Origin of the sequence: Roseivivax jejudonensis (assembly GCF_900172265.1) — a bacterium.
Lineage (GTDB): Bacteria > Pseudomonadota > Alphaproteobacteria > Rhodobacterales > Rhodobacteraceae > Roseivivax > Roseivivax jejudonensis.
In genome coordinates, this window is the sequence record NZ_FWFK01000002.1 from 560,087 (window position 1) to 617,757 (window position 57,671).

Sequence of the window (57,671 nt, forward strand, 5' to 3'; positions counted from 1 at the left end):
CCTGGTCAAGACCCATCCCGACACCGCCTGGGAGCCCGAGAAGCGCTCGGGCTACTACTCGCATCTCGAAAGCGTCGGGCGGGTGCGGATCCTGCGCGAGCCGCTCAACCCCTACTGCCTCTTCGAGATGGTCGACACCGTCTACGTGGGCACCAGCCAGCTCGGGCTCGAGGCGCTTTTCGCCGGCAAGCGGGTGGTTACCTTCGGCGCGCCCTTCTACGCCGGCTGGGGGCTGACCGACGACCGACAGGAGATCCCGCACCGGCACCGCACGCGCAGCCTCGAGGAGATCTTCCACTACTTCTACGTCTGGTACACGATCTACCACGTGCCGGGCGACGTCGCCGCGCCGAGCGAGATCGAGACGGTGCTCGACTTCATCGAGGCCAACCGCCCCGCGGCGCTGCCCGCGCCCCGCCCGGAGCCGCCCGCGCCGAAGGTGTCGGTGATCATCCCGGTCTACGGGGTCGAGCGCTACATCGAGGCCTGCCTCGCCTCGGTGCAGGCCCAGAGCCTGCACGAGATCGAGATGATCACCATCAACGATCGCAGCCCCGACGGCAGCCAGGCGATCATCGACCGCATGGCGGCGGAGGATCCGCGCATCCGCCCGATCGTGCTGCCGCAGAACGTGGGCCAGGGCTTCGCGCGCAATGCCGGGCTCGAGGCGGCGCTCGGCGACTACGTGTGGTTCCTCGATTCCGACGACTTCCTGGTGTCGCCCGACCACCTGCGGCTGGCGCTCGACTGCGCCCGCGCCGACCGCGCCGACATGGTGCGCGGGCGCAAGCTCTTCGAGCAGGTCGAGGACGAGGAGGGCAACGTGCTGCGGATGGAGCGCGACCGCAGCGAGATCCATTTCGACACGCCCTTCCATGCCGCGCGGATCGACACTGAGCCGCGGATCCTGCGCAGCCGCCACTTCTGCAACTGGCTCTACCGCCGCGCCTTCCTCGAGGAGAACGGCGTGCGGTTCCTCACCGCGCAATGGGAGGAGCGGCCGTTCCTGTGGCGCGCGCTGCTGTCGGCGGAGCGGATCTCGGGCACCACCACCGAGGCCTTCACCTACCGCATCCGCCGGGATTCGACCGCGCGCCGCGCCAAGAGCGTGCGCGACAGTTTCAACCAGCTCGCCAATCTCGAGCAGATGGCCGAGATCCTGAAGGAGTTCGACGCCTTCGCCCCGGGCAGCCGCTTCGCCCACGCGGCAGGGTACGCGGTGACGCAGGCGCTGCACATCCTGTTCTGCGGCTTCGCCTACGCCACCGTGCGCGCCGCCGAGGAGCCGGGGCTGCGCCGGCGCTTTCTCGACCGCGTGGCCGACACGCTCGACGCCGCCGGGCTGGAATACGACGACCTCGTCTTCGAGGCGCCGCAGATCTCGCGCCAGCGGATCGGCACGCAATCCTACCGGCTGCTGTTCGAGGCGCTGCGCGCGCGGCGCTACGAGCATGTCGACACCGCCGTGGACCAGGTGCCGCTCCCGCAGGAGACGGTGATGGCCGAGATCCTCGAGACGCCGGCGGACGCCCGCGCCGCGGCGTTCCAGGTGGCGTTGTCGCTCTTTGCCCGCAACGACCGGGTGATCACCGCCGAGACCTTCGAGCCGGTGGCCGAGAAGCCGCGGCTGGTGATCCACGTGGGCCAGACCAAGACGGGCACCACCTACCTGCAGCATTTCCTCGAGCGGAACCGCCCGGCGCTCCTGCGCGGGGGCGTCCTGGTGCCCGACAAGGGCCTGTTCTGGCAATCCACGCGGCCCGAGAAGCAGGCCGGCCATTCCGAGGTCACCCGCGAGGCGGTGACCGGCGGGCAGGAGATCCGCGACCACATCGAGGCGGCGCTGGCGCTCGCCGGCGGGCGGGTGCACACGGTGATCATCTCCAGCGAGGCCTATTTCCTCAACCGGCGCGCGGCGCTCATCCCCGACCATTTCCCCGGCTACCGCGCCGAGATGATCGGCTATTTCCGCCGCCAGGACGACTGGGCCAATTCGCAATACGCCGAGTTCGTCGCCGGCGGCGCGGTGGGGCGGGTGGCGCAGGACTTCGCCGCGTGGCTCGACGACCCGATCACCCGCGAGCGCTTCGACTACCACGATTTCTGCCGGCTCTGGGCGGCGCGGGTCGGCCGCGAGCGGGTGCATGCCCGGCCCTACGACCGCGACCGGCTGGCCGGCGGCGACGTGGTGTCGGACTTCCTCGCCACGTTGGGGCTGGAGGCGTTCGACGCGCTGCCGCGGCCGAGCGCGCGGGCGGGCAACGAGATGCCCTTCAACGCCGCGCACGTAGCGCTCCTGCGCGACATCAACGCCTATGCCTGGCCCGATCGCGAGGCCTATCTCGACTTCGTCGCCGAGGTGACCGACCGGCTTTCGCTGCTCGGGCCCGCACAGCGGCGCGCGCTGCAGATCATCACTCCGTCCGAACGCCGCCGGCTGATGACCGGGCTGGCCGACAGCAACACGGCGTTCGTGCGCGCGTTCTGCCCCGACGGCGCGGCGGTCTTCGCCCCGGACGGCCCGTGCGGCGCCATGCGGGCGGCGGCCGGGACCGCGTCGACCGAAGAGACGCCGGCCGACGACGTGGCGACCGAGGCCGAGATCCGGGCGATCTTCGACGCGCTCTCGGCCTACGATCCCGGCCGGCGCATGGCCGAGGCCGAGCGCGCGGCGCGGCGGCGCCCGCCGACGCCGGCGCGCACCCGCGACGAGGTGCTGTCGTTGCAGGGGCTCTTCGTGGACGTGGCCGGCCTGCCCGAGACCGTGGCGCCGGGCGCCGCGCTCGAGCTCGACGTGGCCGTCTACAACCTGTCGCGACTGTCCCTGCCGGAGCGGGTCGGGCGGATGCCGGTGCACCTGTCCTATCACATCTTCGACGCGCGGGGCCGCAAGGTTGTGTGGAACGGCGTGCGCACCGACCCTTGCGGACCGATCGAGAGCCGCACCCACCGCGCCCGGCTCGCGGTGGCGGCGCCGGCGAAGCCGGGCCGCTACCGGCTGCAGCCGGCGGTGGTGGTCGAGGGCGTGCGCTGGTTCGATTCCTCCCGCTCGGTGGACTTCGAGGTCGCCTGACGCGGCGGCACACCCCGCGCGGGGGCATATACGGGCGCGATTGAAACCCCCGCGCTCTTGGATCACGGTAAGCTCCACCGCGCATCCCGCATCGGGGAGCGGAACCCGGGCGGGGGCACGGGATCCGGGGGGGTGACGGGGAAGGAAGGGGAAAAGCGCATGGAATGCGTGGTCCATATCGGTACCGAGAAGACCGGCACGACGTCGATCCAGCGGACGCTCGATCACAACGCCGAGCGCCTCGCGGCGGCCGGGGTGATCTGGCCGCCGATCTTTCGCGACGGGCAGGATCCGCGCGCCGCGTGCTACGCGATGGACGACGACACGATCGACCTGCGCAAGGAGCGCCGCAACCTGACCACACCGGAGAAGATCGCGACCTTCCGCGCGCAGTTCGAGGACCGCTTCGCCCGCGAGATCGACCGTGGCCCGGACGCGCGCACGGTGCTCGTGGTCAACGAGCACCTGAGCCGGATGCGCCGGCCCTCCGAGGTGCGGCGGCTCAAGACCTTCCTCGAGCGCCACTTCGACCGGGTGCGGGTCGTCGTATACCTGCGCCGGCAGGACCGGATGATGCGCTCGATGTATTCCCAGGTCATCAAGGTGGGCGGCACCCGGCCCAACGTCTTTCCCCGCTATGAGGACGCGCGGGACGGCGACTTCACCACCTTCAACTACCGGCGCATCGCCGATCTCTGGGCCGACATCTTCGGCCGCGCGGCGTTCGAGATCCGGGTCTTCGAGTCCGCCCGGCTGAGCGGCGGCGACGTGGTGAGCGACTTCCTCCGAGTCGCCGGCATCCCGCCGATCGACGGGCTCGAGCCGTCCAAGACCAACGAAAGTCTGTCGCCCGAGGCGATCCAGGTGCTGCGGATGCTCAACCGGCACCTGCCGCGCGGGGCCCGCGGCAATATCGGCCCGCTGAGCGGGCGCATCTTCACCGGCTCCGGCATTCCGGTGGCGCGCGCCGAGGCCGAGACCTTCCTCGGCCATTTCCAGGCCGACAACGACCACGTGGCACAGGACTATCTCGGCCGGCCGTGCCTGTTCGAGCCGATCGGCCCGGACGAATATCCCGACAGCGTGCCGCCCGAAGCCATGGCGGTGGACCTCGACACCATGGCCCAGCATTTCGCGTCGCTCTGGGAAGCCAAGATTCGCGGCCTCTAGCCGCCGCGGCCGGACCGGCGGTCCGGTCCCCTCGACCTCCAGGAGCCGACTTGCGCCCATGCCTCTCTATCGCTTCGACACGGCCTTGATCTGTTTCGTGCACGTGCCCAAGACCGGGGGCAGCAGCCTCGAGAAGGCCCTTCGCGCCATGGGCGGCGTGCAGGCGATGCATTGCGGAAAGGCCATGCCCTATACCCGCTGCACGCCCCAGCACATGCACGCCGCGGTGCTCGACGTCTTCGCGCCCGAGGCGCTGACCGACCTGCGGCTGGCGGTGGTGCGCCACCCGTTCGACCGGCTGCGCAGCGAATACCGGATGCGCCGCGCCGGCGAGATCGCGCGCGGACGCCCGGCGCCCGACTTCGACAGCTGGGTGGAGCGGGTCTTCGAGCGCTACGCGCGAAATCCGTACGTGCACGACAACCATGTCCGGCCGCAGACCGCCTTCGTCACCGAGACCACGACGGTGTTCCGCTTCGAGGACGGGCTGGAGGCGCCACTCGAGGAGATCGCGCGCCGTGTCGGGTGCCCGGCCGCGCCGCTCGGTCACGAGCGCCGCTCTGACCCCGTCGAGATCACGGCGAGCGACGAGACCGTCGCGCGGATCGAGACCTTCTACGCCCACGACTACCGGCGCTTCGGGTACCCGACGGCGGCACACTGAGCCCCGAGTCGTCGCCGGGCCGCCGACGAATCGGGCTTTTGAGTGTCATTGTCCTCTATTCGGAAACGATCTGTCGGGCCTCTTGCCCCGGTTTGCAGGGGCGCGCGGGCCGGGCGAGCCCGTAATATAGTGGTCTTGCGCAGCGATACCCCCAAATGGGGAAAACGGGGCCCGGGCGGGCAAAGTTCTTGATGACGCTCGGGCGCAATCTGCCTATCATTTTTGGAACACATTTTAAGCGGTCGCGGCTGCCGGGACCGGATTATCTGACGCCTTTTTTGCCCGTGAGGATTTCATGACGGATTCCCGCCGACTTTCCGGCCTGGACGAGCTTCGTGCCGCCCGCCGCGAGAACCGCAGCCTGCTCTGGACCGCCGGCTTCTTCAGCATCTTCGTCAACCTTCTGATGCTCACCGGACCGCTGTTCATGCTGCAGACCTACGACCGCGTGCTCGGTGCGCGCTCGGAGGAGACGCTGGTCGCGCTGTTCCTGCTCGTTGCGTTCCTGTTTCTCATCATGGGGATCGTCGACTGGGCGCGCGGGCGGCTGCTGACGCGGCTCGGCGCGCGCTTCCAGGAGCGGCTCGACCGCCGCGTCTTCGAGGCGATCCTGAAGAAGTCCGCCGCCGACCGCGAGGCGGGCAAAAGCGATCCCTACGCGATCGAGGGCCAGCAGCTGAAGGATCTCGAGGCGGTGCAGCGCTTCTACGCCTCGCCGGTCTTCGCCGCGCTCTTCGACGTGCCGTGGACGCCGATCTTCCTCATCGGCATCTCGATCTTCCATCCCTGGCTCGGCGCGCTGGCGGCGGCCGGCGGGGTGCTGCTGATCGGGCTGACCGTGGCCAACCAACTGTCCACGCGGGCCTCGGCGGTGCGCTCGGCGGCAGCGAGCTACCAGTCCGACCGCTATTCCGAGCAGCTCAAGAACGAGGCCGAGACGATCCGCAGCCTCGGCATGCAGGGCAACGCCTTCGAGAAGTGGCAGAAGGTGCGCTCGCGCGCGCTCGAGCAGGGCACCTGGGCGGCCGATCTCGGCGGCAGCTTCTCGACCGCGACCAAGACCTTCCGGCTGTTCCTGCAATCGACCATGCTGGCCCTCGGCGCCTATCTCGTGCTTCAGGGCGAGGTCACCCCGGGGGTGATGATCGCCGGCTCGATCCTGCTCGGCCGCGCGCTCGCGCCCGTCGAGCAGGTGGTCAACCAGTGGAGCACGGTGCAGCGCGCCCGGCGCGGCTGGGACAACCTCGTCGACCTCCTGGCCGACGTGCCGATCGACGCGCCGCGCACCGAACTGCCGCGCCCGCCGGCCAAGGTCTTGGTCGAGCAGCTCACCGTGGTGCCGCCGGGCGGCCGCCAGGCGACGCTGCGGCTGGTCAACTTCAACGTCAATCCCGGCGAGGCGGTCGGCGTGATCGGGCCCTCGGGCTCGGGCAAGTCGACGCTGGCGCGCGCGATCACCGGCGTCTGGCAGCCCTCGGGCGGCAAGATCCGCCTCGGCGGCGCGACGCTCGACCGCTACCACCCCGAGAAGCTGTCGCAATATATCGGCTACCTGCCGCAGCGGGTGTCGCTGTTCGACGGCACGGTGGCCGAGAACATCGCCCGCCTGTCGCAGGCGCCGGACGCCGAGAAGGTGGTCGAGGCCGCCAAGAAGGCCGCCGCCCACGACATGATCCTGAAACTGCCTCAGGGCTACGACACCCAGATCCAGACCGTCGGCACACAGCTCTCGGGCGGCCAGATCCAGCGGATCGGCCTGGCCCGCGCGCTCTACGGCGACCCGGTTCTGCTGGTGCTAGACGAGCCGAACTCGAACCTCGATAACGAGGGCTCGGCCGCGCTCAACGCTGCGATCCGGCAGGTCAAGTCGCGCGGCGGCGCGGTGCTGATCATGGCGCACCGTCCCGCCGCGATCCGTGAATGCGAGAAGCTCCTGGTGCTGTCCGACGGCGCGCGCACGGCCTGGGGCCCGCGCGAGAGCGTCCTCGCCGAAACCGTCGCCAATTACGGCGAGATCAAGAAGGCCGCCAACGCGGCCACCGGAGTTGTGTGATGACCCAGACCGCGAAATCCTCCCGCAAGTTCCGGTCGACCGTGCCGATGCTGGTGGGCTTCACCACCGTCTTCGTCCTGATCGGCGCGCTGGGCGCCTGGGCGATGCGCACTGAAATCGCCGGCGCCGTGGTCGCCTCGGGTCGCATCGTGGTCGAGAAGAACCGCCAGGTGGTGCAGCATCTCGACGGCGGCATCGTCGATGAGATCCTCGTGCGCGAGGGCGACCAGGTGGAGGAGGGCGCGCTGCTCGCCCGGCTCGACCCGACGCTGATCCAGTCCGAGCTGACGATCATCGAGGGCCAGCTCTTCGAGGTGATGGCGCGCAACGACCGGCTTCAATCCGAGCTCAGCGAGACCGAGACGGTATCCTTCGACCAGGTGCTCGAGGAGGAGGCCGAGACCCGTCCCGAGGTGGCCGGCATCATGCAGGGCCAGGAGCGGCTGTTCCGCGCCCGGCTCGACACGCTCGAGCGCAGCGTGACGCAGCTGCAGAACCAGCGCCTGCAGCTGGAGAAGCAGATCACCGGGATCGACGCCCAGGCCACCGCGCTCGAGCGTCAGCGCGAGCTGATCGGCGAGGAGACCACGAGCCAGCAGACGCTCTACGAGCGCGGGCTCGCGCAGGCCTCGCGGCTTCTGGGGCTGCAGCGCGAGGAGGCCCGGCTCGCCGGCCAGATCGGCGAGCTCGAGGCGAGCCGCGCGCAGGCGATGGAGCGTATCGCCGAGCTCGAGATCGAGGAGCTGTCGCTGCACGCGCAGCGCCGCGAGGATGCGATCACCCAGCTGCGCGACATGGAGTTCCGCGAGATGGAGATGGCCGAGCGGCGCACCGCGCTGATCGAGCAGCTCTCGCGGATGGACATCCGCGCGCCGGTGGGCGGGGTGATCTACGACCTGCGCGTCTTCGGCGCGAGCTCGGTGATCCGGCCGGCCGACCCGGTCATGTACATCGTGCCGCAGGACCGGCCGCTGATCATCGAGGCACGGGTCGACCCGATCAACGTCGACGAGGTCTATACCGGGCAGGAGGTGATGCTGCGCGTCGCCGCCTTCGACATGCGCGACGTGCCCGATCTCTTCGGCGAGGTGATCCAGGTCTCGGCGGACGCCTTTACCGACGAGCAGACCGGCGCGTCCTTCTACCGCGCGCGGATCCAGCTGCCGGAGACGGAGCTCGACAAGCTGCCCGAGGGACAGGTGCTGGTGCCGGGCATGCCGGTCGACGCCTTCATCCGGACCCAGGACCGGACGCCGGCCGCCTACCTGATGTCGCCGCTGACGCGCTATTTCGACAAGGCCTTCCGCGACGGCTGATCCCGCGCTCCGTGCGCAGATCACGCGATTTCAACTTGCAACAGAACACCTGTTGATTGTTTAACGGGGGTGTGTCCGACACGCCCCCGTGTCGCGTCGCGAATTTCAGAGCGCCGTATTCCCGCCCAAATTGCATTGTAGACAGTCCTTGTCGCAGACGATCTTTGTCGCGCCCATCCCCCGAGTGGCGCACAGGGATCCCCCGGAATGCACGCGAGGCGTGTTCCGGGCGTGATGAGCCGGGCCCAAAGCGCGAGTCGCGCGGTGGCCCTCGAGGCTTGTTTATAAAATCGAAACAATGAGTTTCGCGCAGGGCGCCGGGGCAATCACCCCCATATGGCGGTATTTTCCGGCGCGCTGCGGTGGCTCTATGAGCGTGGATGGGCGGGATTCCCCGCGTATCCCGCTCGCGCATTATTAGACATGCTGCGCAGCATTTTATTGATGAATCCTTAATTTTCGGGGGATCGAAAATGAACTGGAACGCAATTTACAACAACCTGTTCAGCGCGCCGCTCCCGGCGTCGCAGACTTCGCCGGGCTCCGACAACGTCGACTTCGATGACTTCCCGGGCGTGAACAAGGCGAAGATGCTGGGCGGCGATGATTTCGCCGACGGCAACGACGGCCGCAACGTGATCTACGGCAACGCCGGCCGCGATTACCTCCGCGGCGACGGCGGCGACGATGTGCTGCATGGTGGTGGCGACGACGATGCCATCATCGGCGACAGCTACTCCATGAACGAGCCCGGTGGCGGCGAAGAGGCCGGCGATGACCTCATCGAAGGCTCCAAGGGCGACGACATCCTCGCCGGCCAAGACGGCGACGACACCATTAACGGCGGTAACGATCGTGACATCGTCCTCGGCGGAAACGGTGATGACGAGCTGGTCGGCGGCATGGGCAACGACTTCGTTGTCGGTGGTGATGGTCGTGACTGGATGAACGGTGGCTACAACGACGACTGCATGGCGGGCCAGGCAGGCAACGATCGTATGCAGGGTCTCTCGGGCGAAGACACCATGTCCGGTGGCAGCGGCCGTGACACCATGTACGGTGGTTCGCAGGACGACCAGATGGCCGGTAACTCCGGCGATGACCACATGAACGGCCAGACCGGCCATGACTCCATGTGGGGCGGTGCTGGCGACGATGTCATGCGCGGCTGGACGGGCTACGACAAGATGCTCGGCGGCGACGGCGAAGACGCCATGGCCGGTGACATTGGCCACGACACCCTGTGGGGTGGCGACGGCCAGGACTACCTCGAAGGCGGCTCGGGTGACGACACCCTGCTCGGCGAGGATGACAACGACATCATCGAGGGCAACGACAACGCCGACTGCATCGAAGGCGGCGACGGTCGTGACATCATCTACGGCGACAACCGTCCGGTTCTCGACCGTGAAGGCAACGTCATCAACAAGGCGCTCGGCGAAGCCAGCGACTCGATCGATGGCGGGACCGGCAACGACACCATCTACGGCCAGGAAGACGACGACCTGATCGAAGGTGGCGACGGCGAAGACGACATCTACGGCGGCGACGGCGACGACAGCATCCAGGGTGGCCGTGACGACGACTACATCGAAGGCAACGACGGCGCCGACACCGTAAACGGCAACCAGGGCGACGACGAGATCTACGGTGGCCGTGGTGAAGACGTTCTCGCCGGTGGCAGGAACGATGACAGCCTCTACGGCGAAGCCGGTGACGACTGCCTGTCGGGTGACAACGGTAACGACTCGCTCGAGGGCAATGCCGGCAACGACTCGTTGAATGGCGGTTCGGGCCGTGACTACCTCGACGGTGGCCTCGGTGACGACGTGCTCTACGGCGCTGAAGGCAACGACTACGTCTACGGCGACCAAGGCCAGACCGGTGGCGGCAACGACACCCTGATCGGTGCCGGCGACGGCCCGAATGAGATCGACTATCTGTTCGGTGGCAAGGACAACGACTGCCTCGTCAGCGGCGTCGGCACAGACATCATGGAAGGCGGCGCGGATGCCGACGTCTTCGTGTTCGGCTACGATCTCGACGTGAACGGCGATGGTGACTGCGACGACGAGGAAGACACCACCATCCTCGACCATGGTGAAGACGTCATCACCGACTTCCGTCCCGAGACCAACCAGGATGCCATCCAGCTGCACTCCGGTCTCGAGATCGCCAAGGTCGAGATCGTCGGTGACGATCTCGTCATTACCACGGCGTTCGCCGGCAGCGACAGCGACGGCGACGACGACCACAATGATGGCGACAATGGTTCGGACGACCTGACCGGCACCATCACCATCGAGGACGCGGTCTTCACGATCTCCGGCCTCGATCCGACGGATCCGGACTTCAACGGCTCCTCGGACGCACTCGAGCGCTTCGTGCTCGACTACGATCCGGAGACTGGCGAGGGCAAAGGCTTCGTCTTCTTTGACGACAAGTGCGTCACCCTGCCGGAGTGCGAGACCACGCCGTTCGAGATCGACTGCGAAGTCGAAGAGCCCGAGTACGACGTGTGCTACACGCCGCTCGAGGGCATGTTCGGCGACACCACGATCAACATCACCGCGCTGCGCATGGCCGAGCGGTTCGCTGATCAGGAAGAGGGTGTCTCGATCGTTCAGGGCCAGCTCTGCCTCGACATCAACTACGACATGTTTACCTCGGCCTAAGCTGCGGACACGTCAGTCAATGCGATCATCGCACCGCCCCCTTTCGGGGGCGGTGCTTTTCGTTCGGCGGCTCCGCGGGCCGGCCCCGGCGCGCGGGGCCGGCCGGAGCGTCACACCATGATGTCGTCGGAAAGCTGCGAGAGATTGACGTTCTCGACCACGACGACGTCGCCGCCGCCGAAATCGAAGACGACGTCGCCGCCGCGTGCATCGGCGCGGGCCAGCGCCGCGTCGACGCTGCTCAGGCGGTGGGCGCTGAAGTCGAGCAGGTCCACGTCGTCGGCGAAGTCGCGCACCACGTCACGGTCGTCGCCGGGCGCGAAGCTGAAGCGGTCTGCGCCCCAACCGCCGAAGAGCATGTCCGAGCCGGCGCCACCCTCGAGCGTGTCCACGCCCTTGTCGCCGTAGAGCGTGTCGTCGCCGCCGCGGCCCTGCAGGGCATCATCGCCTTCGGCGGCGCGCAGGCGGTTCGCCCAGTTGTTGCCGCGCAGGTCGTCGTCGTAATGGGTGCCGCGCAGCGCCGCGATGGAAACGAAGACGTCGCCCGCGGCCGCGCCGGTGTTGAGCGCCTCGTGCTTGAGATCGACCCGGACTCCGCCGGAGGCACCGAGATAGTCGACGGTGTCGAAGCCGCGGCCGCCGCGGATCTCGTCGTCGCCGGCACTGGCATAGATCCAGTCTCCGCCGGCGCCGCCATAGACCGTGTCGTCGCCGCCGCCGGCATCGATCTGGTCGCTGCCGGCGCGGGCGCGGATCTCCTCGGCGACGCTTGTGCCGGTGATCTTGTCGGGGCCGGACGTGCCGGTGATCTTGTCGGGGCCGGAGCGGTCCGGCGTCACTGCCTGCGGCTGCGGGGCCTCGGGCTCGGGCTCGGGCAAGACCGGCTGCGGCTCCGGTGCGGTGATGCCGGTGTTGCCGCCGCCGCCCTGGCCGGTGTCGAGCGTCACCGGCGCCGAGGTCTTGGCGAAGTTCTGCGTCACGATGACGATGCCGTCGCGCACCTCTGCGCCGATGCCGATGTAGTCGAACTCGGGGTTGAGCAGGTTGGCGCGGTGGCCAGAGCTGTCCATCAGGAGCTCGTGCAGGCGGGCAATGTCGTCCTTGGCACCGGGATCGCCGCGCTCGGTCTGGTAGGCGACGTTCTCGCCCGAGCGCCACGAGCCGGAGAAGACGAAGCCCGCATCCTCCATCCGCTCGCGCGCGGTGGACCCGCCGGCGCCGGTATGCGACAGCGTTCCCGTGTCGAGCATCCAGTCGCTGTGGCCGTCTGCGGCGTCGTTCAGCCGTTTTTCGAGTTTCAGCGGATCGAGCCCAGCCCGTGCCCGTTCCGCATTGATCAGCTCGAGCATGTAGCGCTCGAGCTCGGTCGCGTTCGCCATGGATGTCCCTCCGGTCCTGTCCGCGACCGGTGTCGCGGATCCCGGGATACGAGACAATTGTCATGCCAAATATTGGTGACGATCCGCTTAGCGCGCGCCGCGGTTGAGCGGAACCTTGCCGGAGCGCGGCGCGCGGTAGCCGGACGGGCGCCCGCCCGTCCGGCCTGCCGTCAGGTCATTGCGGCAGCGCCTCTCCGGCGACCGGGCCCATGGTCATCCGCACGATGGCGCTCTGGTAGCGCAGGATGAACTCGCTCTGCCGGTGGGTGCCGGTCTTGGTCAGAATGCTCTTCATGTAGCTGCGCACGGTCGACAGCGCGAGGTTGGTGGCCTCCGCCGTCTCGGTGAGCGAGCGCCCGGCCAGGATGTGGTGCGCGACCCGCCGCTCGGACGCGGTCAGCCCCGACATCTTCAGCAGGTAGTCCCGCATCGCTGGGTTCTCGTTGCCGCGCCCGAGGATCACCAGCGCGCGCCGCGGCGCCGAGGTCTCAAGCGGGCAGATCCAGACGAGCCGCGTCGCCTCGCCCTCGATCGACAGGACCGAGGGCTTGCGCGTCTCGCCGGTCGCCCGGCGCAGCGCCTCGAGGAACGATTTCTGGGTGCGGAACGACTTTGCCGCGAGGTGATCGGACACGATCTCGAAGCCGCCGTGCTCGGCCAGCCAGCTTTCGGAGAGATTGGCACTGAAGTCGATCCGGCCGGACTCGTCGACCACCGCGAAGTAGACCGACAGCTCGCGCAGCGCGACCTGCAGGATCTGGTCGCCGGTGGAGCGCCGCGCGCGGGCGCGCTCGCCGAGCTTCTGGCCGGCGAAGGTCATGGCGATCGACAGGTAGCCGTCGGCGCCCGGCGCCTCGGGCAGGCCGCGGGCTATGACCACCGGGCGCAGATGCCCGGCGGGGCGGCCCAGCCCGACCACGTAGGGCCCGCAGCGCACCCAGCGGGTGGCGCGGCCGTCGCCGTCGGCCCGTGCCGCAGGCTCGGTCTCGGCCAGTGCCAGGAGCCGGCGCACCAGCCGGGTCGCGAAGCTGCGCTCGCAACCGCCCGCCTCGGGCACCGGCGGGATCGGCTCCGCATCAGGGGCGAGCCCGCTCCAGATCTCGAGGAAGAACCCGCCGGACATGTCGAACAGACCCACGTGGAGCGCGTCGATCCGCGCGGCGGTGGCAAGCTGTTCGACGAAGACGTGGCTCTGGGTCGGCACCTGGCGGTGCTCCCGGACCTCGAGCCCAGTCATGCCGCGATCCTCCGGAGAGGGCCCGCGATGAGGCCCGAACACGGGCCGGAACACAGGCGGGGCAGGGCCCGGGACGGGATGACAGACGGAAGGATGGCTTCTCTGAAATACATTCGCCACACCGATAATGGTTTAGAATCAATGAATGTGTCCGAGTGTAGAAAGCTCTCGGATTCGACACAAGAAGCAGGCGGAAAAGCGACGCATGATCCCGGTTTCCGGCCTCATGCGGAAACAGTAAGGACAAATTGCGACAATTGTTTCTTATTGTCTGACGGTCTTTGGCCGCGTGGGCCGGTCTCCCCGCCCGGGTCCGGCTGAACCGGACACGGGGGCCCCCGAGAACCGTTACGCCTCGGGACCGGGGGATGGACCGAAACGCACGGGGTTGGGAGAGACGGGAGCGCGGCGCCACCCCGCTCGGGGATGGCGCCGGGCTGCATTCGGTATCAGGCGACGTCGAACTCGAAGCCGGTCTGCTCGGTGTTCCAGCCCTCGAGCGGGAACTGGTCGTTGAAGAGCGTCGCGAGCGTCGCGTCCTCGATGAGCGGGATCGTTCCGCCGAGCAGGAAGCCGTCGTTCGGCATCGGATCGAAGGGCAGCGTCGGGATCAGGCCGCCCGGCACGTTGCCACCGTCGAACAGGCTGAACTGAACGTCGGGGAAGAAGTCCGACGTGACCCCGGCGGTGAAGCGCAACACTCCGAGGATCAGGTTCATGTCGAGTTCGAGCGAGGAGACGTGTTCGAACAGCGCCTCCATGTCGACCGAGATGTCGAGGATGTCCAGCATCCCGTCCATGTCGCCATCGGTATCGACGTCGAAGGTGGAGCCCTCCGGCACGTCCACGCTGATGTCGTCGCCGACGAAGACACCGTTGATGGTCGAGTTGTCCTCTAGCAGCAGCGTCATCGGCAGTTGGGTGATCTCCAGCGTGAAGTCCTGCACAGCGCTCAGGATACCCTGCAGGTCCACGTCGAGCAGATCCCAAGCGTATTCGAAGCTCGCCACGTTGATGCTTCCGACATCGCCGAAGTTCACGTTAAATCCGTCGCCCCCGGTTCCGCCGAGCTGCGGAAGCGGCGTGACTGTCGAGACGAACCCGTCCACGTCGATGGTCAGATCGACGAGCGTCTCATTGTCGCTGCCTTCAAGGATCGTGTTTGCCGGATTGACCGGGCTGCCAGTGGCACCGAAATCCGGATTCGTCAGGAGCAGCTCCTGGACGATGACGCCGTCGACCGGGATCGCGAACTCGTCACCGGGACTGACATCGAAGATGTTGAAGCCCGGCTCACCCAATTCTCCCGTTCCCAAGAGACTGGCGGTATCGATGTCGAAGACGGGCACGTTCGCACCGAATAGATCGAGCACGAGGTTCGCATCGAAATCGAGCACGAAGTCGAGGCCGAATTGTACGCCCGGCCCGTCGGTAACGAACGATGCGCCTCCGTCGACGCTATAAGCGGTCTCGAGCGTGAAGGTTTCGCCCTGCTCCACCTGCCGCGGTGTGTTGAAGACCACATCGACCGGGATCTCTGCATCGACTTCACCGCCATTGAGGAAGAAGTAGGGCTGTACGCCGATCTTGATGTCCGCGTTGCCCGAGGTGCTGACGCCCGGAACGGTGATGGGCCGCACGTTCAGGTCGATGTCTCCGCAGACGTCGTCCTGCCCAAAGAGGCCGGCAAAGAAGTCCACCACATCGCATCCGGCCTGGGCGAAAAACTCGGCGACATCGGCCAGACCTTCAAGCACGTCGCCGACTACACCTGCGGTCAGGGGGATGTCGGGGATGATCGTTGCGTTGAGGCTGAACTCCTCGTCGATGCCGAGGAACGGCAGGTCCGGCTCCAGGCTGAAGGCCGGGCCCGAGTTCCAGATGGACTGGTTCTGGGTGATGAAGGTGAGCCTGTCGCCGACGCTCAGGTCGTTGTCGTCCTCGCCCTCGATCGTCAGCGTGACCGTCTTCGGGGCCGACAGCTCGGTCTCGGACGGCGCCGTGGGGCTTTCGCCCACGCCGCTGTCGTCGCGCGCCTGATACTGGAAGGTGACCGTGCGGCTCTCTCCCTCCTCGAGGTGCTGGAAGTCGTCCTCGGGGTCGAAGGTGAAGGTGCCGTCACCGTTGTTGTAGAGCTTGCCGTATTCGAAGCCCTCGTTGTCGACGGTCTGGTAGACGCCCGGCGCGATCTCGGTCAGGCCGAGGACCTCGAAGGTGTGGGTGTCGTTCACGTCGTCGTCGGTCACCTCGAAGTTGTAGGTGTTGGGCTCGGTAGTCAGCTCTTCGAAGCCGGTGCCCGGTCCGCCGTCGATGTCGCCGTCGCTGTCGTCCTCGGAGAGGGTGAAGGCCAGGTCCTCGGCCACCGGCTGGTCGTTGGTGCCGGTGACGGTGACGTCGACGATGTCGCTGTCCGACGCGTTATGCGGGTCGGTGACCGACACGGTGTAGGACCAGGTGATGGTCTCGCCCTCGCGCAGGAAGTCGAGATCCTCGGTCACCGGACCGTACTGGAAGATCTCGGTGTCCGGCGTCTCCTGGTCGGGCAGGAAGGTGCCGTCGAGGCCGTTTCCGTCCTCCAGCCGGTCCGCGAGACCGGCCTCCAAGGGACCACCCGACCACGCGATGTCCTCGTTACTCTCGATCAGGATGTCGAGCGTGTCGTTGTAGTCGAGATCGTCGTGCGTGAAGAGGCGGAACTCTTCAAGGGTCTGCGCAGAGGCGTCGCTGTCCTCGGTGAACAGGATCGACTGTTCGGCGGCGACCGTCGGCACGTCGTTGGTGCCGGTGATCTGGAAGGTGATCTCCTGCGTGGTGACGCCGTCGTCGCAATCCTCGGCGGTGACGATGTAGGACCAGGTGATGGTCTCGTCCTTCGCCAGGAAGTCGAGCGCCGCGGTGAGGTCGTAGGTCCACGGGATCGTGTCCGGCGGCACCGCGAACTCGACGCCGGTGTCGAAGCCGTCGAGGATCTGTTGTGCAAGAGTCGGGTCGATCACGGCCAGGTCGCCGTCCGACCAGACCGGCGCGCCGGTGTCCTCGAAGGTGATGGTCACGAGGTCGGTCGAGTCGATGTCGTCGAAGCTGACCGTGCCCTCCTGATCGATCACCTGCGCCGAGGCGTCGATGTCCTCGATCACCTCGGTCGAGGGCGAGACCTCGAGCGTCGGCGGGGTCGAGGCCGGCGCGTCGAGGATCAGCTGCATCGGCAGGATCCGCGGATTGGCGTCGAGATCCGGCACCGGATCGAGCAGCACGTTCACGTCGGTGGTGACGTAGCGCGCCGCCAGGATCTGCTGGGTGACGTTGATCGTGGTGTCGCCGATCACCTGGTCCGACAGCGGCTTGTGCTGCCGCTCGACCTCGGGAAGCTCGGCCTCCCAGCCGGTCACGGGCGTGTCGGGCGTGCATTCGGGCAGGGTGATGCACTTGTCGCCGAAGACGACGAAGCCCTTGCCCTCGCCGGTTTCCGGATCGTAGTCGGTGATGAAGTCCTCGAGCGCCTGGGAGCTCGGGTTGAAGTCCGGATCGCTGCCGTCGAGGCCCGACACGACGAGCGCCGCGTCCTCGACCCGGATCGTGCCGGTCTCGACGTTCTCGTTCTCGGCCAGCGCGGTGGTGATGATCAGGTCGTCGCCGTCGAACGCCACGTTCTTGATCTGCAGCCCGGTGTGGAGCTGGATCACGTCCTGGTTCGTCTCGGGGCGGAAGTCGGTGATCGTGTCGTTGTCGTGGAAGAGCAGCGCGCCCTCGCCCTCGTCGTCGCAATCGCCGTCGCCGTTGAGATCGAGGTCGTATCCGAAGGTGAAGGTGTCGGCGTCGCCGCCACCGGTCATCTCGTCGTCGCCGTCGCCCATCGGCTGTTCGACCACGAGCGGCACGAGATCATCGTCGTCGCGCTCGGGCATCAGCCCGTAGCCGCCGCTGACGATGCAGTCGTTGTCCTTGCCGCCGTCGAGCGTGTCGTTGCCGAGCCCGCCGAGAAGCGTGTCGTCGCCGCCACCGGACTGGCCCTCGTCGCCCATGACGAGGTCGTTGCCGTCGTTGCCGTAGAGCAGGTCGTCGCCGCGGCCGCCGTCGATGGTGTCGTTGGCCGCGCCGCCGTCGATCGAGTCGTCGCCGTTGCCGCCGTCGAGGCTGTCGCGGCCGGCGTCGCCGGCGATGCAGTCATGGCCGTTTTCGCCATCGACGGTGTCGCTGCCGCCTCCGCCGGAGATAACGTCGTTCTGGTTGCCGCCTAGGATCGAATCGTTGCCGGCCGCGCCGCTCAGGTGGTCGTTGCCGTCGCCACCGTCGAGCGTGTCGTTGCCCTGGTCACCGGAGATCGTGTCGTTGCCGGTGTCGCCGGACAGCGAGTCGTTGTCCTCGTTGCCGTTGATCTGGTCGTCGTCCTCGCCGCCATAGACGGTGTCGTTGCCGAGCCCGCCGCGGATCAGGTCGCTGGCCTCGCCAAGCGCCGGATTGATCAGCTCGTCGCTGTTGTTGAAGATCGGCACGTTGTCACCGTAGATGACATCGTCGCCATCGCCGCCGTCGAGGCAGTCGGCGTTGTCGTTGCCCTCGATGATGTCGTTGTGGATACCGCCATCGATCGAGTCGTCGCCCGAGCCGCCGGTCAGGTAGTCGTTGCCGTGCTCGCCGAAGATCAGGTCGTCGCCGCGGTCGCCGGCCATCGCGTCGTCGCCGCAGCTGCCGGCCATCGAGTCGTTGCCGTTCCAGCCGCTGACCACGTCGTTGCCGGAATTGGCCAGGATCAGGTCATGGCCGTTGCCGCCGTTGATGAAGTCGTGGCCGGCATTGCCAGCGAGCGTGTCGTCCTGCGAGCCGCCGTAGATGGTGTCGTCGCCGTCACCGCCCGAGACCACGTCGTCGCCGGATCCGCCGAAGATCGAATCGTTGCCGAGCTGGCCGGCCAGCTGGTCGTTGTTCCATCCGCCGCGCAGCGTGTCGCGGCCATTGCCGCCGGTGACGAAGTCGTTGCCCATGCCGCCGTTGGCATGGTCGTTGCCGTCGCCGCCGATGACGATGTCGTGGCCGTTCTGGCCGGTGATGTCGTCGTTGCCGCCGGCCCCGATGACGATGTCGTTGCCGCCGCCGCCGTCGAGCAGGTCGTTGCCCTGGGGAACGTCGTTGGGATTGTCGCCGAGCAGGGCGTCGTTGCCGTTGCCGCCGTGCATCGAATCGTTGCCGCCGTCACCGCGCAGGTAGTCGCGGCCGCCGTTGCCGAAGATCACGTTGGCGCCGTCATTGCCGTCGGCAAAGTCGTTGCCGCCGCCCATCTTGGCCTTGTTGACGTTCGGAAAGTCGTCGAAGTCGACGTTGTCCGAGCCCGGAGAGGTCTGTCCAGCCGGCAGTGGCGCACTGAAGAGACCGTTGTAGATCTGGTTCCAATTCGGCATAGCAATATCGCCGCCAGAAGGCGTCGTCCCCCGTTTGAAAAGTCTCTGGTCCGGCGCGAACGACATGCCCCACGCCAAAATAACTCCGTCGCGCCATGGTTTTCTGGCGGACGGACATGTCTCCATTAGATTGAATAAAAAATTAGAAATCTGCCTCTATATGGCGGTTGCGCGCCTGCTATGGCGCGGAAGCGGAGCGGAAAAACACTGTTTCCGTCCCGGAACCGGAACCGGAGCCGTGAGCGCGGTCAGCCCGGCGCGGACCACAGCCGGACGGTATCGGGAAACCGCTCGGCGCAGACCGCATAGACCGACGCGTAATGGCGTCGGATTTCCGCCCGCAACGCCGGCGGCAGCACCGCGTCGGTCCGGGTCGCGTTGGCGCGCCGCCCGAGCGCGTCCGGCCGGCAGGACACGCCGAGAAAGCGGCTCAGCCGGGCCAGTTCCGCCTCGGTGAAGAGAGTCTCGTAAAGGCCGTAGAAGACGGCCCCGGGTGCGAAGACCGTCTCGATCGCCTCGATCGTTCGATCGTAGCGCGTGCGCAGCGCGACGTCGGGCGCTCGGTAGGCTGCGGCGACCTGGTCGGGCTCGGGGGGCAGGGCGGACAGGTCGCCGCCCTGGTTGGCGACGAAGCGGCGCTCCATTCGCACCGCGCTCCAGATCCGCTCGACCGGGTCGCGCATCAGGAACACGACGCGGATCTCGAAGCCCGCCGCCTCGAGCGTGTCGCGGATCCGCGCGAGCGTCGCGGCGCTCAGCGCGCCGTAGCTCGGGGTCAGGTCGCCGGTGAGCGCCGCGCCGGTCCGCGTCACAAGCGCGCGGAAATGGCGTGCATAGGCGCCCTCGACATTCTGCATCTCGTGGCGCAGCCGGAGCATGGGCAGGCGCGGGCTGTCGGGCTTGCGCCGGAAGGTCGCCTCGGTCACCCGGAAGCGCGAGAACATCTCGGGATCCTCGATCACGTCCCAGACATGCCGCTCCTTGATTCCGTCGAAGGCGGCGCCCGCCTCGACGAGATAATGGTAGAGCCAGCTGGTGCCCGCCTTCTGCGCGCCGAGCCCGAGGACGAAGACCGGACGGGTCATGATCCGCTTTCGATGAAATCTGCCGGAGCCCGGACCCCATCACGCCGGCCCCGCGAAGGAAAGCCCGGCGGGCGCGCGCAACTATAAATTAACATAACCTTCCTTCTGCGCCCAAACCATGACGGTCGACCACCCTTTGTGCTCCAAAGGTCCCGACATCGCTGGACTGGCCCCATTCGACCGGACAACCGGGCATGGCCATGGAGGCTCAGGCATATCCCTGAGATAGAGATCATCACCGATGGTGGCCGTCGGCGCCGCAGGTCCGCGCGCGAGAAGATACGGCTCGTTGAGGAGACGCTGGAGGAAGGCACCTGCATCGGGGGCAAGACCGCCGGGCACAGGTTGCGCGCCGCTCTATCTCTGATCGGATTCCTTGAATAAGGCTTGAAAATGGCACCACTTTACGTCGCTCGTCCCCTGCTGCCGTCGATGGCCGATCTCAACGATCTGCTTGCAGGCGTTTGGGAGAGCAAAATGGTCACGAACGAAGGGCCTCTCCACGACAGGCTTGAACACGCGCTCGCCGACAAGCTCGGTGTGCCGATGGCCAAGGTGTTCAGTTCCGGCACATCGGCGCTTCAATGCGCGCTCTTGAGCCTCGAACTGCCGGTCGGGGCAGAGGTCATCACGACACCCCTGACGTTTCCCGCGACAGCTCATGCGATCACGGCGCTTGGGCTGAAACCCGTCTTCGCCGATATAGACCCGGAAACCCTGACACTGGATCCCTCCGCGGTCGAACGCGCCATCACGCCCCATACCGCGGCGGTGATCGGCGTACATGTCTACGGAACGATCTGCGATGTCGAAAGACTGCAGCGGATTTGCGACAGACATGACCTCAGGCTGGTTTTCGACGCCGCGCACGCGTTTGCATCGGAAAAGGCGCGCGAAAAGATTGCCTGCATGGGAGACATGAGCGTCTTCTCGATGCATGCGACAAAGCTCTTCAACACCATAGAGGGTGGCTTGGTCACCTCGAACAATTCAGCCTGGGGCGAGCGTTTGTCGCTATCGCGCAATTTCGGCATCGCGTCCGAGGAAAGTGTTCAGTCGGTCGGCATCAACGGCAAGATGAGCGAGCTGCACGCAGCCGTGGGGTTACTGAATCTCGAGCTTTTCGAAGAAGAGAGGGCCATCCGCCGTGGCCTGCGCGCCCGCTACGACTTGGTTCTACAGCGCTTTCCGGGTCTGAAAAAACAGCTGTATCAGCCGGACGTATATCAGTCCGAGCAATATTACATGCTGAGGGTCGATCCGGACGCGTTCGGATCGACGCGGGACGACGTGTGCCACCGCCTCAAGGAGCGCGAGATCATTGCACGGCGATACTTCTGGCCGATTTGCACTGACTACGATTGCTACCGAAATTATCCGATCACAAGCCTTCAAGCCGTACCTGTCGCTGAGCAAGTCAAGACAACCTTGCTTTGCCTTCCCTTCCATTCTGGCGTCACGAACGCGCACATCGAGACAATTGCGAGTGTCTTCGAGGACCTGCACGCCGGGGTCACGATCGCGGTTTGATTGGCATGTCTTTGGGGACGCGCACCCGATGACCCTGCGACACTCGCTCATGGTCGCAAGACGCATCGGCACAGTGCTCGCGCCCAGTTCCGATCCTGACAACGCGTACGGTGGCCGTTGTGCTTTGCTCCCTGAAGACTGGACCGCTTGACGCTGGAGTTTTCGGCTACGCTTTCCTGGCTGGGAGAGGAGCGGAGGCGCAGAAGGCATTCTTGCCGAAGCAGGGCGAGGAAGGCCCGCCGGTCGCGGAGACCTGCCGCAAGGCCGGCATCGGCCAGGCGACCGACGTCAATCGCACGGAGCGATACGGAGGGCTGCTGTCGGTCGAGACGAGTTCCGGCGCCGGGTCGCGCGGAACGCAAGCGCGCGACCGACCGTTTACGTTAGTTGCAGGGTCGGGTACGGACCGCCAACTCCTGCCGGGTCCCCATCGGCGGCGCGCAGCCCCGGTGACGCGGCCCGGAGTTCGACATTTCCCGCCGGCCCCGCCTGCATCCCCGTTCGCCATCAAGGGATCTTCATGTCCGCACATCCGTCCCGCGACGATCACGGCTTCGCACTCTACCGGCGCTTTCTCGACCTCCTGGCGATCCGCCAGGCCGATGCCACGCCCGAGGCGGCGGACGACTTTCGCGCCTGGCTGCTGAGCCGGCGGACCGCACCGCACCGGATCGGGTTCCGCCGCGCCAATCTCGAGACCGGATTCTCGCGGAACATGGCCGAGATCTTCCCGGAACTCGTCGCGGTCGACGAGCCCGGCATCGACGACCGCCTGCCGACGCTGATGTACGGCGCGATCCTCGACACGCGCGGGGCGTCGCATGCCAGCGCGGTCCAGTTGATGCCGCACGTCGTCCCGGACGAGCACGTCACCTTCTTCGAGATGGGCTTTCTCGCCTCCGCGACCAGCTGGTCGGAATCGCTCGCCGCGCGCGACCCGTCGATGGCCTGTCTCGGCTACGTCTACGACGACAAGGCGCAGTTCTTCATGGCCGATTACCCCAACCGGCTGACCGACCGGCTGAACGGCGACCACGCGCCCTCCGCCGAGGAGCGGGCGCGGGCAGAGCGGGTGATCGACCGGATCGTGGCGGCGCGCATCTCCAAGTACAATTCGCAGCCCTTCTTCCGGCCGCCGGTGTCGCCGGGCCACGCGCGCCGGGTGCTGGTGGTCGACCAGAACCATTCCGACGCCTCGACCTTCTACGGGCGCGCCAGTCCCGAAGATTTCGCCGCGATGCTCGATGCGGCGGTGGACGAGAACCCCGACGCCGAGATCCTGGTCAAGACGCACCCGGACCTGAACTGGACGCGCTCGGGCCGGCGCGGCTACTTCGACCACCTGCAATCGTCCGGGCGGGTCCGGCTGATCCGCGACAACCTCAACCCGTTCCAGCTCTTCGACCTTGTCGACACCGTCTATGTCGGAACCAGCGGGATGGGGCTCGAGGCGCTGCTCGCCGGCAAGCGCGTGGTCTGCTTCGGGGCACCGTTCTATGCCGGGTGGGGCCTGACCGACGACCGGCGCCCGGTGCCGCACCGGCACCGCACGCGCGACCTGCTCGATCTCTTCCACACCTTCTACATCTGGTACACGATCTATGCCCTTCCGGGCGGCGGCGGCCCGGCCGAGATCGAGGACGTGCTCGACTTCATCGAGGAGCACCGCCCCGTAGCACCCCTGCCCGCCGAGGCTCCGGCCGATCCGATGGTGTCGATCGTGGTCCCGGTCCACGGCGTGGAGGCGTATGTCGCCGACTGCCTCGCCTCGATCCAGCGCCAGAGCCTGCGCGACTTCGAGGTCATCGCGATCGACGACGTGAGCCCGGACCGGTCGGCCGAGATCGTCGCCGCCTACGCCGCCGACGATCCGCGCATCACGCTGCTGCGCCGGACCGAGAACGCCGGTCCCGGCTTCGTGCGCAACCAGGGGATCGAGGCCGCACGCGGGCGCTACGTGCTCTTCATCGATCCCGACGACATCATGCCCGATCCCGGCCATCTCGAGCGCATCGTCGCGATGGCCGAGGCGGACGCGGCGGACATGGTCCGGTTCCGCAAGCGCACCGAGCAGATCGAGGACGAGACCGGCGCCGTCGTCGGCCGGCGCGAGGACAAGACCGAGCGGCAGTTCCCCGAGGAAGTCCGCGGCACGCGGCTGGCCGCGTTCCCGCAGATCGCGCATTCCCGGCATTTCTGGAACTGGCTCTACCGGCGCGACTTCCTCGACCGGAACGCGATCCGGTTCCGCACCGCCTATCGCGAGGAGCGGGCCTTTCTCGTGCAGGCCTACATGGCCGACCCGGTGTTCTCGGTCTGCGACAGCGACGGCGTCACCTACCGGATCCGGCAGAGCTCGGCGATGCGGCGCGCGCAGACAATGCGGGACGTGATCGACCAGCTCGACAATTTCGACACGGTGGTGCGGCTCCTGGCGGAGCGGGGCGCCTTCGCGCCCGGCGCCGAGGCCGGGTGGTTCGCGCGCTTCCAAGTATCGCAGTTCCTGCACTACCTGTTCTTCGGATTCGCCTACAAGACCGCCTGCGCCGAGGGCGGGCAGGCCGAGTTCCTCGACCGCTTGGCGGGCACGCTCGACCTCGCGGGTCTCGGGCCCGACGACCTCGTCAGCGACCCAGTACAGCTGTCGGTGCCGCATCTGCGGGCCTCGGCCTACGGGTTGATGCTTGCGGCGGTCCGGGCCCGGCGGCCGCACTACGTCGAGACCGCGCTGCGGCTGGCGCGGGTGCCGGCGCACGATCTCTGGCGCGAGTTCCAGCAGGTACCGGCCGACGACCGCACAACGATGTTCCAGGTGGCGCTCGGCACCTACGCGCGCAACGAGCGGGTCGAGACGCCGCCCGCGCCGGCGACGGTCCGGGCGAAGAAGCCGCGGATCGTGCTGCATCTCGGCGCGAGCAAGACCGGCAGCACCGCGCTGCAGCACCGGATGGACCGCAACCGCGCCGCGCTTCTGCGCGCCGGCATCTGGTTTCCGGAGACGCATCTCTACTGGCAGAAGGATCGCCCCCACAAGCAGGGTGGCCACGGCCCGCTGCTCGCGGCGGCCAATACCGGCGCGCCGCAGTTCCGCGCCCATCTAGAGGCCGGGATCGCGCATTTTGGCGAGGCGCTGCACACCATCGTGCTGAGCAGCGAGGGCTTCTTCCTCGACCGCCGGACCTACGATCTGGCGCGCTATCTCGACGACTACGAGATCGAGGCCATCGTCTACCTGCGCCGCCAGGACGCCTGGGCGAACGCACAGTACAGCGAGTTCGCCTCGGGCGGCACCGTCGTCAACCGCGTCGCCTCGCCGGTCGGGGACTGGCTCGCCGAGCCGCGCACGCGCGGCTGGCTCGACTACGCGCGCTTTTTGTCGAAGTGGTCCGATCTTGTTGGCCGCGAGAACCTGACGGTGCGGATCTACGACCGCCCCCGGCTCGTCGACGGCGACCTGACGGCCGATTTCGCGGAGGCCGCCGGGCTGCCCGCGCTCCTGGAGAGCACACCCGTCGACGCGCACCTCGGCAACGCCGCGCGGCTGTCGGGCAGCCACGTGGAGCTTCTGCGGATCTACAACGGACGGCGTTTCAACGGCGCGGGTCCCTATCTCAACTTCATCGAGGAGGCGGGGCGCGCGCTGGTCGCGTGGCGCGCGGAGCGGGATCTGCCGATGCCGCGACCCTGGGTCCTGTCGGAGACGCGGGTCGCCGAGATCCTCGACGCGACGGCGGAAGGCAACCGCTGGATCGGCCGGACGTTCTTCGGCACCGACGCCGATCCGTTTCCCGAAGAGCCCGCCGGCGAGCCCGGTCCGCCGCTGCATCCCGAGGAGCTCGCGCTCGTCGAACGGATCTATCGCGAGGTGGGCTACTTCGCGGTGCCGAAGGCCGAACCGGTCCCGGCGGCGCGCGCCGAGGCGGCCGATGAGGCCGAGCGCCCGGCAATCGAGGACCACGGCCCCTTCGCATGGCGGCGCTGGCTGCTCACCCCGGCGATCCGGGCGGGATACCGGGCGCGGACCGGCCGGGCGCTGCCCGAGACATTCGAGGACGATCCGGCGGGCTTTGTCCGGCAGCGTTGGTCCGGGCGCTGGGCGCGACTGGTCGCGCGGCTCTATTCCGAGCCCACGGATCTTACAGCGGTAGATCCCGTGGATCTGCGCATCCGCCTGCTGCGGCCATTGGCACGGCGCAAGGGTGGAGACGCCTACGTTGACCTGCTCGAGCGCGACCCGGTGCAGTTTGCCCGAACGGTGCGGAACCCCGCGCTGCGCGCCGCCTTCCGACTGGTCTTCCCCCGCGGCGAGCTGGCGCGCCGCAGTAACGCGCTAGGTTAAAGCTTAGTTTTCCGCTCGCGCGCTGGGCGCAGATGTCTTCCTGCGCGCATGGCTGGTCCTCGGGGCCCACTTGACCTTTCCACAAGAGCTAGGCCGCTCGGCAGGGAGAGTTTTTGGCTCATCGTAACCACCAAGGAGTGGAAATGAGACATGGTCTTGCCCCTGTTTCATCGGACACTCAGACCTTTGCGGTTTGAGCTTGTATGAACTCGCGAGCCAACGCGCTTCAGCCGGTCGGTCCAAGGCTATTCACACCTCTTTCTATCTCTGAACTTTCCTAAAGTGAGAATAGCGAGCTCCAGCAAGAATATGCATTATCATACTTGCCGACTTAGCCATTTTGGCGCGGAGATCGTGTACTTACACCGATTACTACATGCAGAGCCTATCCAGCTTAGCTTCGTCATTGCAGAGACTAGCGCTTTAAAGATTAAGTATTTGTTATATAATGATAATTTTTTAGATACAGCAACTTTTTAAGGCTTGCCAGCCTGCCTGCGTCATCGATGCAAGCACGAGTTACCTGTTAAGAAATGATAACAATTTGAGAAACTTCAGCCGTCTGCTCGGCCGTCTGCCTATGAACTGGCCCCCGTTTCGACAGGACACTTGGGCATAGCCATGGAGGCTTAGGCATATGCCTGAGCACGTGCTTATGTCTGAGATTGAGATCATCACCGATGGCGGCCGCCGACGCCGCTGGCCTGCCACGGAGAAGCTGCGGATCGTCGAGGAGACGTTGGAGGAGGGCGCCAGCATCTCGGTCGTCGCGCGCCGGAATGGCGTGGCTCCCAACCTGCTGTATCGTTGGCGTCGTCTGATGCTGGACGGAGGAGCAGTGGCCGTGTCCGAGGATGACGACGTGACCAGCAATCGTGCCGTGCGGCAGATGGAGGATCGCATCCGCGAGCTCGAGCGCCAGCTCGGCCGCAAGACGCTCGAGGTCGAGATACTGAAGGAGGCCCTCGACAAGACGCGCTCAAAAAAACGGACGTGGCTCGCGCAGTCGCAGCCGAAGGGCGGTTCCCGGTGAAGGCCGTGGCCGAGACCCTGGGCGTCTCCCGGTCGAACCTGCACGCCCGGATGAACGGGAGCGCAAAGCCGCGGCGGCGCTACCACAAGGCGCAAGACGCGGCGCTGCTGCCGATGATCGAGGCGCTGGTGGCGGCGCGGCCGACCTATGGCTATCGACGCATCACCGCGCTTCTGAACCGGCGACTGCGGGTGGACGGCGCGGCGCCTGCGAACCACAAGCGGGTGTATCGCATCATGCAGGCCCATGGCCTTCTGCTGGCACGAACACATGCCGAGCGGCCCGAGCGCGCCCACGACGGAAAGGTCGTGACGATACGCTCAAACCTTCGCTGGTGCTCCGACGGGTTCGAGTTCACCTGCTGGAACAAGGAGATCATCCGCGGCGCGTTCATCATCGACGCGCATGACCGCGAGATCATCTCCTGGCGCGCCGTGGCAGGCGCCGGCATCAGCGGCTCGGACATTCGCGACATGATGTTGGAGGCCGTTGAGGCCCGGTTCGGAGGCTACCGCGCGCCGCATCCCGTCGAGATGCTGAGCGACAATGGCTCGCCCTACACCGCGCACGACACACGCATCTTTGCGCGCCAGCTCGGGCTGAAGCCATGCTTCACGCCGGTGAGGAGCCCGGAGAGCAACGGCGTCTCGGAGGCGTTCGTGAAGACCCTGAAGCGTGACTACGTGCAGGTCACGCCGCTGCCTGACGCTGCCACCGTCCTCGAATTGATTGCCGGGTGGTTCGAGGACTACAACACAAGTCACCCGCACTCAGCGCTGAAGATGCGCTCGCCTCGCGAGTTCATCCAAGTTCAAATCGCAACCGCCTGAGTGTCCGATGAAACGGGGGCAAGACCAACGCGTCTTCGTCGCGCCTGGCTTGGGGTTCGCGCAAATCGCGCCGCAGCGCGAGGCGGTGCTTGCGGACGCGTACCAGCGCGAGCTGTGGTGTCTCTATGTGCTGGGTGCAGGGCACGGGCAAGGCGTCGGCCGCGGCTTGATCCGCGCCGCCCTCGACGGGTCTGACAAGCCGTTCACGGCTTGCGTTTTTCGTGCAAACGAAAGGGCTTGCGGCTTCTACCTGACGCTTGGCGCCGAGATCCTTACACCTCGGACCGAACGGGTCGGCGAGGCGCCGATACCTGAGCATGTCATGGGATGGAGCCGCGCGGCCGTCGCGCGGCTCCTGTAGCATCACTCCGCCGGAGCGCCGGAGCCGCCTTTGCCGCGGGCGGACCCGCTGCCCGACTTCTTGCGATTCTGCGACGAATTGATCACGGCGGGATCGATCTCCGCCTTTACCTGTCCGTAGGCCAGAAGCGCGAACAGCCCGGTTCCGCCCAGTACGTTGCCGATGAAGGACGGCAGGATCAGACCGAGCCACGTCTTCGCCGCGCTGATGTCGCCCGACAGCCAGAGCAGAAACGCCTCGTTCGACCCCGCGACCACGTGAGTGAATTCGCCCATCGCGATCAAGTAGGTGAAGAGGAAGATCACGAAGATTTCGAACCCTTCGGACGATGGCAGCATCCACACGATCGCCGCAATGAAGAAGCCTGCCGGGATGCCGTATTTGAGCGCCTCCCACGCGGAGTATTCGACGAAGTGCTCGGACACCTGCTTCATGCCCTCGACGTATTCTGGCACCACCGTGCCCCCGTGCACGCTCAGGAACGCGACGAAGAAGGTTCCCAACAGGTTGGCGGCAAAGACCACTGCCCAGAGTCGTGCCGCGCAGTAGACGAGGCTCAGCGACTTGTCCTTCAGCGCCGGCAGAACCACGGTAATCGTGTTCTCCGTGAACAGCTGCATCCGCCCGAGGATCACGAGGATGAAGCCCACGGTGTAGCCCATGTTCTCGATCGGCCCCTGGTAGGGGTGATCCGCGAACGTGACATGAAGGATGCCTTCGGCGAGCACCGAGGCGGCGATACCGATGCCCGCGGCGATGCCCGACCACCATAGCGATCCGAGCGGTCGTTTGAGCTCTTCGCGTCCCTCGAGGTTTATTACCTCGTAGACCGCGCGTGGCGCGAGACTGCGGTGCTTGGCGATGCGCAGCGCCTCCTCGCGGGAATACGTCGCGCCGTTCGGTTCAGCTTCTTGCAGCTGCTGTGCGGTGTCATCGGTCATGAATGCGTCCGGTGCCGGAAGCAGCGCGACGGCGCTGCGGTGACTCGCAAAACGCCGGACGGCGGATCGGGTTCCCTTGGTCGTCTCGGACACCGCTCGAACGACGGCGGCCCGCACGCCCCATCACACCCGCGTCAGTATGCAGATCCGGGAGGCGCCTCGTCCACGAACAAGCACGATACTTTAGAGGAGACCCGCCATGTCCGACCGAACTGAACGGGCCAGACCCGCCACACCGCCGCGCGAACCGGGGGATCGCGCCAGCCATCTCTTCGCGCTGCGCTCGTCGCTCTTTACCTCGATCGGTGGGGCGCTCCTGCTCTTCCTCGTGCTCTGCGCGTGGGCCCGATCAAGCCGGTGTCGCGCTTGCGGATACTGCCTGACGCGCGCGGCGCGGCACGCGCAGCATCAGCATCGCCGGCGTGACGACCAGTGTCAGCACGGTGGCCACGGTCAGCCCGCCCGCGATCGCGCTCGACAGCTCGGTCCAGTACTGGGTCGAGGGCGCGCCATAGACGATTTCGCGCGTGAACACGTTGATGTTGAGGCCGATCACCATCGGCATGAGACCCAGCGCGGTGGTGACCGAGGTCAGCACCACCGGGCGAAGGCGCTGCGCACCGGTCCGCAGCGCCGCCTCGCGCGGGGACACGCCCGCACGGCGCAGATCGTTGAAGGTGTCGATCAGCACGATGTTGTTGTTCACCACGATCCCGGCGAGCGCGATGACGCCCACGCCGCCCATCACGATGCCGAACGGCCGCCCCGTGACCACGAGGCCGAGAAGCACCCCCGCGATGGAAAAGACGATCGCGCTCATCACCACGAGGGCCTGGAAGAAGCTGTTGAACTGTAACACGAGGATCAGGAACATCAGGCCGATCGCGGCGGCGAAGGCCCCGACGAGGAAGGTCATCGATTCCTGCTGATCCTCGGACTCGCCGGCGAAGTCAAAGCTGACGCTTTGCGGCACGTCAGCCGCGCCGAGCGCGGACTGAAGCGCGGCGATCCGCGCCGCCACGTTCTCTCCCGGCGCCACGTTGGCCTCGATCGTCGTGACCCGTCGTTCGTCCACCCGCCGAATGACGCCGACGCGCTCCACCGGTTCGAAACTGACGAAGTTCTGGATCGGGACGAGGCCCGAAGACGTCGGCACCCGCAGGTTGCCCAACTCCGCCAGCGACCGGTCGTCGCTCGGGAACCGCACCCGCACGTCGAGCTCGCCATCGGCATCGGAGGGGCGATAGTCCGTCACGGTAATACCTTGCGTGAGCAGCTGGATCGCCTGACCGAGCAGGCTCACGTCCGCGCCGAAGCGGGCCGCCTCGGCGCGATCCACCTCGATCGCGACCTCTACGCCCGGAAGCGGACGCGTGTCGGTCACGTCGGTAAACCCGCCGACCCGCTCCATCGTGGCGAGCGCGGTCTCGACCGCATCTTCCTGCGTGGCCGGATCGCCGGCCGAAACGCGCAGGTTGACCGGCTTGCCGGATGTCGGCCCGCCGCTCTCGGTCTCGACCTGCACTTCGATCCCGGCGATGTCCGCGGTTTCCTCGCGGATTCCGGCGGCAATCTCCGCGGCGGGCCGCCGGGTCTGCCAGTCGGCGAGGTCGAGCTGGATCGTCCCGATCACGTCCTCGTCGCCCTGCCCGCCGCTCATCGTGGAGCGCGCATAGACGCTGGCGACGCCCCTTGTGCCCAGGAGCCTCGACTCGACCTGGCGCACGAGGTCGTCGCGCTCGTAGATCGACAGATTGTCGCGGGCGCGCACCTGCACCTGCATGAACTCGGGCTCGACGGACGGAAAGAACGTCACGCCGCGCCCGAACTCGCCGTAGATCGCGAACCCGCCCAGCAGGAGCGCCAGCGCGAAGAGAACCGTTGCCCAGGGCCGCACGATGGCGCGGTCGAGCAGCCGCACATAGGCGCCGGTGACGCCGGGCACCCGGCGCGGATCGCCGTCCTCGGCCGCGGCCAGCGCCGCCTTGGCCGCGGCCGAGCGCGGCTGTCCGCGGCCGATCACGCCACCGACGACCGGAATGAAGATCAGCGCCATGAACAGCGAGGCCGACAACGTCAGAAGCACGGTGATCGGCAGGTATTTCATGAACTCGCCGACGAGCCCGGTCCAGAACAGCAGCGGAAAGAACACGCTGAGCGTCGTCGCGGTAGAGGCGATGATGGGCCACGCCATGCGCTTGGCCGCGTGTGCATAGGCCTCGGGCGGAGCGTCGCCGGCGTTGAGGCGCCGGTCGGCGAGTTCGACGGTGACGATCGCGCCGTCGACAAGCATGCCCACCACCAGGATCAGCGCGAACAGCACGACGATGTTCATCGTGTAGCCCAGCGCCCAGATCGCCGCGACACCGGCGAGGAATGCGCCCGGAATCGCGAGCCCGACCAGCACCGCGGACCGAAGGCCGAGCGCGAAGACGATGACGATCATCACGAGGATCACTGCCGCGACCACGTTGGACTCGAGGTCGGACAACAGCGTCTCGACCTGTTCGGACTGATCCTGCAGATACGTGACCCGCAGAGAGTCCGGCCAGTCGTCGCGCAGCGCGGCGATCTCCTCCTTCGTGGCGGCGACGGTGTCGATGATGTTGGCGCCCGAGCGCTTCGTCACCTCGAGCGCCAGCGCGGGTTGTCCGTCGATCCGCGCGAACCCGGTCGGATCCTCGAAAGCCCGGCGCACCGTCGCCACGTCGCCGAAGGTGACGACGGTGTCGCCCTCGACCTTCACCGGCATCGCCATCACGTCCTCGAGGTTCTCGATGAGCCCGGGGACCTTGAGCACGATGCGGCCGCCGCCCGTCTCGATCGCTCCCGCCGCGATGAGCTGGTTGTTGCGCTGGAGCTGGGTGGTGAGCGTCTCGAAGCTGAGGTTGTAGGTCTGGAACACGGTCGGGTCGATCAGCACCTCGAGGAACTCCTCGCGTGCGCCGCCGATATCGACCTCGAGCACGCCGGGCAGCGCCTCGACCGCGTCCTGCACCTCCTCAGCGAGGTCGTTGAGCGTTCGCTCCGGCACCGGACCCGACAGGATCGCGGTGATGACCGGGAACAGCGCCGTGTTGATCTCGGTGACGTTGAGGTCCGTGGCGTCCGCCGGAAGGTCACTCTCGACCCGGTCGGCCGCCTCGCGCACCTTGTCGAGCGCCTCGTCGATGTCGCCGCCGGCGGCGAATTCGAGCTGCACGCTCGCGAAGCCCTCGGTTGCCTCGCTCGACATCTGGTCGAGCCCTTCGATCGCGCCGAACTCCGCTTCCATCGGCTCGATCAGGAGGCGCTCCGCGTCGTCGGGGCTGATCCCGTCGAGCGAGGTCGAAACATAGACCAGCGGCAGCGGTACCTCGGGGTTCGCCTCCTTCGGGATCGCCACGTAAGAGATCGCGCCCACGGTCAGCACGAGACCAAGCAGGATCATCACCGCGCGCGAGCGCGAGAAGGCGGCATCGATGATCCCGTTCATTGATCGTCCTCCACGCCGGCGGTGGCCGCCGCCGCGGCGGCACCGGCGTCGGCCTCGCCGGCGCTCGTCGCCGCGTCACCCTCTTCGGGCTGGGCACGCACCACCTCGCCGTCGCGAACGAAGCCCTGTCCCACGGTGATGATCTCCGCGCTTTCGGGCAGGCCACGCACCCAGACGCCGCCGATTTCGGCCCGGGCGACGCTGATCGGATGAAAGCGCACGCGCCCGTCCTCGACGGTTTTCACGCCGATTTCGCCTTCGGGATCGAGAGACACGATGGACGCCGGGACGAAATGCGCGGTGACGTCGCCCGTGGGGATCGTGACCTCGGCCGACACGCCGGCCGGGATCGCACCGTCCTCGTTTTCGACCTCGATCTCGGCCAGGAATGTGCGGGTCTCGGACGCCGCTGCGCTGCCGACGAAGGTGACCTCGCCCGCGCGCTCCTGCCCCGTGATGAACCGGACCTGCGCGCTCTGTCCGACCTCGATCCGGTTCAGCGCCTGCTGCGGAACCTGGATCGCTACGGTCAGCGGCCGGGTGTCGACCACGCGCGCCACCACGTCGCCCGCCGCGACGTATTCGCCCGTGTCGATGTCGAGACGCTCCACCCGGCCCGCGAAGGGCGCGGCGATCGTCAGGTCCTCGAGCGCTCTTTCGGCCGCGGTGACGCCCGACTCCGCCGCCGCGAGCGTGGCGCGCGCCTCGGCGACGCGATCCACCGTCGCGACCCCGCGCTCGAGCAACGATTGCGCGTTGTCGAACTCGCGTTGCGCGCGCGTGCGCTCTTCTTCGGCCTGCCGCAACGCCGCTTCGGCTTCGGTCGAGGACAGCCGCGCCAGCGTCGCGCCCTCCTCCACTTCGTCGCCTTTCGCCACCGGCAACTCGATGACGTTGCCGGACGCCTCGGCGCGGACCTCGGTATCGCGATCCGGAAGTGCCTGACCCTCGGCGCCGAAGGTCAGAGTGACCGGCTCGGCCTCGGACGCTCGGACGCGCACCGCCGGCGGTTGGGGTTCCGGCGCCTCGGCCTGCTCGGGCTGGCCTGCGTCCCCCTGCGGCAGCACGAACCCGCTGCCCATCCACAGGACGATCGCGACAAGCAACGCCATCGCCACCCAGATCGAGCGCGACGCGCCGCGATCGGTCTCGAACTCGAGAGGCTCGGATCGCCGCGATTGCGGTTCGGACTCGGTCATGAGGCTCGGTCTCCGTTCATCTCATTCGGGCTGACACGCAGCGGGGCGCGGTCTCCGTCGCCGGACCTGGGCGCGCCCGGCATTTTGCCGCCCGGCATGTGGCATCGACGACGATCCGGCACATCAGACGCCGGGTGCTGTCGTCTGGAAAAGGTCGCCCGTCGGCACAGGTTTCGCTGCCATCTGCATAAGCTGCCCTGCGTGGCGCGTCCACGTCCTCCATCTGGCCGGGGCCACGGTCAGGGTGACGTTCCTTTCACGATCGGCAGTGTAGCCGTGATCCGTGACATGACGATCCCGGATCGCACGACGGACGAATTCGCGAGCACCGACCGCCGACGAAGGCCGCGATACGCCGCTCCGCCCAACGCCGCTGCCTGCATCGCGCCGACGCGCTGCCTTGGCCAGCCTCAGCGCACGACGCGCGCCGCCTCCAGCGCCTCGGTCAATGCCGAACGGTCGCCAACGTGATTGGCAAGGATCAGGATCAGCCGCGCGTTGAAGGCCGCGCTTTCGTCGTCCGTCAGCCCGTCATGCGCTGCGATCAGCTCTGCGTAGAACCCGTCGGGGTCGTCGATGTTCGGATCGGTCACCAGTCGCGACATGTGCCTATCTCCGCCCGCAGGCCCGATCGAGCGCGGCGCTCACCGCCTCGGGGTCGAATGTCGCCCAGCGCCCCACAATGTGCTGGTCCGGCCGAACGAGGTAGACGGCGCTGTTTGCCTCTCCGAGATAGCGGGCCGCCAGCGCACCCGACGGGTCGTCGCCCGCCGACAGCGCGAGCCGCCGCGCCGTGACGCCGCCGCTCGTCACTTCCCCGGGCGCGTCGGCGTCGAGCGTCAGAAGCGTGAAGCCCGCCGCCAGCCGCGACAGCAGGTACCCGGCGCCGAGCGGTGCGTCCGGACATGGCGCGCCGGGCCGCGTGCGCGCGGGCCCGCCCGGCAGCGCATCCTCCGAGAACAGCGGCAGCCCGTCATAGACGCAGGGCACCGACAGCCGCCCCGAATTGACCATCGGCCGCGCGAAGGGATGGCGCCCGGCGAGGTCGAGCACGGCATTCCGGAAGGTGTGGCTGACCGCGGATTTCGGCGTGATGAAATCGGTGGCGCGGGTCGAGTTCAGGATGTTCTCGTCGGCGCCGTGGCGTCGCTCGTCGCAGTAGCTGTCGAGAAGGGTCTCGGGCGCCAGCCCCTCGAGCACGAGCGCCAGCTTCCAGCCGAGGTTGTCGACATCCTGGATGCCCGAGTTCGCTCCGCGCGCCCCGAACGGCGAGACCTGGTGCGCGGAGTCCCCGGCAAAGATCACGCGCCCGTGCCGAAACTTCGTCATGCGCCGGCACTGAAAGGTATAGATCGAGGTCCACACGATCTCGTATCCGACCTCCGGCCCGAGCATCGCATCGAGCCGGGCGCGGACGTTCTCCTCCTTCAATTCCTTCGCCCGGTCGATATCCCACCCGATCTGGAAATCGACGCGCCAGACCCCGTCCGGCTGCTTGTGGAGCAGGCACGACGCGCCGGCCGACTTGAACGGCGGCTCGAACCAGAACCACCTCTCGGTGGGAAACTCTGCGTTCATGCGGATATCGGCGATCAGGAAATTGTCCTGAAACACGCGCCCTTCGAACTCGAGACCCATCATCTTGCGCAGGGGCGAGGACGCCCCGTCGCAGCCGATCAGCCAGTCCGCGTCGATCCGGTAGGGGCCGTCGGGCGTGTCGATCTCGAGCCGCACGCGCTCGTCCGACACCTCGACCGCCGTGACCCTGTTCTTTCCGCGGATCTCGATCGGCGCGCCCTCGGACTGCGCCCGGCGCAGGCGCTCCACGAGAAAACGCTCCACGTAGGGCTGCTGAAGGTTGATGAAGGCCGGGAACGCGTGGCCCTCTTCCGGCAGCAGGTTGAACTCGAAGACCTTGCGCTCCTCGTGGAACACCTTGCCGAGGTTCCAGACCACACCCTTGTCGAGCATCGCTCCGGCGACGCCCCAGCGGTCGCAGATCTCGAGCGTTCGCTTGGCGAAACAGATCGCGCGGCTGCCCTGCCCGACCCCCTCGTGGTCATCGAGCAGAAGAACAGGCACGCCGCGCAGACCGAGGTCCAGTGCGGTGGCCAGGCCGATCGGCCCGCCGCCCAGCACCACCACGGCGTGCCGCACCGGCGCGTCCGCGTCCTGGTCGGCGCTTCGCGCATACGGATAAAGCCTGAAAGCCAGATCGTAGCAGTCGTCGAGCATGTCGGTCCTCCTCCCCTCGGCCGGCCGCCGGCGCCCTCCGCGCGCCGCCATGCCCGACCCCGGTCCCGCTCGGCCGCGTCAGTCCTGCAGCGCGGTCCAGAGCTCCTTGTCGCGCGCGGCCGTCCAGATACGCGGCGTGTCGATCCCCCGCGCCTCGTCATAGGCGCGGGCGACGTTGAACGGCAGGCAATGCTCGTAGATCGCGTAGTCCGAGAACTTCGGATCGCACTCGGCGCGCACTGCGTCCCACGCATCCCTGAGCGTGCCGCCGCGGGCGACGACGCGCGCCGCCGGACGGTAGGTGCTCTCGACGAAATCGGCCGTGCTGGCGATGGCCTCCGCCACCATGTCCGCCCCTACCAGCGCGTCCCCGCGCCCCGGCGCGATGGCCTGCGGCGCGTAGGCCGCGATCTCGGCCAGGGTGACCGGCCAATCGCCGAAATGACCGTCCCCGCAATAGCAGGCCGAGCGGTATTCGACGATGTCGCCGGTAAACATCACCTCCTCGTCGGGGACCCAGATCACCGCGTCGCCGGCCGTGTGGGCGCGGCCCAGATGCATGATGTCGACCCGCCGCCGCCCGAGATAGACCGACACCCGGTCGCTGAAGGTCATGGTCGGCCAGGTCAGCCCAGGGATCTCGTCATGCCCCTGGAACAGCCGCGGGAAGCGGTCGAACTCGCTGTCCCAGTCTTCCTGCCCGCGCTCGGCGACCATCGCGCGCGCGGTGTCGGACATGATCACCTGCGGTGCGCCGTAGGCCGACGCGCCCAGAACGCGCACCGCATGGTAGTGCGTCATCACCAGGTGGCTGATCGGCTTGTCGGTGACGCTGCGCACGCAGTCGATGACCTTCCGCGCAAGGCGCGGGGTCGCCTGCGCCTCGACGATCATCACGCTGTCGTCGCCGATGATCACGCCGGTATTGGGATCGCCCTCCGCGGTAAAGGCGTAGAGCCCCTCTCCGACCTGCGTGAAGCTCACGGTCTTCTCGCTCATGTCTCCGGCGGATGCGAATGCCTTGGCCATGTCGTCTCTCCTAGTCCTTCGCCCAATCGGGCAGTTCCCGCGCGGGCCGCACCGTCCCGGTGCACGATCCGAACCCGATGCGGTAGCCGTCGCCCTCCGCCGCGCCGCGCAGGATCAGTGTGTCGCCATCCTCGAGAAAGCGACGCGTCTCCCCGGCCTCGAGCGTGACCGGAGACGCGCCGCCCCAGCTCAGCTCGAGCAGCGACCCCCGCGCATCGGGTTCGGGCCCCGAGATCGTCCCGGAGCCGATGAGATCGCCCACCCGCATCGGACAGCCCGACGTGGTGTGGTGCGCCAGCTGCTGCGCGGACGAATAGTACATCTCCCGGTAGTTCGTGCGCGCGATCACCGTCTCGCGGCCGCCGGCCGGCGCGAGCGCGACCTCCAGCGCGATGTCGTAAAGCATCGGCCCAGGCTCGTGCAGGTACGCCAGCAGCGCGCGCGCGCGCTCCGGCGTGGCGACCCGGAACGGCTCGAGCGCCGCCTTCGGCACGATCCACGGACCGATCGACGTCGCGGTCGCCTTCGACTGGAACGGCCCCAGCGGCTGGTATTCCCAGGCCTGGATGTCGCGTGCGGACCAGTCGTTCAGAAGCACGTAGCCGAAGATCATCTCGTCGGCCTCGGCGACGCTGACCATCCCGTCCGAGGGCTGCCCGACGATCGCGCCGAGTTCCAGCTCGAAGTCGAAGCGCGCGCTCGGCGCGAACCGCGGCAGGTCGGCGTCCGCGTCCTTCACCTGCCCGCGGGGGCGCGTGACGTCCGTTCCCGAGACGACGACGGACGAGGCGCGCCCGTTGTAGCCGATCGGGATCGACAGCCAGTTCGCCGGAAGAGCGTTCTCGGGGCCGCGGAACATCGTGCCGACATTGGTGGCGTGATGACGGCCGGCGTAGAAATCGGTGAACTCCGACACGCGCACGGGCATCGCCATCGCCACGTCGGCCTGCGCCACCAGATACGCCGCCAGGATATCCGCATCCTCGGAGCCCTCGGCCAGCATCTCGGTCAGCGCGGCGCGCAGCCGCGCCCAGGTTCCGGGCCCCCGCGCGATGAACGCGGTCCAGTCGCCCTCCCCGAGGATCGCGCCGGCGCCCGGGGCGATCTCGATCCGACCGTCCGCCTCGAGCCGTGTCACGTCGAGGATGCTGTCCCCGATCGCGACCCCGCAATGCGCGCCGCCCCCGGCGGCGAAGGCGCCCAAGGGCAGGTTGTTGAGCGGAAAATCCGCCCCGGGCGCGTTCGCGCTCTCCACCCAGCTACGCTCGAGGCCCATCGGTCCTCCCGCCGGCGCGCGCACTCATCCGCCGCCCCGTGCTTCTTCTTGGCCCAAATACTCCGGGGGAGGCGCCGCAGGCGCCGGGGGCGGAGCCCCCATCAAGGCCGACCGCCGCGGAGCCGCCTCCACGGCGGGTCACGCCCGAACCCCGTCCCGGACCGGTCATTTCACCCCCGGCGTGCCGTCGAACTTCTTCTCGATCCCGTCCCAGCAATCGACGTAGTCGTCCTGCAGTGGCGCCTCCGTCCCCGCGAAGGCGGTCAGGTGCTGGGGAAACCGCGTCTCGAACATGAACGACATGGTGTCGTCGAGCTTGGCGGGGGCGAGATCTGCGTTCGATGCGCCCTCGAACGCCTCGCGGTCCGGGCCGTGCGGCAGCATCATGTTGTGCAGCGACAGGCCACCCGGAACAAAGCCCTGCGGCTTGGCGTCGTACTGGCCGTAGATGTTGCCCATCAGCTCGGACATGACGTTCTTGTGGTACCACGGCGGGCGGAAGGTGTCCTCGGCCACCATCCAGCGCTCGCGGAACAGCACGAAGTCGATATTCGCGGTTCCGTCGACGCCCGACGGCGCGGTCAGCACCGTGAAGATCGACGGGTCCGGGTGATCGAACAGGACCGCGCCCACCGGGCAGTAGGTCGCGAGGTCGTACTTGACCGGCGCGTAGTTGCCGTGCCACGCCACGACGTCGAGCGGGCTGTGCCCGATCTCGCAGGCGTGGAACTGCCCGCACCACTTGATCGTCAGCGTCGATGGCGTTTCGCGGTCCTCGAAAGCGGCGACCGGCGACTTGAAGTCTCGCCGGTTCGCCATGCAGTTGGCGCCGATCGGACCGCGGTTCGGCAATTCGAATTTCTGGCCGTAGTTCTCGCAGACAAAGCCACGACACGGCCCCTCCAGCACCTCGACCCGGTAGACCAGTCCGCGCGGCAGGATCGCGATCTCCCGCGGCGCGAGGTCGATGACGCCGAGCTCGGTCGAGAAGCGCAGCCGCCCCGCCTGCGGCACGACCAGAAGCTCGCTGTCGGCCGAGTAGAAATACGCGTCGCGCATGCTCTCGGTCACGAGATAGACATGGCTCGCCATGCCGGTCTGCGTGTTGACGTCGCCGGCCGTGGTCATCGTGCGCATCCCTGTCAGCCAGGTCAGCGGCTCGTCCGTCAGGGGCACCGGATCCCAGCGGTACTGCCCGAGCGAGGTCACGCCCTCGGGGATGTGCGGCGCGGTCTTCCAGTACGGCAGGTCGATCGGCCGGTAGCGGCCGGAATGCTTCACCGAGGGCCGGATGCGGTAACACCACGTGCGCTCGTTGCGATGCTGCGGCGCGGTGAATGCCGTGCCCGAGAGCTGTTCGCCGTAGAGCCCGTAATTGCACTTCTGCGGGCTGTTCATGCCCTGCGGCAACGCGCCCGGCAGCGCCTCGGTCTCGAAGTCGTTTCCGAAGCCGGGCATGTAGCCTTCGGTCGTGCCCTCCTGCGTGGCGGCGCGGCGCATGCCGTTCGGAAGTTCCTGCGTCGTCATCGGCGGCCTCCCCTCCCGCGGCCGATCGGCCGCGCTCCGATTCGAGGCTCCATTGTTCGTTGCATTTGCAATGAGGTCAACGCAGCTCATCGCTCGTTGGCAGGGCCGCGCAGACCCGTCGGGCGCCGACGGGTCTGCAAGACTTGATCGGTTTCTGGATGCGGTTCAGGCCGCCGGTTTCTCGGACAGGCCTGAAATCGCCTGCACCAGCGCGTCTTCCGTCACCTCCTCGGACGAGAAGGTCCGGGTGATCCGGCCCGAGAACATCGCCACGATCCGGTCGCTCACGTGAAGCACCTCGGGCATCTCCGAACTGATGACGATCACCGCGTAGCCGTCCGCCGCCAGGCCGCGGATCAGGTTGTGGATCTCCGCTTTCGAACCGACGTCGATGCCGCGGGTCGGCTCATCGACGATCAGCACTTTCGGCTTCATCGCCAGCCACTTGCCGATCACGATCTTCTGCTGGTTCCCGCCCGACAGATTGCCGACGGTCTGTCGCCAGCTCGGCGTGCGGATGTCGAGGCTCTCGTGATAGCGCGCGAAGATGTCGGTCTCCGCGCCCTCGGCAGTCAGCATGCCCGACGCGAGATCGGAGACCTGCGGCAGGGTCATGTTGTCCCGGCAGTTCATCCCGAGCACGAGCCCCTGTCCCTTGCGATCCTCCGGCACGAGGCTGATCCCGTGCGCGATCGCGTCGGCCGGCGAGCCGAGTCGCACCTCGGATCCGTCGAGGAGGATGCGGCCCTTCGAGGGTTCGCGCAGCCCGAAGAGGGTTTCCGCGATCTCCGTCCGTCCGGCGCCCACGAGCCCGTAGAAGCCAACGACCTCGCCCCGCCGCACGGCAAAGCTGATATCCTCGTAGAGCCGCCCGCAGGACAGGCCCTGAACCTCCAGCGCGACGTCGCCCAGTTGATGGTGCGAGGTGTTCCGCGACAGGTCGAGCGCGCGACCGATCATGAGCTGCGTGACCTCGTCCTCGTCGGTTTCGGCGGTGTCGAGCGTGCCGCGATACTGACCGTCGCGCAGGACGCTGATGCGATCGGTGATGCGGAAGATCTCCTCCATGCGGTGCGAGATGTAGATGATGCCGACGCCCTGCGCCTTGAGATCCGCGATCACGTCGAACAGGACGACCTTCTCGGCGTCGGTCAGCGACGCCGTCGGCTCGTCGAAGATCACCGCGACGGGATCGACCGTCAGGGCCCGCGCGATCTCCACCATTTGCTGGTTGGCGATCGACAGATCGCCGACCTTGGTGCCGGGGCCGAAGCTCACGCGCAGCTTGTCGAGGATCCGCTGCGTGTCGGCGTGGAGCCTCGCGCGGTCGACACGGCCGAAGCCGCGCGTCGGCAGGGCACCGAGATAGATGTTCTCGGCCACCGACAGTTCGGTCGCGAGGCTCAGCTCCTGATGGATGAACATGATCCCGAGCGCCTTGGCATCCTGCGGGGTCTGCATCACCACGGGCCGCTCGCCGACATGGATCGTCCCCTCGTTCGGCTGGTGGATGCCGCCCAGAACCTTCATCAGCGTCGACTTCCCGGCGCCGTTCTCCCCCATGAGGGCGTGCACCTCACCGGGCCGGACGTCGAAGCTGACGCCGTCGAGCGCGCGCACGCCCGGAAAGGTCTTCACGATGTTCTCGAGGCGAAGCGCGGCGGCGGTCATGTGCGAAGCTCCTGTCTGCCCTTCACGTTGAGTTGCCGGTCGAGAAACAGCACAGCGATCAGGATGAGGCCGATCACGAGGTTCACCGTCTCGGTGTCGGCGCCGATATAGCCCAGCCCCTTGCGCAGCAGCTGGATCGCGATCACGCCACCGAAGGTCGCCACGACCGACCCCGACCCGCCGGTCAGTTTCGTGCCGCCCAAGACCACGGCCGTGATCGCCCAGAGTTCGTAGAGCGTGCCGTCGTTGGGGTTCACCGATCCGCTTTCGGAGTAGAACACGACCGCCGACAGCGCCGCGAGGAAACCGATCAGCATGAAGTTGATCATCATGTGCGGTCCGACGCGGATCCCCGCGTTCACCGCCGCCTCGCGGTTGTCGCCGATGGCGTAGGCATTGCGACCGTGCACGGTGAAGTTCATCACCAGCCAGAGCACGAGAACCGTGCCGAGCAGGAACCACGTCGCTGTGTGCAGGCCCAGAACCTGCGCCTCAGCGAAGTCGATCAGCGTCCAGTTCAGGTGAGAGGTTGGCTGTTCGCCGTTGTACATGAAGACGAGCCCGCGATAGCCGAGCATCGCGCCCAGGGTCACGATGAAGGCGTCGACGCCGGTCTTCCACACGATGAAGCCGTTGATCGCCCCGAGCACGACGCCCGTCGCGAGCGCCAGCGCCCAGGAAATCGGGATCACCCAGTCGCCGAGTCCCGCGAAGATCGGCCAGGTCATGCTGTCGAGAAGGACGATCGCCGCCAGCGCGAAGGTCGCGCCCACCGACAGGTCGATGTTGCCGTTGATCATCACCACGGTCATGCCCAGCGCGATGATCCCGATCGGCGCGGACTGCTTGAGCAGCAGCAGCATGTTGTCGAGGTCGAGGAACGCGGTGTCGGTGACCGAGAGGTATTGGCCGGCCACCGAGAAGAACGCCAGTTCGACCGCGATGAACGCCCAGATCGCGCCGCGCTTGAGGAAGGTTGAGAGGGACCCGGGTTGCATGAGCGACGTCTCCTCAGGCGATGGGGGACAGGAACCGGCCGCGCTTGGCGCCGATGTCGAGCCAGACGGCGAGGATGATGATGATCCACGTCACCACGTACTGGGCGTAGAATTGCAGGCCGATCAGCAGCAGACCGTTCTGGATGAAGCCGAGGATCAGCACGCCGATCACGGTCTTGTAGATCGCGCCCGACCCGCCGAGGAGCGACGCCCCGCCGAGGATCACGGCCGCCAGGACCTCGAGCTCCATCCCCTGCCCGACGGTGTTCTGCGACCCGAGCGAGCGGGAGGCCTGGATCAGCCCGGCGCAGGCCACGCAGAAGGCCGAGACGAGATAGCACAGGAAGACCACGCGCGCCCGGCGGATGCCCGAGAACGTGGCCGCCGTACCGTTGCCGCCGACGGCGTAGACCTTGCGGCCGAAGGGCGTGCGCGCCAGCACCACGCCCAGCGTCGCGGCCAGCAGCGCGAAGAGCAGGATGGGCACCGGGATGCCGAGCATCTCGCCCTGCCCGAAGACCGAGAACCACGTGCCGGACTTGTCCGCGATGTCCATGTTCTGGCCGCCCGACCAGGTGAGCGTGAGCCCGTGGATCGCCGAGAGCATCCCGAGCGTCACGATCAGCGAGTTGAGCTTCAGGTATCCCACGAGAAAGCCGATGAACGCCCCGAGGCAGAGCGTCAGCGCGAACATCGCCGGGATGGCCAGAGCCGGTCCGATCTTGTCGTGCAGGTCGAGCACCACGATCGTCGAGAACGACATCATCGACCCGACCGAGAGGTCGAGGTTGCCCGAGATCACCACGAAGGTGACGCCCAGCGCCATCACCCCGAGGATCGCCGAGGACCGTATCACGCCCATTATGTTCTCGGGATCGAGAAACCGGGAATTGGCCAGCGCGAAGCCGATCATGAACAGCACAAATGCGATCAGGATCCCCTGCTTGGCCACGAGCTTCAGGATCGGTTCGCGCGGGGGCGCGTCCTTGCCGCCGCGCTTGGCGTCGGTCGTGCTCGCGGTATCGGCCATGGTCTCCTCCGGTCTGTTGCCGCCCGCGCTCATACCAGCGTCATGCCGCCGTCGATCATCACGATCTGGCCGGTCATGTAGTCGCTGTCGCGCGAAGCGAGGAACGTGGTCGTTCCGGTGATGTCGTCGGGCCGCGCCACGCGCCCTCTGAGGATGGAGGCCGAGAACTCCTCCATCGCCTGTCCCGGCCGTTGCGCGGCGCCGATTTCCATGAGGTCGCGATCGACCTCCTCCCACATTTCGGTGGCCACGACCCCGGGGGCAAAACCGGTGACCGTGATGTCGTGCTTGGCGAGATCACGGGCCGCTGACTGGGTCAGGGAAACGACCGCCCATTTCGACGCGCAGTACGGCGCGACATTGTCGAATCCCTGGCGCGACGCGATCGACGCGGTGTTGACGATCTTGCCGCCCGTGCCCTGCGCGATCATGCGGCGCGCGGCCTCCTGCATGCCGATCAGGCAGCCGAGCCCGTTCACGCCCATGATCAGATTCCAGTTGTCCTCGGTCACGTCGAGAAAGTTCATGGGCCGGTTCACGCCCGCATTGTTGAACATCACGTCGAGCCGGCCGAACGTGTCGACGGTGTGCGCGATCATCGCTTGGACCTGCGCCCGGTCCGTCACGTCGACCTGCGCGTGGGTGACGCGGCTTCCCTGCCCGTTCAGGCCGGCGCGCTTGGCCTCCGCGGCCTCCGCGACGGCTTGTCCGTTCAGGTCGGCGAAGCACACGTCGGCGCCCTCGTCGGCCAGTGCGCCGGCGATGGCGCGACCGATGCCGCGCGCGGCGCCGGTCACGATGCAGACACGGCCCGAGACACGTCCCATGACCCCCTCCGTTCAGCAGCAGGACTGATCGGGCCGGCCGCCTCGCCCAAGGGAGGAGGCGCGCGACCGGCCCGGCGGACCGAGTCTCAGAAGACGGGCTTCGAGAACTCGCCCATGTTTTCCTGCGTGATCTTCGGCGTGTCGAAGTAGTTGAGGAACGGCACGTCCTCGCCGTTGAGCACGTCGAGCGCGGTCTGCAGCGCCGCCTCGGCGTCATCGACCGGGGACTGGTAGATCGAGCCCCAGTAATCGCCCGCCTCCATCGCCTCGTAGCCGACCGCGAAGTTGGTGGCGCCCACGAAGGTGATGTCGCCGGCGCGGCCCGCGGCCTTCGCCGCGTTCAGCGCGCCCACGCCCATGTTGTCGTCGCCGGAATAGACGCCGTCGATGTCGTCATACTTGACGAGGAACGCCTCCATCACCTGCTGGCTCTTTTCGCGGTTCCAGTCGCCGGGCTGGGTCTCCAGCAGGGTGACGTTCGGGCACACTTCGGGCAGCCTTTCCTCGAAGCCCTGCGCGCGCTCGATCGCGGTGGTGTAGCCGGGCTGGCCCGAGATCTGGACGATCTGCGCCTCGTCCGCGATTCCCTGCTCCTTGAAGCGGTCGCACATGATCTCGGCCGAGCGCGAACCTTGAGTGATGTTGTCAGGCCCCGAGAAGGACGCGACGAAGTCGAAGCCCGGCTCGGCGATGTTCGAATTGGTGACGATCACCGGGATGCCGGCCTGGCTGGCCTTGCGCACGGCCGGGATCACCGCCTCGCCGTTCGTCGGCCAGATGATGATGGCGTCGACCTCCTGCTGGATGAGATCCTCCATCTGCGCGATCTGGCGCGCGACGTCCCCGCCGGCATCGAGCACCACGGTCTCGACGTTGTCGTTGGCCTCCGCCGCGTCGATGAACGCCTGCTCGTAGGTCGTCTGGTAGCTGTCCACGCCGACGTTGTTCTGCGTGATGCCGATGGTGAAGCTGTCCTGCGCGAGCGCCGATCCGGCGCATGCGACGGCCGCGAACGCGGTGGTGGCGGCGAGCGTCGCCTTGGTCTTGGTCAGCATCGGTGTGTCCTCCCCGAAAACGTTATCAAGTGCTGAATTTCGGCGGCCTCGACCGGCTCCTCCCCGGTGTCCCGCGCCGTTCGCGCCGAACGGGCCGCCCTGCCCCGATTGATCATCCAGATCCCGTCGCGTTTGCCTCCGAAATGTATCCATTTTGGATAATCTAGTGTCCATATTGGACATCTGGGCCCGATACCCGGGTATCCAATTTGGAGAGGCTTGGAGACACGTCGCGATGACGCAGCGCAAAAACCAGTCGCAAAAACCGGACCCGAACGAAGTGAACCAGCCCCGCCACGATATCCTTCCGGCCGACGAGGCCGCCGCGGCCGCGCAGCTCGATGCGGACGGCACGGCGGAGCTGGAGCGCGTGGTGACATTCATCGGCGACCTCATCTCGGAAATCGAGACCACGCTGGAGCCGTCGGCGCCCAACCCATACCTCAACATGGCACTGCATCTCATAAAGAGCCATCTCGAGGGGCGCCTGGTGACCGCCTCGGCGCTCGTGGCTTCGGCCGGCGTGCCCTACGCGACCGCCATGCGAAAACTGTCCGACATGCGCCGCGCGGGCCTCGTGGAGGACCGCGCGCGCTCGGACACGGGCAAGAGCGTGTCCCTGCATCCGAGCCCGCGCCTGATCGAGACCTGGACGCAGCTTTCGGGCCGGATCGTCCGCCTGGGCGAGACGACGTTCCGCCACGAGATGCGCGGACCGGAGACCGCCGACTACTATTTCGGCGGATCCTACATGGCGGGGCAGTCGCTCCTTCAGCCGCCGCGGGTGCTGCCGCAGCCGCTGAAACTGTCGGGCGGCCTGCGTGTTCTCGTCCACGGCGACCCGACCTTCATGGTGATGGTCGCGCTGAAGCGCCAGTTCGAGCAGATCGTCGGCAACAGCATAAAGGTGCGGGCCTTCTCGATCGACCGCTTGCGCGCCGAGGCGCTGAAGAACGCCGAACGCGCGCAGAGCCGCTACGACCTGATCGCGGTGGACCTGCCGCTGATCGGCGAATTCGTGAAGCGCGGCGTGCTGCGGCCCCTCGACGAGGTGATGGACGTGTCGCGGCTCGATCCCGGCGACTTCCACACCGCAGGCTGGCGCGCGACCCATTGGGAGGGGCGCCCCTACGGCGTGCCGAGCCAGACCACGCCCGAATTGATGTTCTATCGCCGCGATCTCTTCGCCGAGGCGGGCCTGGAACCGCCGACCACGACAGACGCCGTGCTCGAGGCGGCCAAGGCGCTGCACGCGCCGCGCAAGGGCCGCTACGGCATCGCCTGGAACGCGGCGCGCGGCACGGCACTCGGCCACACCTTCATGATGACTTGCGCCGATTTCGGGCAGCCGATCTTCGACCTCGCGGCGATCGCGGGCGGCTACGACGCCGACCACCTCGACCGGCCGCTGACCCCCACCATCGACACTCCGCGCGCCCGCGACGCCGCCGAATACCTGTTGGCGCTGATGGACTACTCACCGCCCGACATCCTATCGATGTCATGGTACGAGCGCGTGCGCCCGTACGCCGCCGGAAAGATCGCGATGGCCTACGGCTACACGCTGCTGGCGCCGTATTTCGAGCTCGACGTCTCGTCCCCGGCCTACGGCAACACCGCCTACCTGCCGCACCCGCACGGCCCGCTCGGCAAGCCGATCGCGCCCGTCGGCGGCTACGCGCTCGGCATTCCCGCGAACCTGCCCGAGGACCGGCTGGCCGAAACGGTGGAGGCACTGATCGTGTTCACCTCCGCCGAGGCGCAGAAGCTGTATGTCCAGAACGGATCGCGCACCGCCCCGCGCTATTCCGTGGGTTCCGACCCGGAGGTGCGGCGGCTGTCGCCGATCTTCGACTCGGTCGAACAGATGAGCTGGCGCGACGAGCTACAGTTCTGGCCGCGCCCGCCGGCGCCCGAGATCTTCGAGATCATCCGCATCTGCGGCCACGAGTTCCACGACATGCTGCGCGGCGTCACACGCCCCGCCGACGCGCTCGCCCGCGCCCAGGCCCGCGCCGAGGCCGTCATGGCGGGACGCGACTGACAAGAAGACCGAAAGGGAGGAGACAGATGGACGCCAAACGCCTCGAGGGCAAGAACATCCTGATCACCGGCGCCGGCCGCGGCATGGGCGCCGAGAACGCCGCGAGCTTCGCGGCGCAGGGGGCCAATGTCTGCCTCGCCGACATCGACCGCGACACCGCCCAGGGCGTCGCCGACACGATCAACGGACAGAATGGCGGCCGTGCAATCGCGGTGAAATGCGACGTCACCACCCGCGACGACAACGCCGCCGCGGTGAAGGCCGTGGTCGAGGAATGGGGCATGATCAACGTCGCGGTGTTCAATGCCGGCCTGAACAAGCCGCGCTTCTTCATGGATATCGACGAAGACAACTGGGACCTCATCATGAACGTGAACACCCGCGCCATGTGGCTCGGGATGCAGGAGACCGCGCGCCAGATGATCGCGCAGGGAAAGCAGGACTATCCCTACAAGATCATCACCGTGGGCTCTATCGCCTCGCGCAAGCCGCTGGTGGACGTCACCGTCTACTGCACCTCGAAATACGGGGTGCTCGCGCTCACCCATTGCGGCGCGATCGGGCTCGCCGAACACGGGATCACGGTCAACGGTTACGCGCCCGGCGTGGTGGTCACCCCGCTCTGGGAGCAGCTCGATAAGGATCTCGTCGACATCGGGTTCAAGCAGAAGGAAGGCCAGGCCTACGAGGACATCGTCCGCGACGCGCTGCAGATCAAGCGAGTGTCCTATCCCGAGGACGTCTCGGGCACCGCGGCGTTCCTGGCCTCGCCGGACAGCGACTACATGACCGGGCAGATGATCCACATCGACGGCGGCTGGTGCATCCAGTGACAGCGCCGCCGGTGCCGTAGTCCCCGGGTCGCCCGACGCGCGCCCGCAGGCGCGGCCCGGCCCCGGGACCGGATCGTCCGGTCCGCACGCGACGTGACGACGCCGGGCGGCCGCCATCGCCCGCGAAAGACACATCGCGGGCACTCCGCCCGCGACGGAACGAGACGGCGGGCCCAGCGCCCGCGCCATGGGAGGATCCGATGAACCTTGCACTGACACCCAACGTCCTGAAACCCGCCGATCTCGATCCGAACTGGCGGTGGGAGGGGCGTATCCCGGCCTGGGGGCACACCTCGGTCGATTTCGAGCGGCGGATCGATCACGACCGCCTGCGCCGCTATCGCCTAAGCCGGACGCGCGAGGCGCTCAAGGCGAGCGACTGCGGCACGCTGCTGCTCTTCGACGTCAACAACATCCGCTACGTGTCCGGCACCAAGATCGGCGAGTGGGAGCGCGACAAGATGTGCCGTTTCTGCCTGCTGACCGGCGACGACGCGCCCTACGTCTGGGATTTCGGATCGGCCGCGGTGCACCACAAGAAATACGCCGACTGGCTCGAGCCGTCGCATTGCCGCGCCGGCGTGACGGGGATGCGCGGCACGATCCCGCCGTCCTTCGGCCTGATGCAGAAATACGCCGAGGAGATCGCCGGACTGATCGAGGATGCCGGCATGAAGGACATGCCGGTCGGCGTCGACTACGCCGAGACCGCGATGTTCGAGGCGCTCAAGGCCGCCGGTCTGAACGTCGTCGACGGCCAGCAGGTCATGCTCGGCGCCCGCGAGATCAAGAACTGGGACGAGATCCAGCTCCTGACGCAAGCGGCCAGCATGGTCGACGGCGTCTATCACATGATCTGGGAAGAGCTGAAACCCGGCGTCCGCGAGAACGACATCGTCGCGATGTCCAACAAGATGCTCTACGAGATGGGGTCGGACGACGTGGAGGCGATCAACGCGATCGCCGGCGAGCGCTGCAACCCGCACCCCCACAACTTCACCGACCGTTATTTCCGGCCCGGCGACCAGGCGTTCTTTGACATCCTGCAGAGCTACCAGGGCTACCGGACCTGCTACTACCGAACCTTCAACATCGGCCGGGCGACGCCCGGGCAACACGACGCGTACGTGAAATGCCGCGAGTGGCTCGACGCCGCGATCGCCGCGATCAAGCCCGGCGTCACCACCGACCAGGTCGCCAAGCTCTGGCCGCGGGCGGAGGAGTTCGGCTTTCCCGACGAGCTGTCGGCCTTCGGGCTGCAGTTCGGCCACGGTCTCGGCCTCGCGCTCCACGAGCGGCCGATCATCAGCCGCGCGGTGTCGCTCGAGCATCCGATGGAAATCGAGACCGGCATGGTCTTCGCGCTCGAGACCTACTGCCCCGCCGCCGACGGCTACTCCGCGGCGCGGATCGAGGAGGAGGTGGTCGTCACCGACACCGGCTGCGAGGTGATCTCGCTGTTTCCGGCGGAGGATCTGCCGATCGCCAACCGGTACTGACATTCCCGCCGGCGGCGCGCGCGGCGCGCGGGGACGCCTCCGGCGGGAGTATTTTCGCCAAGAAGAAAACGGGCGCGGCGGGCAGCCGGCGCCGCGGGAGGAGATCATGGCCGAGGCGCCGACACACAACACCGAGGACTACCTGCGGATGTACCGCCAGATGGTGCGCATTCGCGCCTTCGAGGACACGGCCAACCAGCTCTACCTGTCGGCGAAGATGCCGGGGCTGACGCACATGTATTCCGGACAGGAGGCCGTGGCGGTCGGCATCTGCGCGGCGCTGACCGACGACGACCGCATCACCTCGACCCATCGCGGGCACGGTCATTGCGTCGCCAAGGGGGGCGATCTGAAGACGATGTTCTGCGAGCTTCTCGGCAAGGCCGAGGGCTATTGCCGCGGCAAGGGCGGGTCGATGCACATCGCCGACCAGAGCCACGGCAACCTCGGGGCCAACGCCATCGTCGGCGGGTCGATGGGGATCGCCACCGGCGCGGCGCTGACCGCGAAGCTGCGCGAGACCGGCCACGTGGCGGTGTGCTTCTTCGGCGACGGCGCGACGGCGCAGGGTCTTCTCTATGAGGTGATGAACATGGCCGCGCTCTGGCGGCTGCCCGTGATCTATGCCTGCGAGAACAACGGCTATTCGGAATACACCCGGACCGAGGAGATCGCGGCGGGATCGCTGACCGCGCGCGCCGAGGCATTCGGGATCGAGGCGCACCGGGTCGACGGCCAGGACGTGCTGGCGGTGAACGCGCTGGCGCGGGATCTCGTGGAGCGGGCTCGGCGCGGCGAGGGTCCGTTCTTCGTCGAACTCGAGACCTACCGCTACCACGGGCACCACGTGGGCGACATCAACCGAGACTACTACCGATCCAAGGACGAGGAGGCGGAGTGGAAGCGCGTCCGCGACCCGATCGTCAATTTCGGCACGTGGCTCGAAGCGGAGGGAATCGTATCGGCCGACGAACTGGTGGCGATCGGCGAGGCGGTGAAGGATGAGGCCGCGCAGGCGGTCGCCCATGCCGAGGCCGCCGAGTACCCGCCGGGATCGGAGGTCGACATGCATGTCTACAAGGGCGTCGATCACGCCCTCGCCTATATCTGAGGAGGCCGAGCCATGAGTCGTGAAACCACGCTGTCGAAGGCCGTGAACGAGGCGATCGCCGAGGAGATGCGGCGCGATCCGACCGTGTTCCTCCTGGGCGAGGACGTGGCCGAGGCCGGCACGCCCTTCAAGGTGCTGTCGGGCCTCGTCGAGGAGTTCGGCACCGGACGGGTCATCGACACGCCGATCTCGGAGCCGGGCTTTGTCGGCATTGCCGTGGGCGCGGCGATGACCGGCACGCGACCCATCGTCGACCTGATGTTCGGCGATTTCCTCTATCTGGTGATGGATCAGCTCTGCAATCAGGCGGCGAAGTCCTACTACATGTCGGGCGGCAAGCTGAACGTGCCGATGGTGCTGCGCACCAACATGGGGGCGACCCGGCGGTCCGCCGCGCAGCATTCGCAGTCGCTGCAGGCTCTGGTGGCGCACATCCCCGGGCTGAAGGTGGCGATGCCGTCCTCGGCCTACGAGGCGAAGGGCCTGATGAAGACCGCGATCCGCGACGACAACCCGGTCGTGATCTTCGAGGACAAGCTGATGTACCAGGACAAGGCGCCGGTGCCCGAGGAGGAGTACCTGATCCCGTTCGGCGAAGCGGCGATCAAGCGCGAGGGCGGCGACATCACGCTGATCGGCACCTCCTCGATGGTCCAGGTGGCGTTGAAGGCGGCGGAGGCGCTGTCGGCCGAGGGGATCTCGGCCGAGGTGATCGACCCGCGCACGCTCGTGCCGCTCGACGAGGAGACGCTTGTGCGCTCGGTCAAGAAGACCTCGCGGGCGATCGTGATCGACGAGGGGCACCGCAACTACGGCGTGACCGGCGAGATTGCCGCGCGGCTCAACGAACGCGCGTTCTACCATCTCGACGCACCGGTCCTGCGCTTCGGCGCGATGGACGTTCCGGTGCCGTTTTCGCCCGCGCTCGAGGACCTGACCGTGCCGACGCCCGAGGCGGTGGCGCAAGCGGCGCGGACGCTGTGCCGGGGGGAGCTCATCCATGCCGCATGAGGTGATCATGCCCGCGCTCGGCATGGCGCAGGACACCGGCCACATCGTCGCCTGGCGCAAGGCGCCGGGCGACAAGGTGGCCGAGGGCGACATCCTTTTCGAGGTGGAGACCGACAAGGCCACGATGGAGGTCGAGGCGCAGGGCGCGGGCTTCCTGACATCGGTGACCGCCGAGGCCGGGGCGGACGTTCCCGTGGGCGAGGTGATCGCGCGCATCGCCGACAGCCCCGACGATACCGCGCCCCCACCGACGGCGAACGGCGCGGCCGGAACGGCGCCCGACACGGCGCAAGACACAGGGCAGAACACGGGCCCCGGCGCGGCGGAGCCGCCCGCGGTCGGGGCGGACGCGCTTCCCGAGGGCGCGGCGGTCATCATGCCGACGCTCGGCATGTCGCAGGATTCCGGCCTGCTCGTCGCCTGGCACAAGGCTCCAGGCGACGCGGTGGGCGCCGACGACGTGCTTTTCGAGGTCGAGACCGACAAGAGCGTGGCCGAGGTCGCGGCGGGTCACGACGGCTACGTCGCCGCGCTCCTTGCGGAGGCCGGAGAGGATGTACCGACCGGGCGGACCATCGCCATCATCAGTGCCGAGGCACCGGAGCGGACGGTGACGCGCCGCGCGGCCGATGCGCCCGAGGCGGCGGCGGCGCCGAAGGACGACGCGCCGGCCGTTGCCACCGCGGCACCGCAACCGCCCGATCGCCCGATTGCCAAAACGGAACCGGTCGACGAAACGGGGGCGTCGGGGGCGCGGCCCCTCGCGTCCCCCAAGCTCCGCCGCCTCGCCCTTCAAGAAGGTCTGGACCTGTCGCTGCTGGCCCGGGCCGGCCACCCGCAACCCTTCCACGCGCGAGACCTCGACCGCCTGCGGGCCCTGTCCCGCGCGGACGCGGCACCGGCCGCGGCGCCCGCTGCGGCGAGCGCGCGCCGGCTGACGGCCGAAGCGGAGGCGCAGGGCTTCGCCGCGTTCGCCCGCTGGGCAAGTGAGGTCGCAGGTGTCGGCGACGAGGCCGCGCTTCTGGCCGGCCTTGCCGCCGCCGGCCACGACGACCTGCGCTGCGTCGCGGTGACCCGCTTCGGGCGCACGCGCCGCTACGCGGTGCCGCAGACGCGGGCCCTGAGCGGAGTCACCGAGGCGGCCGACGACGCAGTGCCGGACCTCACGATCCGCGATCTACGCGGGGCGCGCCTCGCCGCGGTGGAGATGGGGCCCGAGGCCACGCCGGTCCTGACGCTCGCGGGCCACGGCGCCACCCTGGCCGTGACGCTCGAATGCGCCGCCGGAGCGTTCGAGGCGGACACGGCCCTCGCGCTTCTGACCGATTTCGCCGGACGGCTCGACGATCCGCTCCGGCACCTTCTCTAGACAGGGAGAGCCGACGATGACCGAGCTCGGACACAAGATCGACCCGCTGCACACGGACCTGTGGATCAACGGCGCGTGGCAGCCCCGCGACGACCGGTTCGATGTCGTGAACCCCGCGACCGAGGAGGTGCTGGCGTCGGTCGCCTCTGCCGACATCGCCGATGCCGACGCCGCGCTCGATGCGGCACAAGCGGCGATGGACGACTGGGCCGCGCGCACGCCGCGGCAACGCTCCGAGGTGCTGCGCCGCGCGTGGGAGCTGATGACCGCCCGGCTCGATCACTTCGCGCATCTCATCACGCTGGAGAACGGCAAGGCCGGCGCCGATGCGCGCGGCGAGGCCGCCTATGCCGCCGAGTTCTTTCGGTGGTTCGCCGAGGAGGCGGTGCGCGCCGACGGCATGATCACCCGCGCCCCCGCGTCGGGCGCGCGCATCATCGTGCAGCACAAGCCTGCCGGGCTCGCGGTCCTCGTGACCCCGTGGAACTATCCCGCGGCGATGGGCACGCGGAAGATCGCGCCCGCACTCGCCGCTGGATGCGGCGTCGTCATCAAGCCCGCGTCGGAAACCCCGCTGACCATGCTCGCGCTGATGCCGCTTCTGGAGGAGGCGGGCGTGCCGCCCGGCCTCGTCAACGTGCTGCCGTCGAAGCGGACGGGCGCTTTGGTCGATCACATGCTGCACGATCCACGGGTGCGGGTGGTGTCGTTCACCGGATCCACCGGCGTGGGGCGCAAGCTGCTGCACTCGGCCGCCGACCAGGTGCTGAAACCGGCGATGGAACTGGGCGGGAATGCGCCGCTGATCGTGTTCGAGGATGCCGATCTCGACGTGGCGGTCGAGGGCGCGATGCTCGCGAAGATGCGCAACCTGGGCGAGGCGTGCACCGCCGCCAACCGGTTCTACGTCCACGAGGATGTCGCGGCCGAGTTTACCCGCCGCTTCGCCGCTGCGATGGGCGCGCTGACGGTCGGGGACGGGACCGACCCGGATGTCGACGTGGGGCCGCTGGTCAACGCCGAAACGCGCGACAAGGTCGCGGCCTTCGTGGCGGATGCGCTCGCCAAGGGCGCGACGCTCGAACTCGGCGGGACCGCCCCGGACGGCAAGGGCTACTTCTACCCGCCAACCGTCCTGTCGCGCGTTCCCGAGACCGCCGATTGCGTGCATGACGAGATTTTCGGACCGGTCGCCGCAATCCAGACCTTCACCACCGAAGCGGAGGTCACCCGGCGCGCGAACGACACGGAGTACGGCCTCGTCGCCTACGTCTTTACCGAAGACATGAAGCGCGGCATGCGCGTGTGCGAGCGTCTGGACTACGGCATGGTCGGACTCAACCGGGGATTGGTGTCCGATCCGGCGGCGCCCTTCGGCGGGACCAAGCAATCCGGCCTCGGACGCGAAGGCGGCCACGAGGGCATGCTCGAATTCATGGAAACCCAGTACATTTCGGCGGCGTGGTAAGATGAGCGAGATCAAGGCCTCCCCGTCCGTACGGGCCCGCGCCAACGCGGCAGGTATCGACCTCGATGCCCGCGCCCGCGCGCTCGGCCGCACCACGCTCGGACACGAGGACCTCGCGGCCGAAGGTCCAAGCGATGCCGCGGCTCCGGCAGCCCCGGCCCCCGTGGCGTCCGATGCGACCCGCTACTGGGACGTGGATCATGCGCAATACGGTCCCGTCACGCATGAGCCCATGAGCCGCATCGCGCAGGCGGCGGCGCGCAACCTCGCCGCCGCGCAGGCGCTGATCCCGGCGGTCACCCATCACGACCATGCCCGCACCGACCGGATCGAGGCGCTACGCACGGCGTGGAAGGACGAGGGGCGTGCCCGCGGCGTGAAGCTGACCGCGCTGGCCTTTCACGTGGTCGCGCTCTCACGATGCCTGCGTGACTTCCCGCGGTTCAACGCCTCGCTCACGCCAGACGGCGAGACGTTGGTGCTCAAGAACTACGTTCATGTCGGGATCGCGGTCGATACGGCCTACGGGCTGATCGTGCCGGTGATCCGCGAGGCCGACCGCAAGGGTCTGTGGGCCATCGCGGCAGAGATCGCGGACCTCGCGGGACGCGCGCAGGCACGCAAGATCCGACCCGACGAGATGGGCGGCGCGTCGATGACGATCAGCAATCTCGGAGGTATCGGCGGCGCGGGCTTCACCCCGATCGTCAATCCGCCCGAGGTCGCGATCCTCGGCTTGACGCGGACCGAGACCGCCACCGAATGGATCGACGGCGGTCCGGCGCCGGTGGCGCGGGTTCCGCTCGATCTGTCCTACGATCACCGCGTGATCAACGGCGCCGACGCGGCGCGTTTTCTGCGCACCTATGCCGGCTATCTCGAGGAGCCTCGTCGCCTGCTGATCTGAGCCGGGCGGTGCGTCCGGCTAGTGCTTCTCGCCGCGTCCGAGTATCGCGCGCACGATCGCGAGGACGATCAGCGCCCCCACGGCCGCCACGAGTGCGAGCAGAAGCAGGCCGCCGGCCGCCAGCACTCCGAGACCGAGCGCCGCGAGGAGAAACGGCGTGGCGACCGCCGCCACGACGCCGACAATGATGTAGAGCGGCATGTTCCGGCCCGCGATCCGCCCCGCGAGGTATCCGGCCCCGAGACCGATCGCGATGAGGATCAGGAGCGCCAGCAGCCCGATCGCATCCAGTAGTCCTTCCATGTCGCGCCCCTTTTGATGTGTCGCGGCTCGTGCGCCGCCCGTGAATTCAGACGTGCCAAGCGGCGCGCCCCACGTCCAGCCGCCTGCCCGTCTCTGCAGGCGCAACGCGGGCGCGGCGCGTGCCGATCCCTCTTCGACGCCCGGCGTCTCGAGGTGTCGGTGCGGGCCCTCAGGTCCGCGGCGCCGTGCTCGCGCGGATCATCAGGTTGGGGTCGATGATCACCTGCTCGTGGGTCAGGCGCTCCGACGCGCCCAGCGCGCTCACCAATCGTTCGGCCGCCTGTCGACCGAGCCGCGCGCGCGGCTGGTGGATCGTTGTCAGTGCCGGAATGAAATGGCCGGCAAAATCGACGTCGTCGAAGCCGATCACGCTCACGTCGCCCGGCACGGCGAACCCCATTCGGTTGCATTCGGAAATGAAGCCGAACGCGCATTCGTCCGAGGCGGTGAAGGCGGCGGAGGGCCTGTCCGGCATCTCGGCCCAGGCGCGGGCCGACCGCGCGCCTGAAGCCATCGTGAAATCGCCGGGCAAGACCGTCGCGCCGAGCCCGAAGGCGCGTGCGGCGTCGACGAAACCGCGCTCGCGTGTCTGGCCCAACACGTTGTCAGCCGGCCCCGCCACGTGCAGCAGGTGGGTATGGCCGAGGTCGCGCAGATGCGCCACGGCCATCCGGGCGGCGGCGGCGTTGTCGATCCGCAGGCTGGGCACCTCGTAGGCGTCGTTCCATTCGCACACCTGCACCACCGGCAGTCGCCAGCCGCGCACCAGGTCCGGCGGCAGCGCGCCGTCGAGCAGGAGGATCCCGTCCGCGCGCCCGTTATGCCCGAGGCTCTGCAGCAGGTCAGGATCGGTGCGGCTGTCGGAGATCTGAACCGCCAGCCCGGCCTGGCCCGCGACTTCCTGGACCGCCGCGATGATGCGGCTGAAGAACGTGTTCGCGAGGTTGGGCGCGAGCACGAGGATCGATCGCGCGCGCTGCTGGCGCAGGTCACGTGCGGCTGCGTTGATCCGGTAGCCGGTCGCCTGCACCGCCGCCATGACCCTCGCGCGGGTCTCGGCGCCCACCACATCCGGCGAGGACAGCGCGCGGCTTACAGTTGCAGTGGACACACCGGCGGCCGCGGCGACATCGGCGATACGGACTTTGACCGGCATGCGGACTCCTTTGGCGCGTTAAGCCGGGATCGGGGCTTGCCTGCAAGATACACACATGATGTAATCGATTACATCACCCGTGCCGAAGCGCTGTCGAAGAGCGGCGCACCGCCGGGAAAGGGAGGACGCATGAAGACGATCAAGGGCCCTGGCCTGTTCCTTGCGCAATTCGCCGGGGACGAGGCTCCTTTCAACTCGTGGGACGGCATCACCCGATGGGCGGCCGAGTGTGGCTATGAGGGCGTGCAGGTTCCGGTCTGGGACGCGCGGCTCGTCGACCTCGACAAGCTCGCCACCTCGAAAGATTACTGCGACGAATGGTTGGGCACGGCACGTGCCAACGGCGTCGAGGTGTCGGACCTGTCCTCGCACATCCTCGGTCAGCTGGTCGCCGTGCACCCCGCCTACGACGCCTGGGTGGATGGGTTCGCTCCGCCCGAAGTCCAGGGCAAGCCGAAGGAGCGGCAGGCCTGGGCGGTGGAGCAGGTGAAGAAGGCGCTGAGCGCGTCTAAAAACCTGGGGATCGGCCAGCATGTCACGTTTTCCGGTGGGCTCGTCTGGCCGTT

General features: G+C 67.6%; 38 protein-coding genes (2 of these 38 running past the window's edge). 19 read left to right on the forward strand and 19 right to left on the reverse strand.

Translation table 11 applies throughout. The annotated features are described in order from the left end of the window. From ROJ8625_RS07665 to ROJ8625_RS07690, 6 genes are all read left to right on the forward strand, one after another. A protein-coding gene (locus ROJ8625_RS07665; RefSeq protein WP_085791272.1) for a glycosyltransferase crosses the window boundary here: on the forward strand, nucleotides 1-3,073 show its 3' portion. It extends 749 nt beyond the left edge of the window; the window shows 3,073 of its 3,822 coding nt (coding positions 750-3,822); its start codon lies beyond the left edge, outside the window; the stop codon is at nucleotides 3,071-3,073. 159 nt (nucleotides 3,074-3,232) lie between these two features. Then, complete coding sequence (locus ROJ8625_RS07670) at nucleotides 3,233-4,243, forward strand: hypothetical protein (protein ID WP_085791273.1); 1,011 nt, start codon at nucleotides 3,233-3,235, stop codon at nucleotides 4,241-4,243. A 58-nt stretch (nucleotides 4,244-4,301) separates the two neighbouring features. Beyond that, complete coding sequence (locus ROJ8625_RS07675; RefSeq protein ID WP_085791274.1) at nucleotides 4,302-4,907, forward strand: sulfotransferase family 2 domain-containing protein; 606 nt, start codon at nucleotides 4,302-4,304, stop codon at nucleotides 4,905-4,907. A gap of 295 nt (nucleotides 4,908-5,202) precedes the next feature. Further along, the gene (locus ROJ8625_RS07680) at nucleotides 5,203-6,960 is read left to right on the forward strand and encodes a type I secretion system permease/ATPase (RefSeq protein WP_085791275.1); all 1,758 of its coding nucleotides are present in this window, start codon (nucleotides 5,203-5,205) and stop codon (nucleotides 6,958-6,960) included. Then, nucleotides 6,960-8,276, forward strand: a complete 1,317-nt coding sequence (locus tag ROJ8625_RS07685) for an HlyD family type I secretion periplasmic adaptor subunit (RefSeq protein WP_085791276.1) — start codon at nucleotides 6,960-6,962, stop codon at nucleotides 8,274-8,276. Before ROJ8625_RS07680 ends, ROJ8625_RS07685 begins: the two co-directional genes overlap by 1 nt. A 380-nt stretch (nucleotides 8,277-8,656) precedes the next feature. Further along, complete coding sequence (locus ROJ8625_RS07690) at nucleotides 8,657-10,951, forward strand: calcium-binding protein (protein ID WP_143535072.1); 2,295 nt, start codon at nucleotides 8,657-8,659, stop codon at nucleotides 10,949-10,951. A gap of 110 nt (nucleotides 10,952-11,061) precedes the next feature. On the opposite strand, the gene ROJ8625_RS20975 is transcribed toward ROJ8625_RS07690, so the two are convergent. From ROJ8625_RS20975 to ROJ8625_RS07710, 4 genes are all read right to left on the reverse strand, one after another. Beyond that, nucleotides 11,062-12,330, reverse strand: a complete 1,269-nt coding sequence (locus ROJ8625_RS20975; RefSeq protein ID WP_085791278.1) for a CAP domain-containing protein — start codon at nucleotides 12,328-12,330, stop codon at nucleotides 11,062-11,064. A gap of 175 nt (nucleotides 12,331-12,505) precedes the next feature. Continuing rightward, complete coding sequence (locus tag ROJ8625_RS07700; RefSeq protein WP_085791279.1) at nucleotides 12,506-13,567, reverse strand: helix-turn-helix transcriptional regulator; 1,062 nt, start codon at nucleotides 13,565-13,567, stop codon at nucleotides 12,506-12,508. Nucleotides 13,568-14,016: 449 nt separating this feature from the next. Further along, the gene (locus ROJ8625_RS07705) at nucleotides 14,017-18,963 is read right to left on the reverse strand and encodes a VCBS domain-containing protein (RefSeq protein ID WP_159456739.1); all 4,947 of its coding nucleotides are present in this window, start codon (nucleotides 18,961-18,963) and stop codon (nucleotides 14,017-14,019) included. Between the two features lie 248 nt (nucleotides 18,964-19,211). Beyond that, nucleotides 19,212-20,048 (reverse strand): hypothetical protein, encoded by an 837-nt coding sequence (locus ROJ8625_RS07710; RefSeq protein ID WP_085791281.1) that lies wholly within the window; start codon nucleotides 20,046-20,048, stop codon nucleotides 19,212-19,214. Nucleotides 20,049-20,441: 393 nt separating this feature from the next. Here ROJ8625_RS07710 and ROJ8625_RS07715 point away from each other — a divergent pair, with 393 nt between their 5' ends. The 4 genes from ROJ8625_RS07715 (at nucleotide 20,442) to ROJ8625_RS07730 (ending at nucleotide 28,141) form a co-directional block, all read left to right on the forward strand. After that, complete coding sequence (locus ROJ8625_RS07715) at nucleotides 20,442-21,578, forward strand: DegT/DnrJ/EryC1/StrS family aminotransferase (protein WP_234984205.1); 1,137 nt, start codon at nucleotides 20,442-20,444, stop codon at nucleotides 21,576-21,578. A 520-nt stretch (nucleotides 21,579-22,098) separates the two neighbouring features. Further along, entirely contained in the window at nucleotides 22,099-25,917 is a 3,819-nt protein-coding gene (locus ROJ8625_RS07720) for a glycosyltransferase (protein ID WP_085791282.1), read from the forward strand. 637 nt (nucleotides 25,918-26,554) lie between these two features. Further along, a protein-coding gene (locus ROJ8625_RS07725) for an IS3 family transposase (protein WP_143535068.1) occupies nucleotides 26,555-27,780 on the forward strand; the annotation gives its coding sequence in 2 pieces (ribosomal slippage) (nucleotides 26,555-26,897 and nucleotides 26,897-27,780; 1,227 coding nt in all). 7 nt (nucleotides 27,781-27,787) lie between these two features. Beyond that, entirely contained in the window at nucleotides 27,788-28,141 is a 354-nt protein-coding gene (locus ROJ8625_RS07730; RefSeq protein ID WP_085791283.1) for a GNAT family N-acetyltransferase, read from the forward strand. A 2-nt stretch (nucleotides 28,142-28,143) separates the two neighbouring features. On the opposite strand, the gene ROJ8625_RS07735 is transcribed toward ROJ8625_RS07730, so the two are convergent. From ROJ8625_RS07735 to ROJ8625_RS07795, 13 genes are all read right to left on the reverse strand, one after another. After that, nucleotides 28,144-29,082, reverse strand: a complete 939-nt coding sequence (locus ROJ8625_RS07735) for a formate/nitrite transporter family protein (protein WP_085791284.1) — start codon at nucleotides 29,080-29,082, stop codon at nucleotides 28,144-28,146. A gap of 349 nt (nucleotides 29,083-29,431) precedes the next feature. Beyond that, nucleotides 29,432-32,557, reverse strand: a complete 3,126-nt coding sequence (locus ROJ8625_RS07740) for an efflux RND transporter permease subunit (RefSeq protein WP_085791285.1) — start codon at nucleotides 32,555-32,557, stop codon at nucleotides 29,432-29,434. Continuing rightward, on the reverse strand, nucleotides 32,554-33,756 hold the full coding sequence (locus ROJ8625_RS07745) for an efflux RND transporter periplasmic adaptor subunit (RefSeq protein WP_085791286.1): 1,203 nt from the start codon (nucleotides 33,754-33,756) through the stop codon (nucleotides 32,554-32,556). The genes ROJ8625_RS07740 and ROJ8625_RS07745 overlap by 4 nt, the downstream gene beginning before the upstream one ends. 410 nt (nucleotides 33,757-34,166) lie before the next feature. Then, the gene (locus ROJ8625_RS07750) at nucleotides 34,167-34,361 is read right to left on the reverse strand and encodes a DUF2783 domain-containing protein (RefSeq protein WP_085791287.1); all 195 of its coding nucleotides are present in this window, start codon (nucleotides 34,359-34,361) and stop codon (nucleotides 34,167-34,169) included. A 4-nt stretch (nucleotides 34,362-34,365) separates the two neighbouring features. Then, the gene (locus ROJ8625_RS07755; RefSeq protein ID WP_085791288.1) at nucleotides 34,366-35,991 is read right to left on the reverse strand and encodes an FAD-dependent oxidoreductase; all 1,626 of its coding nucleotides are present in this window, start codon (nucleotides 35,989-35,991) and stop codon (nucleotides 34,366-34,368) included. A 78-nt stretch (nucleotides 35,992-36,069) separates the two neighbouring features. Further along, nucleotides 36,070-37,020: an MBL fold metallo-hydrolase gene (locus ROJ8625_RS07760; protein ID WP_085791289.1), complete on the reverse strand. Its 951-nt coding sequence runs from the start codon at nucleotides 37,018-37,020 to the stop codon at nucleotides 36,070-36,072. A gap of 10 nt (nucleotides 37,021-37,030) precedes the next feature. Then, on the reverse strand, nucleotides 37,031-38,296 hold the full coding sequence (gene fahA / locus ROJ8625_RS07765) for a fumarylacetoacetase (protein WP_085791290.1): 1,266 nt from the start codon (nucleotides 38,294-38,296) through the stop codon (nucleotides 37,031-37,033). Between the two features lie 165 nt (nucleotides 38,297-38,461). Then, nucleotides 38,462-39,823, reverse strand: a complete 1,362-nt coding sequence (hmgA, locus tag ROJ8625_RS07770; protein ID WP_085791291.1) for a homogentisate 1,2-dioxygenase — start codon at nucleotides 39,821-39,823, stop codon at nucleotides 38,462-38,464. Nucleotides 39,824-39,988: 165 nt separating this feature from the next. After that, nucleotides 39,989-41,494, reverse strand: a complete 1,506-nt coding sequence (locus ROJ8625_RS07775; RefSeq protein WP_085791292.1) for a sugar ABC transporter ATP-binding protein — start codon at nucleotides 41,492-41,494, stop codon at nucleotides 39,989-39,991. Next, nucleotides 41,491-42,492 (reverse strand): ABC transporter permease, encoded by a 1,002-nt coding sequence (locus tag ROJ8625_RS07780; RefSeq protein WP_085791293.1) that lies wholly within the window; start codon nucleotides 42,490-42,492, stop codon nucleotides 41,491-41,493. Before ROJ8625_RS07780 ends, ROJ8625_RS07775 begins: the two co-directional genes overlap by 4 nt. Before the next feature lie 13 nt (nucleotides 42,493-42,505). Continuing rightward, a complete protein-coding gene (locus tag ROJ8625_RS07785; protein ID WP_234984212.1) occupies nucleotides 42,506-43,405 on the reverse strand; it encodes an ABC transporter permease in 900 nt (299 codons plus the stop codon). Between the two features lie 146 nt (nucleotides 43,406-43,551). After that, nucleotides 43,552-44,349 (reverse strand): SDR family NAD(P)-dependent oxidoreductase, encoded by a 798-nt coding sequence (locus tag ROJ8625_RS07790; RefSeq protein ID WP_085791294.1) that lies wholly within the window; start codon nucleotides 44,347-44,349, stop codon nucleotides 43,552-43,554. A gap of 86 nt (nucleotides 44,350-44,435) precedes the next feature. Next, nucleotides 44,436-45,404, reverse strand: a complete 969-nt coding sequence (locus ROJ8625_RS07795; RefSeq protein ID WP_085791295.1) for a sugar ABC transporter substrate-binding protein — start codon at nucleotides 45,402-45,404, stop codon at nucleotides 44,436-44,438. A gap of 235 nt (nucleotides 45,405-45,639) precedes the next feature. Here ROJ8625_RS07795 and ROJ8625_RS07800 point away from each other — a divergent pair, with 235 nt between their 5' ends. From ROJ8625_RS07800 to ROJ8625_RS07835, 8 genes are all read left to right on the forward strand, one after another. Further along, nucleotides 45,640-47,448, forward strand: a complete 1,809-nt coding sequence (locus ROJ8625_RS07800; protein WP_085791296.1) for an ABC transporter substrate-binding protein — start codon at nucleotides 45,640-45,642, stop codon at nucleotides 47,446-47,448. Between the two features lie 26 nt (nucleotides 47,449-47,474). Then, the gene (locus ROJ8625_RS07805; protein WP_085791297.1) at nucleotides 47,475-48,281 is read left to right on the forward strand and encodes an SDR family NAD(P)-dependent oxidoreductase; all 807 of its coding nucleotides are present in this window, start codon (nucleotides 47,475-47,477) and stop codon (nucleotides 48,279-48,281) included. A 200-nt stretch (nucleotides 48,282-48,481) separates the two neighbouring features. Further along, nucleotides 48,482-49,780 (forward strand): M24 family metallopeptidase, encoded by a 1,299-nt coding sequence (locus tag ROJ8625_RS07810; protein ID WP_085791298.1) that lies wholly within the window; start codon nucleotides 48,482-48,484, stop codon nucleotides 49,778-49,780. A gap of 106 nt (nucleotides 49,781-49,886) precedes the next feature. Continuing rightward, entirely contained in the window at nucleotides 49,887-50,891 is a 1,005-nt protein-coding gene (locus ROJ8625_RS07815) for a thiamine pyrophosphate-dependent dehydrogenase E1 component subunit alpha (RefSeq protein ID WP_085791299.1), read from the forward strand. 12 nt (nucleotides 50,892-50,903) lie between these two features. Further along, nucleotides 50,904-51,902 carry an alpha-ketoacid dehydrogenase subunit beta gene (locus tag ROJ8625_RS07820; RefSeq protein ID WP_085791300.1) on the forward strand — a complete coding sequence of 333 codons (999 nt, stop codon included), beginning with the start codon at nucleotides 50,904-50,906 and terminating at the stop codon, nucleotides 51,900-51,902. Next, nucleotides 51,892-53,271 (forward strand): biotin/lipoyl-containing protein, encoded by a 1,380-nt coding sequence (locus tag ROJ8625_RS07825; RefSeq protein ID WP_085791301.1) that lies wholly within the window; start codon nucleotides 51,892-51,894, stop codon nucleotides 53,269-53,271. The genes ROJ8625_RS07820 and ROJ8625_RS07825 overlap by 11 nt, the downstream gene beginning before the upstream one ends. A 16-nt stretch (nucleotides 53,272-53,287) precedes the next feature. Next, nucleotides 53,288-54,739, forward strand: a complete 1,452-nt coding sequence (locus ROJ8625_RS07830; protein ID WP_085791302.1) for an NAD-dependent succinate-semialdehyde dehydrogenase — start codon at nucleotides 53,288-53,290, stop codon at nucleotides 54,737-54,739. Between the two features lies 1 nt (nucleotide 54,740). Then, nucleotides 54,741-55,646 (forward strand): 2-oxo acid dehydrogenase subunit E2, encoded by a 906-nt coding sequence (locus ROJ8625_RS07835; RefSeq protein WP_085791303.1) that lies wholly within the window; start codon nucleotides 54,741-54,743, stop codon nucleotides 55,644-55,646. An 18-nt stretch (nucleotides 55,647-55,664) separates the two neighbouring features. Here ROJ8625_RS07835 and ROJ8625_RS07840 read toward each other — a convergent pair whose 3' ends face one another. Together ROJ8625_RS07840 and ROJ8625_RS07845 are read right to left on the reverse strand one after the other, a co-directional pair. Further along, nucleotides 55,665-55,949 carry a GlsB/YeaQ/YmgE family stress response membrane protein gene (locus tag ROJ8625_RS07840; RefSeq protein WP_085791304.1) on the reverse strand — a complete coding sequence of 95 codons (285 nt, stop codon included), beginning with the start codon at nucleotides 55,947-55,949 and terminating at the stop codon, nucleotides 55,665-55,667. A 169-nt stretch (nucleotides 55,950-56,118) separates the two neighbouring features. Continuing rightward, entirely contained in the window at nucleotides 56,119-57,105 is a 987-nt protein-coding gene (locus ROJ8625_RS07845) for a LacI family DNA-binding transcriptional regulator (protein ID WP_085791305.1), read from the reverse strand. Between the two features lie 129 nt (nucleotides 57,106-57,234). Here ROJ8625_RS07845 and ROJ8625_RS07850 point away from each other — a divergent pair, with 129 nt between their 5' ends. Further along, nucleotides 57,235-57,671: the start of a sugar phosphate isomerase/epimerase family protein gene (locus tag ROJ8625_RS07850; RefSeq protein ID WP_085791306.1), read on the forward strand. Its footprint extends 622 nt past the window's final position; only the first 437 of its 1,059 coding nucleotides appear in the window; it begins with the start codon at nucleotides 57,235-57,237; its stop codon lies beyond the right edge, outside the window.

Bases quoted from the DNA above. Each gene is read 5' to 3' on its own strand.
- ROJ8625_RS07670 (WP_085791273.1), top strand. From the start codon at position 3,233: ATGGAATGCGTGGTCCATATCGGTACCGAGAAGACCGGCACGACGTCG.
- ROJ8625_RS07675 (WP_085791274.1), top strand. From the start codon at position 4,302: ATGCCTCTCTATCGCTTCGACACGGCCTTGATCTGTTTCGTGCACGTG.
- ROJ8625_RS07680 (WP_085791275.1), top strand. From the start codon at position 5,203: ATGACGGATTCCCGCCGACTTTCCGGCCTGGACGAGCTTCGTGCCGCC.
- ROJ8625_RS07685 (WP_085791276.1), top strand. From the start codon at position 6,960: ATGACCCAGACCGCGAAATCCTCCCGCAAGTTCCGGTCGACCGTGCCG.
- ROJ8625_RS07690 (WP_143535072.1), top strand. From the start codon at position 8,657: ATGGGCGGGATTCCCCGCGTATCCCGCTCGCGCATTATTAGACATGCT.
- ROJ8625_RS20975 (WP_085791278.1), bottom strand. From the start codon at position 12,330: ATGGCGAACGCGACCGAGCTCGAGCGCTACATGCTCGAGCTGATCAAT.
- ROJ8625_RS07700 (WP_085791279.1), bottom strand. From the start codon at position 13,567: ATGACTGGGCTCGAGGTCCGGGAGCACCGCCAGGTGCCGACCCAGAGC.
- ROJ8625_RS07705 (WP_159456739.1), bottom strand. From the start codon at position 18,963: ATGCCGAATTGGAACCAGATCTACAACGGTCTCTTCAGTGCGCCACTG.
- ROJ8625_RS07710 (WP_085791281.1), bottom strand. From the start codon at position 20,048: ATGACCCGTCCGGTCTTCGTCCTCGGGCTCGGCGCGCAGAAGGCGGGC.
- ROJ8625_RS07715 (WP_234984205.1), top strand. From the start codon at position 20,442: ATGGCACCACTTTACGTCGCTCGTCCCCTGCTGCCGTCGATGGCCGAT.
- ROJ8625_RS07720 (WP_085791282.1), top strand. From the start codon at position 22,099: ATGTCCGCACATCCGTCCCGCGACGATCACGGCTTCGCACTCTACCGG.
- ROJ8625_RS07730 (WP_085791283.1), top strand. From the start codon at position 27,788: ATGAAACGGGGGCAAGACCAACGCGTCTTCGTCGCGCCTGGCTTGGGG.
- ROJ8625_RS07735 (WP_085791284.1), bottom strand. From the start codon at position 29,082: ATGACCGATGACACCGCACAGCAGCTGCAAGAAGCTGAACCGAACGGC.
- ROJ8625_RS07740 (WP_085791285.1), bottom strand. From the start codon at position 32,557: ATGAACGGGATCATCGATGCCGCCTTCTCGCGCTCGCGCGCGGTGATG.
- ROJ8625_RS07745 (WP_085791286.1), bottom strand. From the start codon at position 33,756: ATGACCGAGTCCGAACCGCAATCGCGGCGATCCGAGCCTCTCGAGTTC.
- ROJ8625_RS07750 (WP_085791287.1), bottom strand. From the start codon at position 34,361: ATGTCGCGACTGGTGACCGATCCGAACATCGACGACCCCGACGGGTTC.
- ROJ8625_RS07755 (WP_085791288.1), bottom strand. From the start codon at position 35,991: ATGCTCGACGACTGCTACGATCTGGCTTTCAGGCTTTATCCGTATGCG.
- ROJ8625_RS07760 (WP_085791289.1), bottom strand. From the start codon at position 37,020: ATGGCCAAGGCATTCGCATCCGCCGGAGACATGAGCGAGAAGACCGTG.
- fahA (WP_085791290.1), bottom strand. From the start codon at position 38,296: ATGGGCCTCGAGCGTAGCTGGGTGGAGAGCGCGAACGCGCCCGGGGCG.
- hmgA (WP_085791291.1), bottom strand. From the start codon at position 39,823: ATGACGACGCAGGAACTTCCGAACGGCATGCGCCGCGCCGCCACGCAG.
- ROJ8625_RS07775 (WP_085791292.1), bottom strand. From the start codon at position 41,494: ATGACCGCCGCCGCGCTTCGCCTCGAGAACATCGTGAAGACCTTTCCG.
- ROJ8625_RS07780 (WP_085791293.1), bottom strand. From the start codon at position 42,492: ATGCAACCCGGGTCCCTCTCAACCTTCCTCAAGCGCGGCGCGATCTGG.
- ROJ8625_RS07785 (WP_234984212.1), bottom strand. From the start codon at position 43,405: ATGATCGGCTTCGCGCTGGCCAATTCCCGGTTTCTCGATCCCGAGAAC.
- ROJ8625_RS07790 (WP_085791294.1), bottom strand. From the start codon at position 44,349: ATGGGACGTGTCTCGGGCCGTGTCTGCATCGTGACCGGCGCCGCGCGC.
- ROJ8625_RS07795 (WP_085791295.1), bottom strand. From the start codon at position 45,404: ATGCTGACCAAGACCAAGGCGACGCTCGCCGCCACCACCGCGTTCGCG.
- ROJ8625_RS07800 (WP_085791296.1), top strand. From the start codon at position 45,640: ATGACGCAGCGCAAAAACCAGTCGCAAAAACCGGACCCGAACGAAGTG.
- ROJ8625_RS07805 (WP_085791297.1), top strand. From the start codon at position 47,475: ATGGACGCCAAACGCCTCGAGGGCAAGAACATCCTGATCACCGGCGCC.
- ROJ8625_RS07810 (WP_085791298.1), top strand. From the start codon at position 48,482: ATGAACCTTGCACTGACACCCAACGTCCTGAAACCCGCCGATCTCGAT.
- ROJ8625_RS07815 (WP_085791299.1), top strand. From the start codon at position 49,887: ATGGCCGAGGCGCCGACACACAACACCGAGGACTACCTGCGGATGTAC.
- ROJ8625_RS07820 (WP_085791300.1), top strand. From the start codon at position 50,904: ATGAGTCGTGAAACCACGCTGTCGAAGGCCGTGAACGAGGCGATCGCC.
- ROJ8625_RS07825 (WP_085791301.1), top strand. From the start codon at position 51,892: ATGCCGCATGAGGTGATCATGCCCGCGCTCGGCATGGCGCAGGACACC.
- ROJ8625_RS07830 (WP_085791302.1), top strand. From the start codon at position 53,288: ATGACCGAGCTCGGACACAAGATCGACCCGCTGCACACGGACCTGTGG.
- ROJ8625_RS07835 (WP_085791303.1), top strand. From the start codon at position 54,741: ATGAGCGAGATCAAGGCCTCCCCGTCCGTACGGGCCCGCGCCAACGCG.
- ROJ8625_RS07840 (WP_085791304.1), bottom strand. From the start codon at position 55,949: ATGGAAGGACTACTGGATGCGATCGGGCTGCTGGCGCTCCTGATCCTC.
- ROJ8625_RS07845 (WP_085791305.1), bottom strand. From the start codon at position 57,105: ATGCCGGTCAAAGTCCGTATCGCCGATGTCGCCGCGGCCGCCGGTGTG.